This window comes from Allobosea sp. 2RAB26, assembly GCF_052115465.1.
In the GTDB taxonomy this organism is placed as follows: domain Bacteria; phylum Pseudomonadota; class Alphaproteobacteria; order Rhizobiales; family Beijerinckiaceae; genus Allobosea.
On record NZ_JBFRGS010000009.1, the window covers coordinates 56,320 to 112,091 of the forward strand.

Annotated in this window: 53 protein-coding genes and 3 pseudogenes; 39 read left to right on the plus strand and 17 right to left on the minus strand. The window is 66.3% G+C overall.

The annotated features are described in order from the left end of the window. The first annotated feature begins 69 nt into the window (after positions 1–69). From AB4118_RS18515 to AB4118_RS18545, 7 genes are all read left to right on the plus strand, one after another. Complete coding sequence (locus tag AB4118_RS18515; RefSeq protein WP_441491125.1) at positions 70–1,041, plus strand: Fe-Mn family superoxide dismutase; 972 nt, start codon at positions 70–72, stop codon at positions 1,039–1,041. After that, entirely contained in the window at positions 1,038–1,508 is a 471-nt protein-coding gene (locus tag AB4118_RS18520) for a chromate resistance protein ChrB domain-containing protein (RefSeq protein ID WP_441491126.1), read from the plus strand. Before AB4118_RS18515 ends, AB4118_RS18520 begins: the two co-directional genes overlap by 4 nt. Positions 1,509–1,707: 199 nt before the next feature. After that, complete coding sequence (locus tag AB4118_RS18525; RefSeq protein WP_441491127.1) at positions 1,708–2,196, plus strand: hypothetical protein; 489 nt, start codon at positions 1,708–1,710, stop codon at positions 2,194–2,196. A 222-nt stretch (positions 2,197–2,418) separates the two neighbouring features. Next, positions 2,419–3,171 (plus strand): siderophore-interacting protein, encoded by a 753-nt coding sequence (locus AB4118_RS18530; RefSeq protein ID WP_441491128.1) that lies wholly within the window; start codon positions 2,419–2,421, stop codon positions 3,169–3,171. A 273-nt stretch (positions 3,172–3,444) separates the two neighbouring features. After that, positions 3,445–3,630, plus strand: a complete 186-nt coding sequence (locus AB4118_RS18535) for a hypothetical protein (RefSeq protein WP_441491129.1) — start codon at positions 3,445–3,447, stop codon at positions 3,628–3,630. A gap of 188 nt (positions 3,631–3,818) precedes the next feature. Further along, entirely contained in the window at positions 3,819–4,211 is a 393-nt protein-coding gene (locus AB4118_RS18540; RefSeq protein ID WP_441479555.1) for a RidA family protein, read from the plus strand. Between the two features lie 43 nt (positions 4,212–4,254). Continuing rightward, positions 4,255–4,935 carry an antibiotic biosynthesis monooxygenase family protein gene (locus tag AB4118_RS18545; protein ID WP_441491130.1) on the plus strand — a complete coding sequence of 227 codons (681 nt, stop codon included), beginning with the start codon at positions 4,255–4,257 and terminating at the stop codon, positions 4,933–4,935. Between the two features lie 88 nt (positions 4,936–5,023). On the opposite strand, the gene AB4118_RS18550 is transcribed toward AB4118_RS18545, so the two are convergent. Beyond that, positions 5,024–5,596, minus strand: a complete 573-nt coding sequence (locus tag AB4118_RS18550) for an NUDIX domain-containing protein (RefSeq protein WP_441491131.1) — start codon at positions 5,594–5,596, stop codon at positions 5,024–5,026. A gap of 370 nt (positions 5,597–5,966) precedes the next feature. Here AB4118_RS18550 and AB4118_RS18555 point away from each other — a divergent pair, with 370 nt between their 5' ends. Both AB4118_RS18555 and AB4118_RS18560 read left to right on the plus strand, forming a co-directional pair. Beyond that, positions 5,967–6,260, plus strand: a complete 294-nt coding sequence (locus AB4118_RS18555) for a hypothetical protein (protein ID WP_441491132.1) — start codon at positions 5,967–5,969, stop codon at positions 6,258–6,260. Positions 6,261–6,417: 157 nt separating this feature from the next. Then, positions 6,418–8,210 (plus strand): annotated as a pseudogene (locus AB4118_RS18560) (adenylate/guanylate cyclase domain-containing protein). 67 nt (positions 8,211–8,277) lie between these two features. On the opposite strand, the gene AB4118_RS18565 reads toward AB4118_RS18560, so the two are convergent. After that, positions 8,278–8,676: a DUF1236 domain-containing protein gene (locus AB4118_RS18565; protein WP_441491133.1), complete on the minus strand. Its 399-nt coding sequence runs from the start codon at positions 8,674–8,676 to the stop codon at positions 8,278–8,280. Positions 8,677–8,888: 212 nt separating this feature from the next. Between AB4118_RS18565 and AB4118_RS18570 the strand changes: the two genes are divergently transcribed. The 4 genes from AB4118_RS18570 to AB4118_RS18585 all read left to right on the plus strand — a co-directional run bounded on the left by AB4118_RS18570 (position 8,889) and on the right by AB4118_RS18585 (position 14,382). Then, complete coding sequence (locus AB4118_RS18570; protein WP_441491134.1) at positions 8,889–9,242, plus strand: hypothetical protein; 354 nt, start codon at positions 8,889–8,891, stop codon at positions 9,240–9,242. A 120-nt stretch (positions 9,243–9,362) separates the two neighbouring features. Further along, positions 9,363–9,761 (plus strand): FixH family protein, encoded by a 399-nt coding sequence (locus AB4118_RS18575; RefSeq protein WP_441491135.1) that lies wholly within the window; start codon positions 9,363–9,365, stop codon positions 9,759–9,761. Beyond that, positions 9,758–11,179: an efflux RND transporter periplasmic adaptor subunit gene (locus tag AB4118_RS18580; RefSeq protein ID WP_441491136.1), complete on the plus strand. Its 1,422-nt coding sequence runs from the start codon at positions 9,758–9,760 to the stop codon at positions 11,177–11,179. Before AB4118_RS18575 ends, AB4118_RS18580 begins: the two co-directional genes overlap by 4 nt. Then, positions 11,176–14,382, plus strand: a complete 3,207-nt coding sequence (locus AB4118_RS18585) for an efflux RND transporter permease subunit (RefSeq protein WP_441491137.1) — start codon at positions 11,176–11,178, stop codon at positions 14,380–14,382. Before AB4118_RS18580 ends, AB4118_RS18585 begins: the two co-directional genes overlap by 4 nt. Here AB4118_RS18585 and AB4118_RS18590 read toward each other — a convergent pair. The 4 genes from AB4118_RS18590 to AB4118_RS18605 all read right to left on the minus strand — a co-directional run bounded on the left by AB4118_RS18590 (position 14,329) and on the right by AB4118_RS18605 (position 18,665). Further along, positions 14,329–14,529, minus strand: coding sequence for a hypothetical protein (locus AB4118_RS18590; protein ID WP_441491359.1), 201 nt, complete (start codon positions 14,527–14,529; stop codon positions 14,329–14,331). The genes AB4118_RS18585 and AB4118_RS18590 overlap by 54 nt on opposite strands. Continuing rightward, a complete protein-coding gene (locus AB4118_RS18595) occupies positions 14,526–16,229 on the minus strand; it encodes an autotransporter outer membrane beta-barrel domain-containing protein (protein ID WP_441491138.1) in 1,704 nt (567 codons plus the stop codon). The genes AB4118_RS18590 and AB4118_RS18595 overlap by 4 nt, the downstream gene beginning before the upstream one ends. Positions 16,230–16,325: 96 nt before the next feature. Beyond that, positions 16,326–17,336, minus strand: coding sequence for a hypothetical protein (locus AB4118_RS18600; RefSeq protein WP_441491139.1), 1,011 nt, complete (start codon positions 17,334–17,336; stop codon positions 16,326–16,328). 627 nt (positions 17,337–17,963) lie between these two features. After that, positions 17,964–18,665 (minus strand): response regulator, encoded by a 702-nt coding sequence (locus AB4118_RS18605; protein WP_441491140.1) that lies wholly within the window; start codon positions 18,663–18,665, stop codon positions 17,964–17,966. A gap of 96 nt (positions 18,666–18,761) precedes the next feature. On the opposite strand from AB4118_RS18605, the gene AB4118_RS18610 reads away from it, so the two are divergent. Then, complete coding sequence (locus tag AB4118_RS18610; RefSeq protein ID WP_441491141.1) at positions 18,762–20,531, plus strand: hybrid sensor histidine kinase/response regulator; 1,770 nt, start codon at positions 18,762–18,764, stop codon at positions 20,529–20,531. Between the two features lie 45 nt (positions 20,532–20,576). Here the strand turns inward: AB4118_RS18610 and AB4118_RS18615 are convergent. Beyond that, a pseudogene (locus tag AB4118_RS18615) lies at positions 20,577–20,816 on the minus strand (EmrB/QacA family drug resistance transporter); the annotation flags it as partial. A gap of 304 nt (positions 20,817–21,120) precedes the next feature. Between AB4118_RS18615 and AB4118_RS18620 the strand changes: the two are divergent. The 12 genes from AB4118_RS18620 (at position 21,121) to dhaK (ending at position 31,204) form a co-directional block, all read left to right on the plus strand. Continuing rightward, positions 21,121–22,428: an ABC transporter substrate-binding protein gene (locus AB4118_RS18620; RefSeq protein WP_441491360.1), complete on the plus strand. Its 1,308-nt coding sequence runs from the start codon at positions 21,121–21,123 to the stop codon at positions 22,426–22,428. Positions 22,429–22,564: 136 nt separating this feature from the next. Continuing rightward, positions 22,565–23,485, plus strand: coding sequence for a carbohydrate ABC transporter permease (locus AB4118_RS18625; protein ID WP_441491361.1), 921 nt, complete (start codon positions 22,565–22,567; stop codon positions 23,483–23,485). After that, positions 23,482–24,450, plus strand: coding sequence for a carbohydrate ABC transporter permease (locus AB4118_RS18630; protein ID WP_441491142.1), 969 nt, complete (start codon positions 23,482–23,484; stop codon positions 24,448–24,450). The genes AB4118_RS18625 and AB4118_RS18630 overlap by 4 nt, the downstream gene beginning before the upstream one ends. An 8-nt stretch (positions 24,451–24,458) precedes the next feature. Then, a complete protein-coding gene (locus tag AB4118_RS18635; RefSeq protein ID WP_441491143.1) occupies positions 24,459–24,683 on the plus strand; it encodes a hypothetical protein in 225 nt (74 codons plus the stop codon). 3 nt (positions 24,684–24,686) lie between these two features. Next, a complete protein-coding gene (locus AB4118_RS18640) occupies positions 24,687–25,808 on the plus strand; it encodes an ABC transporter ATP-binding protein (protein ID WP_441491144.1) in 1,122 nt (373 codons plus the stop codon). After that, on the plus strand, positions 25,801–26,814 hold the full coding sequence (locus AB4118_RS18645; RefSeq protein WP_441491145.1) for an ABC transporter ATP-binding protein: 1,014 nt from the start codon (positions 25,801–25,803) through the stop codon (positions 26,812–26,814). Before AB4118_RS18640 ends, AB4118_RS18645 begins: the two co-directional genes overlap by 8 nt. A gap of 3 nt (positions 26,815–26,817) precedes the next feature. Next, positions 26,818–27,420, plus strand: a complete 603-nt coding sequence (gene dhaL / locus AB4118_RS18650; protein ID WP_441491146.1) for a dihydroxyacetone kinase subunit DhaL — start codon at positions 26,818–26,820, stop codon at positions 27,418–27,420. Positions 27,421–27,424: 4 nt separating this feature from the next. Then, the gene (dhaM, locus tag AB4118_RS18655) at positions 27,425–27,823 is read left to right on the plus strand and encodes a dihydroxyacetone kinase phosphoryl donor subunit DhaM (RefSeq protein WP_441491147.1); all 399 of its coding nucleotides are present in this window, start codon (positions 27,425–27,427) and stop codon (positions 27,821–27,823) included. A 53-nt stretch (positions 27,824–27,876) separates the two neighbouring features. Beyond that, positions 27,877–28,155 (plus strand): HPr family phosphocarrier protein, encoded by a 279-nt coding sequence (locus tag AB4118_RS18660; RefSeq protein ID WP_441491362.1) that lies wholly within the window; start codon positions 27,877–27,879, stop codon positions 28,153–28,155. 6 nt (positions 28,156–28,161) lie between these two features. Beyond that, a complete protein-coding gene (gene ptsP, locus AB4118_RS18665; protein ID WP_441491148.1) occupies positions 28,162–29,766 on the plus strand; it encodes a phosphoenolpyruvate--protein phosphotransferase in 1,605 nt (534 codons plus the stop codon). After that, the gene (locus AB4118_RS18670; protein ID WP_441491149.1) at positions 29,763–30,221 is read left to right on the plus strand and encodes a hypothetical protein; all 459 of its coding nucleotides are present in this window, start codon (positions 29,763–29,765) and stop codon (positions 30,219–30,221) included. The genes ptsP and AB4118_RS18670 overlap by 4 nt, the downstream gene beginning before the upstream one ends. Beyond that, a complete protein-coding gene (gene dhaK, locus AB4118_RS18675; protein ID WP_441491150.1) occupies positions 30,218–31,204 on the plus strand; it encodes a dihydroxyacetone kinase subunit DhaK in 987 nt (328 codons plus the stop codon). Before AB4118_RS18670 ends, dhaK begins: the two co-directional genes overlap by 4 nt. 91 nt (positions 31,205–31,295) lie before the next feature. Here dhaK and AB4118_RS18680 read toward each other — a convergent pair whose 3' ends face one another. Beyond that, the gene (locus AB4118_RS18680) at positions 31,296–32,564 is read right to left on the minus strand and encodes a Gfo/Idh/MocA family protein (RefSeq protein WP_441491151.1); all 1,269 of its coding nucleotides are present in this window, start codon (positions 32,562–32,564) and stop codon (positions 31,296–31,298) included. A gap of 86 nt (positions 32,565–32,650) precedes the next feature. Continuing rightward, entirely contained in the window at positions 32,651–33,391 is a 741-nt protein-coding gene (locus AB4118_RS18685) for a GntR family transcriptional regulator (protein WP_441491152.1), read from the minus strand. Positions 33,392–33,806: 415 nt separating this feature from the next. Here AB4118_RS18685 and AB4118_RS18690 point away from each other — a divergent pair, with 415 nt between their 5' ends. From AB4118_RS18690 to AB4118_RS18715, 6 genes are all read left to right on the plus strand, one after another. Further along, positions 33,807–35,093, plus strand: a complete 1,287-nt coding sequence (locus AB4118_RS18690; protein WP_441491153.1) for an ABC transporter substrate-binding protein — start codon at positions 33,807–33,809, stop codon at positions 35,091–35,093. 100 nt (positions 35,094–35,193) lie between these two features. Beyond that, the gene (locus AB4118_RS18695; protein WP_244523698.1) at positions 35,194–36,042 is read left to right on the plus strand and encodes a carbohydrate ABC transporter permease; all 849 of its coding nucleotides are present in this window, start codon (positions 35,194–35,196) and stop codon (positions 36,040–36,042) included. Beyond that, positions 36,035–36,913: a carbohydrate ABC transporter permease gene (locus tag AB4118_RS18700; RefSeq protein ID WP_441491154.1), complete on the plus strand. Its 879-nt coding sequence runs from the start codon at positions 36,035–36,037 to the stop codon at positions 36,911–36,913. The genes AB4118_RS18695 and AB4118_RS18700 overlap by 8 nt, the downstream gene beginning before the upstream one ends. Positions 36,914–36,924: 11 nt before the next feature. Continuing rightward, entirely contained in the window at positions 36,925–37,965 is a 1,041-nt protein-coding gene (locus AB4118_RS18705) for a Gfo/Idh/MocA family protein (protein WP_441491155.1), read from the plus strand. Then, the gene (locus AB4118_RS18710; RefSeq protein WP_441491156.1) at positions 37,965–39,041 is read left to right on the plus strand and encodes a Gfo/Idh/MocA family protein; all 1,077 of its coding nucleotides are present in this window, start codon (positions 37,965–37,967) and stop codon (positions 39,039–39,041) included. Before AB4118_RS18705 ends, AB4118_RS18710 begins: the two co-directional genes overlap by 1 nt. 78 nt (positions 39,042–39,119) lie before the next feature. After that, complete coding sequence (locus AB4118_RS18715; RefSeq protein WP_441491157.1) at positions 39,120–40,196, plus strand: ABC transporter ATP-binding protein; 1,077 nt, start codon at positions 39,120–39,122, stop codon at positions 40,194–40,196. A gap of 85 nt (positions 40,197–40,281) precedes the next feature. Here the strand turns inward: AB4118_RS18715 and AB4118_RS18720 are convergent, their stop codons facing one another. Continuing rightward, positions 40,282–41,880: an MDR family MFS transporter gene (locus tag AB4118_RS18720; RefSeq protein ID WP_441491158.1), complete on the minus strand. Its 1,599-nt coding sequence runs from the start codon at positions 41,878–41,880 to the stop codon at positions 40,282–40,284. An 86-nt stretch (positions 41,881–41,966) separates the two neighbouring features. Continuing rightward, positions 41,967–43,151 carry an HlyD family secretion protein gene (locus AB4118_RS18725; protein WP_441491159.1) on the minus strand — a complete coding sequence of 395 codons (1,185 nt, stop codon included), beginning with the start codon at positions 43,149–43,151 and terminating at the stop codon, positions 41,967–41,969. Between the two features lie 112 nt (positions 43,152–43,263). On the opposite strand from AB4118_RS18725, the gene AB4118_RS18730 reads away from it, so the two are divergent. Continuing rightward, positions 43,264–43,911, plus strand: a complete 648-nt coding sequence (locus AB4118_RS18730) for a TetR/AcrR family transcriptional regulator (protein ID WP_441491160.1) — start codon at positions 43,264–43,266, stop codon at positions 43,909–43,911. Between the two features lie 88 nt (positions 43,912–43,999). Here AB4118_RS18730 and AB4118_RS18735 read toward each other — a convergent pair whose 3' ends face one another. Further along, a complete protein-coding gene (locus AB4118_RS18735) occupies positions 44,000–45,343 on the minus strand; it encodes an aminotransferase-like domain-containing protein (protein WP_441491161.1) in 1,344 nt (447 codons plus the stop codon). Between the two features lie 181 nt (positions 45,344–45,524). On the opposite strand from AB4118_RS18735, the gene AB4118_RS18740 reads away from it, so the two are divergent. Together AB4118_RS18740 and AB4118_RS18745 are read left to right on the plus strand one after the other, a co-directional pair. After that, complete coding sequence (locus AB4118_RS18740) at positions 45,525–45,794, plus strand: DUF1127 domain-containing protein (RefSeq protein WP_441491162.1); 270 nt, start codon at positions 45,525–45,527, stop codon at positions 45,792–45,794. Positions 45,795–45,864: 70 nt separating this feature from the next. Continuing rightward, positions 45,865–46,623, plus strand: coding sequence for a sulfite exporter TauE/SafE family protein (locus tag AB4118_RS18745; protein WP_441491163.1), 759 nt, complete (start codon positions 45,865–45,867; stop codon positions 46,621–46,623). Positions 46,624–46,648: 25 nt separating this feature from the next. Here AB4118_RS18745 and AB4118_RS18750 read toward each other — a convergent pair whose 3' ends face one another. After that, entirely contained in the window at positions 46,649–48,658 is a 2,010-nt protein-coding gene (locus tag AB4118_RS18750) for a transcriptional regulator (RefSeq protein ID WP_441491164.1), read from the minus strand. 131 nt (positions 48,659–48,789) lie between these two features. Here AB4118_RS18750 and AB4118_RS18755 point away from each other — a divergent pair, with 131 nt between their 5' ends. The 3 genes from AB4118_RS18755 to AB4118_RS18765 all read left to right on the plus strand — a co-directional run bounded on the left by AB4118_RS18755 (position 48,790) and on the right by AB4118_RS18765 (position 52,367). After that, on the plus strand, positions 48,790–49,878 hold the full coding sequence (locus AB4118_RS18755) for a PLP-dependent cysteine synthase family protein (RefSeq protein ID WP_441491165.1): 1,089 nt from the start codon (positions 48,790–48,792) through the stop codon (positions 49,876–49,878). A gap of 16 nt (positions 49,879–49,894) precedes the next feature. Continuing rightward, the gene (locus AB4118_RS18760; protein ID WP_441491166.1) at positions 49,895–51,394 is read left to right on the plus strand and encodes a pyridoxal phosphate-dependent decarboxylase family protein; all 1,500 of its coding nucleotides are present in this window, start codon (positions 49,895–49,897) and stop codon (positions 51,392–51,394) included. 127 nt (positions 51,395–51,521) lie between these two features. Beyond that, on the plus strand, positions 51,522–52,367 hold the full coding sequence (locus tag AB4118_RS18765; protein WP_441491167.1) for a class I SAM-dependent methyltransferase: 846 nt from the start codon (positions 51,522–51,524) through the stop codon (positions 52,365–52,367). Positions 52,368–52,712: 345 nt separating this feature from the next. On the opposite strand, the gene msrA is transcribed toward AB4118_RS18765, so the two are convergent. The 3 genes and pseudogenes from msrA to AB4118_RS18780 all read right to left on the minus strand — a co-directional run. Then, the gene (gene msrA, locus AB4118_RS18770; protein ID WP_441491168.1) at positions 52,713–53,228 is read right to left on the minus strand and encodes a peptide-methionine (S)-S-oxide reductase MsrA; all 516 of its coding nucleotides are present in this window, start codon (positions 53,226–53,228) and stop codon (positions 52,713–52,715) included. Positions 53,229–53,401: 173 nt separating this feature from the next. After that, complete coding sequence (locus AB4118_RS18775) at positions 53,402–54,073, minus strand: PLP-dependent transferase (RefSeq protein WP_441491169.1); 672 nt, start codon at positions 54,071–54,073, stop codon at positions 53,402–53,404. Positions 54,074–54,170: 97 nt separating this feature from the next. Next, a pseudogene (locus AB4118_RS18780) lies at positions 54,171–54,536 on the minus strand (PLP-dependent transferase); the annotation flags it as partial. A gap of 189 nt (positions 54,537–54,725) precedes the next feature. Between AB4118_RS18780 and AB4118_RS18785 the strand changes: the two are divergent. Then, on the plus strand, positions 54,726–55,175 hold the full coding sequence (locus AB4118_RS18785) for a hypothetical protein (RefSeq protein WP_441491170.1): 450 nt from the start codon (positions 54,726–54,728) through the stop codon (positions 55,173–55,175). Positions 55,176–55,356: 181 nt separating this feature from the next. Here AB4118_RS18785 and AB4118_RS18790 read toward each other — a convergent pair whose 3' ends face one another. Next, on the minus strand, positions 55,357–55,623 hold the full coding sequence (locus AB4118_RS18790; protein ID WP_441491171.1) for a hypothetical protein: 267 nt from the start codon (positions 55,621–55,623) through the stop codon (positions 55,357–55,359). Positions 55,624–55,772: the final 149 nt, after the last annotated feature.

The following is a 55,772-nucleotide window of genomic DNA, read 5'->3' on the forward strand; positions in this document are numbered from 1 at the left end:
GTATCAATTTTCATACAGGCGTAGCCTTCGGCCTCTCACGGACGCGCCGTGCTGCCGAACGAGGACGCCATGCCGCATCACATCATGCCGCTGCCATTCAAGCCGCCCCGGCTCGAAGGCCTGTCCGAGCGCCTGCTCGCGAGCCACTATGAGAACAACTATGGCGGCGCGGTTCGCCGCCTGAATGCGATCGAGAGCCGGCTTGATGCGCTCGATTGGGGCGCAGCGCCGGTCTTCGACATCAATGGGTTGAAGCGGGAGGAGTTGGTCGCCGCCAACTCGGCGATCCTGCACGAGATCTATTTCGACGGACTCGGAGGTTCGGGCGATGCCGGCGGTGGTCTTGCCACTGCGCTGGAACGCGACTTCGGAAGCGTCAGCGCGTGGCGGGCCCAGTTCACGGCCTGCGCTAAGGCACAGGCCGGCGGCTCGGGCTGGACTCTGCTCACCTGGTCGGAACGCCATGATCGGCTGACGATCCAATGGGCGGCTGACCACACGAACTGTCTTGCCGGCGGCGTGCCCATCCTGGCGCTCGATATGTACGAGCACGCCTATCACCTCGATTTCGGCGCGAGGGCCGGCGCCTATGTCGACGCATTCATGAAGAACATCCATTGGGAGCGGGTCGCTGCCCGTCATGGGCGCATCGTCGCCCAACAGGGGGGCTGGGCGAGGCCGGTCTCAACCAACGCTCATGCCGTCGCTCCGGAAGATCTGCGGGGCCGCATCGCCCGCGGCGACGATCTTGTCGTGCTCGACGTCTGCCTCGCCGAGGATCTGGCGAAGCGCAGCGACATGGTGCCAGGCGCTCTGATCCGGGCACCAGAGGCGATTGCCGACTGGGCCGACGAGCTGCCGAAGGACAAGCCGGTGGTCGTCTATTGCGTCTACGGGTTCCAGGTCAGTGGCGACGCCGTCGCCGAACTGCGACGGCGCGGCATCGACGCCAGCACTCTCTCCGGTGGCATCGCCGCATGGCACGCCATTGGCGCGCCCACCGTTGCTCTCACGCTGAACCAGAAGGAGATGAGGTCATGAAATGGGTCACTCGCGAACGCCCGGTCATCGACCGGATTGCCTGCCCCTGGCTGATCGCCCGCTTCATCGACAAGGAGTCAGAATTCTTGTTCGTGGCTCCCGATCAAGTGAAGAGCGTGGCCGCCCAGACGGGCGCAACGCCCTATGATGTGCCGGGTGTGGAATACACGCATGTCGGCGACGGGTGCAGCTTCGACACCTTCGTCTTGAAGCACGGCCTCGATCGCGATCCGGCCATCGTGACGATAGCCGCGATCGTGCGCGGCGCGGATACCGATCGGCACGATCTCACCCCTCAATCCGCGGGGTTGCTGGCGATCTCCATGGGATTACGGGACGTGACGCCCGACGACCATGAAGTGCTCAAGCACGGCTTCGTCATCTATGACGCGCTCTATGCCTGGGCTTCGCGTCGGAAGGCGGAAACGCATAGTTGGCCGCCGGCGATGAAGCCGACGGCAGCATAGCGCGCGCAAGGGGGGTATTGGGAAGGAGCCCTCCCATGAGGTCCTATCGCAGTCTGGTGCTCGCCATTCCGCTCGCGATGGCATCGGCTCAAGGCTCGGCGGAAACGATCACTTTCGGATCCCTGCCGCCGGGACCCTTGCCTGCGCAGTTCACATCGGCCCGGACGGGGGAGGAGCGACCGGCACTTGGGCGGTCGTGATGGACGCTTCCGCCGAGGGCGACCGAGCTCTGGCGCAACTCAGCCAGGACAAGGCGGACTATCGTTTCCCCCTCGCCATCTACATGCCCGTTGTCCTTGGGGATGTCGAAGTCGCGATCCGTTTCCGGGCTATATCCGGTGCGGTCGATCGGGCGGCCGGCATCGCAGTCCGGCTCCGCGATGCCGATAACTACTATGTCGCCCGTGCGAACGCCCTGGAGCACAATGTGCGCTTCTACCGGGTCTTGAATGGCCGGCGCGAGGAGTTGCGCGGTGCGACGGTCAAGGTCTCGTCTTCGAACTGGCACAGCCTGACCCTGCATGCCGAGGGCAACCGCTTCCAGGTTTCGTTCGATGGAAAGCAACTGATCGATCGCGACGGTTCGATCAGTGCGCCGGGACGCGTTGCGCTTTGGACAAAGGCCGACAGCGTGACGCATTTCGATCGGCTCGAGATCAAGTCCATCTTGCCTGGGGCCAAGCCATGAGCGTCGTGGCTCCCCGACTGTCGGCGACGGCATAGGTCATGGCAATGCGGGGTCCGCAGGCGCCGCCAGGCATAGCGGCAGGGCTGCCGGACCAAGGCTCCATAACCATGCTGATTTAGAGATAGTCTAAATAAATCAAAGACTAAGCCGCTTGCGAGCTGCGTCTCCCTGTGGAAGAAGCGCCGGTGCTGGTTGTCCGATGCGCCGGGGTGAGTTGAATCCATGACGGAAAATCCGTTCCACGAGGCGACGCTGGTCGCGCGCCGCTACCTGACGCCTGGCATGATCAGGCTGACCTTTTCCGGCGGCGGCCTGACGCGCTTTCGCTCGACCGGGATCCCGGATGAATATATCCGCCTGTTCTTCCCCGATCCCGGCACCGGCGAACTCGTCCTGCCGACGATCGATGCCGAGGGGCGCTGGGTCTTCCCGGAAGAGCGCCAGCGCGTCCGCTATTCCACCTATACGGTCCGGAGCTTCGATAGCGCGCGCTGCGAACTCGAGATCGACCTCGTGGTTCATGATGGCGGCAAGGCCAGCGACTGGGCTCGCGATGCCGAGATCGGCGAGCGGATCGTGATCAACAATCCGCGCGGGCTCTATGCCCGGCCGGACGCGCTGGACCGGCAGATCCTGATCGCGGATGCCACCGGCCTGCCGGCGGTCGCGAGGATTCTCGAACAGACGCCGGAGCATGTCGCGAGCCGGGTCTTCATCGAGGTGGCGGATGAAACCCACGAGCAGCCCTTGCCGGACCATCCCCTGGCGACAACGACCTGGTTCCATTGTCCCGATGGCGACACGGATCGCAGCCGCCTCACCGACCTGCTGGTCTCGGAGCCGCTCGACGACGGACGGACCTATCTCTGGGCTGCGGCCGAGAAAACCGTCGTCAGGACATTGCGCGCCCAGTCCGAGGAGCTGAAACAATCGGGCGCCGAGCGCCAGAAGATCGTGGCCTATTGGGCGCGCTGAGCAGCGGCTGGAGCAGTGGATTGCGGTTTTCGGGAGGGCCGATGATCCGGCATTGAAGCGGGCCTTGCGGTGCCGGGACGATCGAGCGCTCGCGATGATCTCGTGAGCGGTGGGCGGACGCCAGCCCTGTCGGATGAGTATCGGGTCGATTGGGAGGTGACGCCGGCCCGATGACGCGCTCGACCGGCCAATCTCTTTGCCGCGAGGAGTCCGTTTACGAGGAACCTCCAGCTCTCCCGGCGGTTCTCCGGCGAGAAGCAACAGGAGGTCGTCATGCGTGATGGACGCGGAAACAAGCTGTCGCCGGAAGAACAACAGAAAGTGAAGTCGATCCAGGGCGCGCCGGACAAGGATTCCCTGAACAAAGTCTCGATCAATCCAGAGGTCAGGGATACGGGGTCTGCCGACAAACCGGATCCTAAGCCGGGCGAGAAGACTGCCATTGGCGGCGCCGAATAGATGCGCTCCTTCTTCTGTGTCGCATGCCACTCCGATGCGACGCGCGAGGAAGCCGCAACGCTTCGGCCGCGACCGTAGCGCTGCTGAATGACGGCCGCAGTCGCCTGGGAGTAGAGATAGGGGGTGCCCGGCGCCTCCTATGCCCGCCGCGGCGCTTTCGATCGGATAGCGCAACGGGAGTGGCGGCCGTGAAGAGACAGATCATCCGTGTCGAGCCGCTCGCGAGCTATCTTGAAAGGTACAAGGCGCCGACATCGACGGTCACCAGGCACGGCGATACGATCTATGTATCCGGCGCGCCGCCATTCGATCCGGAGACAGGCGAGATCTATACGGGCGGGATCGAGCGCCAGACGGAGCTTGTCCTGGAGCAGATGAAGCTCTGCGTCGAGACGGCGGGCTCCTCCCTCGACGACGTCCTGAAGGTCAATGTCTACGTCACCTCGGTCGAGATGTTCCCCGCGGTCAACGAGGTCTATCGCCGCTTCTTCCCCGGGGATCCGCCAGCCCGCATCTTCATCAACGTCCCGGCCTGGAATGGCGGCTTCGATATCGAGATGGATTGCATCGCCGCCGTGTGATGCGAGGAGCGCGGTCCCAGGAGCGGGGTCCCAGGAGAAGCCGATGTTCTCTGTGATCTTCGAAGTGCATCCGGCGCCGGAGCAATGGGATGCCTATCTCGGCGTGGCCAGATCGCTGCGGCCCGAACTGGAGGCGGTGGACGGGTTCGTCGACAATATCCGCTATCGCAGCATGACCCGCGAGGGCTGGCTGCTCTCGCTCTCGGGCTGGCGTGACGAGAAGGCAGTGGTCCGCTGGCGCACGACGATGCGCCACCACTTCGCGCAGGAGAAGGGTCGGTCCGGCATCTTCCTCGACTACCACCTGCGTGTCGGCGAGATCACGCGGGACACGCAGATCCCGGAAGGCCAGACGCTTCGGCAGCAGCGCCTCGACGAGACGCAAGCCGGCGAGGGGACGACCGTTACGCTGGTGACGGGCCCCAGGCCGGGGAATTGCGGCGAGGGGGCCGGCGCGGCCGAGTGCGCGGCGTCTCTCGGCCTGCTCCCGCAAGCCGATGGCCTGCTGTCATGGGATGTGTTCGACGCGGTGCTGACGCCGGGAGACCTGATCCTGCTGCTGTCCTGGCGCGACGAGATGGCGGCGAAGCGCTTTGAGGACAAGGCCTCGCTCGGAGCACAGAGGCTGCGCCATGTGCGTGTCGTGCGCGACTACGGCATGTTCGACCGGCGCGAGGCCCCGCAATACTATCCCGAGGTCGATGCTCGGCAGCGTGGCGGATAGGACGCCGCGCCATGTCGCGACTTCGGCTGCTCGCAGCCGCGGCCCGGCAGGCTGCGTCTCCGGCGGATGGCGCCTCGGCGCCCCGGGGTCAGAGCAGCCCCTTCAGGCGGCAGAGGCCAAGGGCTGCGATGCTCATCGCGTCCTTGATCCGGCCATCTCCCACCATGGCGATGACGGCTTCAAGGGCAAAGGCCTGGCTGATCAGCCCCTGCTCCTCGGGATCGAGCTTCGTTTCCGTCGCCTGCAGATCGCGCGCGATGAAGATATGGCAGCCTTGCGTCGAATAGCCGTAACACTCGAAGAGATGCCCGACATAGTGCATCTCCCTGGCCAGGAGGCCGGTCTCCTCCTCGAGTTCGCCGCGCGCCAGATCGAGAGGATCGGCCGTGGCGACGCCCTCCCAGGAGCCTTGCGGGAACTCCCAGAACCGGCCCTTCACCGGGTATCGGTACTGTTCGACAAGGCAGAGCGAGCCATCGGCATTGACCGGGATGACCAGTGCGAAGTCGCTCTTCTCGACGACGCCATAGATGCCCGTGGAGCCGTCGCTGCGTTGGATCTTGTCTTCCCTGACTGTCATCCACCGGTTCTGGTAGACGACGCGGGTCGATAGCGCCGTGATCTCGCAAACCGGGCTCTCCATTTCGTTCTCCTGCGACATGCCCGCCACTGCCTTAATCCCACGCGCCAGCCTCCGCGACGCCATCTCCCTATATCCAGTGGATGTCGAGACATTGCTCTATGTCCTCGATCGCTTTCTGAGGGATCGACTGGCGCATTGGTGCAAGTCCCTGCAGGCCGCTCCGATCTGACGGACACGGCGATGGCGGACCATCTGTTCGGCGCGATGCGGATGCCGGGCGTGGAAGCGACCGCGCCAGAGGACTTGGCGGTGGGGAGGGCGGCAGCAGCTCCCGAGAAGCGGCGCTCCCGACCCGATGCGGTTATCCCGGCGTCGCCCGATCCACGCTACTGCTCGGCCGCTGGCGCGGGTATGATCGCGCGCCTGGATTTCGAGACGGTGGCCAAAAGTGGATCTGCTGACCTTCAAGGCTTCGATTGCGCAACCACAGCCGCCTGCCGGCCTGAGTGCCGCTCTGCAGGCGCTGTGGTGGGATGCAAAGGGCGATTGGCACAAGGCGCATGAGCGCGCGCAGGAGCACGAAGACAGGGCGGGCATGCAGGTGCACGCCTATCTCCATCGCAAGGAGGGCGATCAATCGAACGCGGAGTATTGGTATCGACGCTGCGGCGCCGTAGCGTCACGACTGACGCTCGATGAGGAATGGGAGGAGCTGGCGCAGGGGCTCCTCGAGCAAGGCTGAGCCCTGTTCCAGGCGAGGTCCGGGCGTGGTTCTGGTGCGCAGGAGGCGACGCGCGCTCAGCCGCTCGGCTTGAGCGGGAACAAGGGCGAAGGACCGGGGCGGGGGGAACCCGGCCGTAAAGGCCCGGAAGCAGCACCGATGGGGGCAGGGAAGGCGCATGGCCAACGAATCCATCAGACGCCGGCTTGCTGCCATCCTGGCGGCTGACGTGGTCGGTTACAGCCGCCTCATGGAGCAGGATGAAAGCAACACCCACACGCTGCTGATGGCGCGCTGGAAAGAGGTGCTGGAGCCGCTCGTCGCACGCCATCAGGGCCGCGTCTTCAAGCGCACCGGCGACGGCGCCCTTGTCGAATTCGGCAGCGCCGTCAACGCCGTCGAGTGTGCCGCGGCGTTGCAGCAGGCGATGGCGGCCGCGAATGACGGCATGCCGGGCGACCGGGCCATCGTTCTGCGCGTCGGCGTCAATCTCGGCGACATCATGGTCGAGGACAGCGACCTCTACGGCGATGGGGTCAATGTGGCTGCCCGTCTCCAGACGCTCGCCAGTCCCGGCGGCGTCGCGATATCGGACAGCGTCCACGACCATGTCCGTGGCCGCGTCAGTCTCGATTTCGCCGATAGCGGCCGGTACGAAGTCAAGAACATCGCGCGCCCGGTGCATGTCTGGAGCTGGGCGCCGCACGGTGCTGGCGATGCGATCGGCACAATCGTGGGGGCCGAGCCGCGGCTTCCGGCCAAGCCCTCGATCGCCGTCCTGCCGTTCGACAACATGTCCGGCGAACCGGAGCAGGCTATTTCGCCGACGGCATCACCGAGGACATCATCACCGATCTGTCCAAGGTTTCCGGGCTCTTCGTCATCGCCCGCAATTCCTCCTTCGCCTACAAGGGCAAGGCGCCGGATATCCGTCAGGTCAGCCGGGAGCTTGGCGTCCGCTACATCCTTGAAGGCAGCGTGCGCCGGGCGACAGACCGGATCCGTATCAACGCCCAGATGATCGACGGCACGACCGGCGGGCATCTCTGGGCCGAGCGCTACGACCGCGACCTCGCGGATATCTTCGCCGTCCAGGACGAAGTGACACGCACGATCGTCAACGCGCTCCGGGTGAAACTGACCGCCGGCGAAGAGGAGCGGCGCGAGAGCCGCGGCAAGGTCGATCCGGAAGCCTACGACCTGCTCGTCCGCTCCCGCCGATCCATCCTGGAGTTCAACGCCGTATCGGCCACGGAGGCGCGCAGCATGCTGGAACGCGCCATCGCGATCGATCCAGGGCTGGCGGCGGCCCATGCCGCGCTCTCGATCATCGCCTTGACCGAGTTCGTCAACCTCTGGAACGGCGCGACGCAGGACAATCTCGCGCGGGCCTTCGAACTGGCACAGAAGGCCATCGACACGGACGCCAGCGAGCCGCAAGGCCATCACGCGCTCGCGCTTGCCCTGGCCTTCATGCGGCGTCTGGATGAGGCGGAGCGCGCTGCCGAGCGGGGGATCGAACTCGACCCCAATTCGGCCAACGCCCATACCGGGCTCGGCGGTATCAGGGATTTCCAGGGCCGGCACGAAGACGCGCTCGCGCTCTTTGCCCGGGCCCACCGGCTCGACCCGCAATTCGACCTGGCGCTGCATTTCCTGGGAAGGGTTCTGTTGAACCTCGGACGTTTCGACGAGGCCGAGATCGCCTTCAAGCGCCGGCTGACGCTGGCGCCGCGATCCGACATGTCGCGCTTCTATCTCGCCTGCCTCTATGGCCGCATCGGGCGTCACGACGAGGCGCGGCGCTATTGGCGCGAGGTGCTTGAGGTCAATCCGGGCTTTTCCATCGATCACCTCAAACGGGCCTTGCCCTACCGGGATCCTGATCTGCTCGACCGGCTGGTGGACGGACTGCGCGAGGCCGGAATCGCCCTCCCGGTCCCAACGGGACAGGCGCGGAACGGGCCATGACCAAGGCCCGTCCCTTGCGGGAGCGGGCCTCGATTGGACCTAGCGGATGACCCGACCCTGCGCTGGGTCAGTCGATGATCTGGATGATGCGGCGGGTGCGCGGCTCGATCACGACGGCGCGCTCGTTCACCACGGTGTAGCGATAACCCGGCGCGCCGTATTCGGCCGGGACCTCGCGATAGACGATTCCCTCATCCGGCAGGATCGTTCCGACCGCGACCGGGCGGCCATAGCTATAGGAGGGCAGGCGCTGCTCGATGACATAGGTCCGGAAGCGCGGCGAGTCGTCGATCATCGTGCCGCCGGCCGGATCACGTTTCAGCGGAACCTCGACCGTCCCGATTCCGAGCGCCGGATCGCGGGTTGTGCCGCCGGCCGGGTCGGGAATGACCGGCCCGCTGCTCTGGGCGAAAACGGTGCCGGGCAGCACGGCGAGCGCCGCAGCGAATGCAAGTGTCTTCATCATCTGTTGGTCTCCCTGACAGTGGGGGCTTGCTTATCCAACGAGGCTGCGGCGCTGAGGTTCCGGCAAAACTGCGGGACCTGAGCCCGGCCGAGCATGCGGCCGGTGGCACGCGCAGGGGACATCGCGACGCGTTCGGTCGACCGCAGGGTGTTGACGATGTCTTGAACGGCGGCGTCTTTCGGACGCGGGCGCCGTGTGGCACTCATGCGCCCATGAAGCTCCGGCGCCTCGCGCATCGTCTGGTTCTGACCCTGTTCGTCACGGCGACCATGCTGGCGGCCGTCGTCAGCCCCGTGACCGCGGGCTATGCGCGCATGGATGCCGAGGCCGTGATGCCGATGGCGACCGATATGCCGTGCTGCCCTCCCGACCAGGAGAGATCGCAGGACTGTACGAAGGGCTGCCTGGCTCTCAGCTTCTGCCTGACGAAGTGCTTTGCCGCCGAGCCGGCGTCGTCGCTCACCGCATTGTCGCGGCCGATCCTCGGCCTGGCGGCGCTCGCCGGTGATGATGCCGCGCGCGCCTCGCGCCCCTTGGGGCCCCCGGCGCGACCACCCCGAACCTGAGGCATAGCCGGCGCGGCAGCGCCGGCACCGATCGCGCAAGGCGCGGTCGGTGAGACGTGGCTCGTCGCTGCGCATTCAGCCGTGCGTAAGCCCGGCACCTCATCGGTTCGGAACCAGAACATGACTGTCATCACCCTATTGCGCGCGCTTGCTGCCGCGCTTCCGCTTGCCTTGGCTGCAGGTCCAGCCCTGGCAGACATCAAGGACTACGAGTTTCGCTTGGTCCAAGGCGAACTCAAGCAGGGCACCGGCGTCGTCATCACAGTCCGGCTCATCGACAAGCGCTCGGGCAAGCCGGTGCCCGACGCCGTAATCTTCACCAAACGCATCGACATGGCGCCCGACGGCATGGAGATGATGGCTTCACCGATCGAAGCGCTGCCTTCGACCGAGCCGGGCACCTATCGCCTTAAGACCAACCTGACCATGGCCGGAAGCTGGCGCCTTTCGCTCGGCGCCAAGGTCCAGGGCGAGGCGGGCACGCTAGAAAACAAGCTGACCCTCAAGGCCGTGCAATGAAACGCATTGCCCTGACGGGCCTGACTCTCGCCGCCATCCTGGCGGCGGGGGCTGCAGGCTATTGGGCCGGGCATCGCGGCGTTCCGCTGCCCGGCCTGCGAACCTGGTTGGGTGCCGAAGGCACAAGTGCCGCGAGCGAGCCCGCAGGAGCGGGTCCAGTGATCTACTATAGGGATCCGGACGGGAAGCCGCTCTACTCGGAGCAGCCACGTGCGACGGCCGATGGCAGGCCTTTCAGCGCTGTCCGTGCGAGCGAAGATCTCAGCTTCGACGAGCCACCTGCGCCCTCAGCCCAAACGGCGGAAGCGAAGGCCGAGCGCAAGCTGCTCCACTATCGCAACCCGATGGGGCTCCCGGACACGTCCCCTGTGCCCAAGAAGGATTCCATGGGGATGGACTACCTCCCGGTCTACGCGGGAGATGGGGCAGACGGCAATGTCATCAAGCTCTCTCCGGGCCGCATACAGCGCAGCGGCGTCCGGTCGGAGCCTGTCAGCCGTCAGATCATCACGAGGCCAATCCGGGTGCCGGGGGCGGTCCAGCTCGACGAGCGGCGTGTCGCCGTGGTCGCAACCCGTTCGGATGCCTTCATCCAGGAGGTCGCGCCGGTCACCACCGGCGATCGCGTGGCCAAGGGGGACCGGCTCGTCAGGCTCTATTCGCCCGAGATCGCAGTTGCCGGTGCGCAGTTCCTGACCGACCTCAATGCAGCCGCGCGAGGAGCGCCGGAGGGCGGCGCGCGTCAGCGCCTTGAAAACCTCGGTGTGCCCGCAGAGATCGTGGCCGAGATCGAGCGCAGCCGAAAGGTACCGATCACGATCAACTGGTCTGCGCCGCGTGACGGTATCGTGCTGGAGCGCAACGTCGTCGAGGGCATGAGGGCGGCGGCGGGCGACACTTTGTTCCGGCTCGCCGACATCTCGACCATCTGGGTCAATGCCGACGTTCCGGAAAGCGAACTGGCGGCTGTTCGCATCGGCGCACCGGTCACGGTCCGGCTGCGGGGCCGGCCCGAAGCGGCCTTCCAGGGCAAGGTCGGCCTGATCTATCCGCAGGTGGCCGAGGCGACGCGCACCACCAAGGTCCGCGTCGAACTCGCCAATCCCGACGGGATGCTGCTGCCCAACATGTATGCCGATGTCGAGATCGGATCGGGGGACGGGGTACCGGCGCTCACCGTTCCCGACAGTGCCGTGATCGACACGGGCACACGCCGCATCGTCATCCTCGACCGTGGGGAGGGCCGTTTCGAGCCGCGCGAGGTCAAGCTCGGCCAGCATGGCGATGGCAGGGTCGCGATCAGCGACGGCGTGGCTGACGGCGACCGCGTCGTGGTTTCGGCCAATTTCCTGATCGATGCCGAAAGCAACCTCAAGGCCGCCTTGAGCGGGCTCAATCCGCCGGAGGTCAAGCCATGATCGCTCGCCTGATTGCCTGGTCGGCGCGCAACCTCGTCCTCGTCTTCGTCGCCACGGCCTTTGCCGTCGCGGCCGGAATCCATGCCGTCAGGACGTTGCCGCTCGACGCCATACCCGATCTCTCCGACGTCCAGGTCATCGTCTACACCGAATATCCCGGCCAGGCGCCGCAGGTGATCGAGGACCAGGTCACCTATCCGCTGACGACCGCGATGCTGACCGTTCCGAAGGCTCGCGTGGTGCGCGGTTTCTCGTTCTTCGGGGTCTCCTTCGTCTATGTGATCTTCGAAGACGGCACCGATCCGTACTGGGCGCGCTCGCGCGTGCTCGAATATCTCAATGCCGCAGCGCGCCGCTTGCCGAACGGCGTCGCGCCAACGCTCGGCCCGGACGCGACCGGCGTCGGCTGGGTCTATCAATACGCCGTCATGGCCAAGGAGATGACGCTGGCCGAGCTGCGCTCGACGCAGGATTGGCTCGTGCGCTTCGCCGCATCTCGCGCCGAGGGCGTGGCGGAGGTCGCCAGCGTCGGCGGTTTCGTCAAGCAGTACGCCATCGTGGTCGATCCGGTGCGGCTGCGGGCGCAGGGCGTCTCGCTGGCGGCATTGCGCGAAGCCGTGCGCAGCAGCAACATGGATGTCGGCGGCCGCACCGTCGAGCTTGCCGAGTTCGAGTTCGTGGTGCGCGGGCGCGGCTATCTGAAATCGATCGGCGATATCGAGGCGATCGTGCTCAGGAGCGAGCGCGGCGTGCCGCTGCGCCTTGGCGACGTCGCCCGCGTCGAGTTCGGCCCCGACGAGCGCCGCGGCATCACCGAACTCAATGGCGAAGGCGAAGTCGCGAGCGGCATCGTGCTGCAGCGCTTCGGAGCGAATGCGCTTGGCGTGATCGAACGCGCCAAGGCGCAACTGGCCGAGATCGCCGCGAGCCTGCCGGGCGGGGCGGAGATCGTACCGGTCTATGACCGCTCCCAGCTGATCGAACGGGCGATCGAGACGCTGAAGGGGACGTTGATCGAGGAGAGCCTCATCGTCGCGCTCGTCTGCATCGTCTTCCTGCTGCATCTGCGCAGCGCGCTGGTCGCGATCCTGATGTTGCCGGTCGGCATCCTGATGGCCTTCGTGGCGATGAAGGCGCTGGGCTTAGGCTCCAACATCATGAGCCTGGGCGGCATCGCGATCGCTGTCGGCGCCATGATCGACGCGGCCATCGTCATGATCGAGAACGCGCACAAGCATCTCGAACGGGCGCCGCCCGACAAGCCCCGCATCGAGATCCTGATCGAGGCGGCGAGCGAGGTCGGGCCGGCCCTGTTCTTCAGCCTGCTCGTCATCACCGTCTCGTTCCTGCCGATCTTCTCGCTGGAAGCCGAGGAGGGCCGGCTGTTCGGGCCGCTCGCCTATACCAAGACCTTCGCGATGGCGGGCGCGGCGCTGCTGTCGGTGACGCTTGTGCCGGCGCTGATGGTCGTCTTCGTCAGGGGCAGGATCATCCCCGAGCACAAGAACCCGATCAACCGCTTGCTGATCGCTCTCTACCGCCCGCTCATCCGCGGCGTGCTCAAGGCCAAGACGCTGACGATCCTGCTGGCCTTGGCGGCGCTCGGCGTCAGCGTCTGGCCGGCCCGCCAGCTCGGCTCCGAGTTCATGCCGACGCTGAACGAGGGCACATTGATGTACATGCCGACGACCTTGCCCGGCATCTCCGTGACCAAGGCGGCCGAGCTGCTGCAAACCCAGAACCAGATCATCCGGTCCTTCCCGGAGGTCGCCTCGGTCTACGGCAAGGCCGGCCGCGCCCAGACCGCGACGGACCCGGCCCCGACCGAGATGTTCGAGACCATCATCAACCTGAAGCCGCAAGCCGAATGGCGCGACGGTGTCACTGTCGACAGCCTCAAGGCCGAGATGGACAAGGCCCTGCAGTTTCCCGGCGTCTCCAATGCCTGGACCCAGCCGATCCGGGCCCGCATCGACATGCTGGCGACGGGCATCCGCACGCCGATCGGCATCAAGGTCTTCGGAACCGACCTCACGCAGATGGAGGGAATTGCCCGCCAGATCGAAACGGTGCTGCGCGCCGTGCCGGGCACGACCAGCGCCTATGCCGAGCGCGTCATCGGCGGCTATTTCCTCGACATCGTGCCGGATCGGATGGCGCTTGGGCGCTATGGGCTCTCGGTCGCCGACGTCCAGAACGCGGTCGTGATGGCCATGGGCGGCGAGACGGTGACGACGACGGTCGAAGGCCGCGAACGCTACGGCGTCACCATTCGCTATCCCCGCGATCTGCGTTCTGACCCGCAGGCCATCGCGCGCGAGGTCCAGGTCACGCTGCCATCGGGCGGCACCGTCCCGCTCGGAGAGATCGCCAAACTCGAACGCAAGCGGGGCGCGACCACGATCCGCACCGAGAACAGCCAGCTCGCGACCTATATCTTCGTCGACATCGCCGGGCGCGATCTTGGCGGCTATGTCCGCGAGGCGCAGGACGCGATCGATCAGTCGGTGAAACTGCCGTCCGGCTACCGCGTCGCCTGGAGCGGGCAGTTCGAGTATCTCGAACGGGCGGAGGCACGCCTGAAACTGGTCGTGCCGCTGACGCTCGCGATCATCTTCCTGCTGCTCTACCTGAATTTCCGCAGGCTGACCGAGACCTTCATCGTCATGCTCTCGCTGCCCTTCGCCCTGATCGGCGGGGTCTGGCTGCTTTGGTGGGAAGGCTTCAACCTGTCGGTGGCCGTCGCGGTCGGCTTCATCGCCCTTGCCGGCGTCGCGGCCGAGACCGGCGTGATCATGCTGATCTATCTCGACCACGCGTTGAAGGCGGTGCAGGCGCGCTGCGCGGGCGAGGGCAGGGCGTTCACGCGCGCCGATCTGCAGGAAGCGATCATGCAGGGTGCGGTCGAGCGCGTGCGGCCCAAGATCATGACGGTGATCGCGATCACGGCCGGCCTGCTGCCGATCCTCTGGAACACCGGAACGGGGTCGGAGGTGATGCAGCGCATCGCCGTGCCGATGATCGGCGGCATGATCTCGTCAACCGTGCTGACGCTGATGGTGATCCCGGCGATCTACGGGCTCGTGAAGGGATGGGGGCTCGGGCGCGCAGCGCCAGCCCCGACACCATCCTCCAGTGCATCCGTTTCCTCAGAAGCTGACCCTGAGCTGTGCCGATCCGCCGAGGCGGTTGCTGTTGGCTGAGAGTTCGCCGTCGAGATCGAGGCCGAGCGTGATGCGTTCGCTGAGCCTGGCGCTGATGCCGGCAGCGACGAGCGCGCTGTTGCGGTCGGCTTGCGCGCCCCTCGCGGTGAAGGCCGCGCCGGGCAGGCCGGCCAGGCTTGCGGTCAGGTTGGCGTCGCGCTGGAAATAATGCGCCCAGGCCGCCCGGACATAGCCCGTGTGACCGGCACACTGCCGAGCATGGTGTCGGCGTCGAGCTGCAGGCCGAGCTCGCTGCGGCTCGTGACGTCGTTGCGCCTGGCCAAAGCCAGCGCGCCGGCAGTGGCGCCGGCCCAGTTGCTCTCGCGCACGGCCGGGCTTTGCGCCCGCGTCGCCTGGAGCGCGGCCAGCGGCGAGAGACCAAAGCCGTTCCAGTTCAGCAGAGTGGCGCTCGCCTGCAGGCGCCCGCTCCAGGCCGTCGTGTCGTAAGACGAGGACAGGCTGCTGCCGAGCGCCGGGATGCCGCGGCTGACCTCATTGTCGAGCCGGGCATAGCTCGCCGCCGCGCCGAGCCTGACCGGGCCGAGCTGGGTGACGCCATAGAGACCGGCCTGGAAGACATCGGCATCGATCTTCCCGAGCAGACCGGGCAGCGAGGCCCGCGCGCTGCCGGCAGAGACGGCGAAGCCTGCGACCGTGCCGGGCATCAGCCGGAGATCGACACCCGTCGCGAGATGGGCATCGTCGATCTTGCGGCGGCTCGAGCCCACCGCCGCGTCGCCGTCGGTGCGACCATAGGAGCCGAAGGCCGAGCCCCAGACCGAATAGGTCGGCGCCTCGAGCCGTGAGGGTCCAGCAGGCTGGTCGGCGCCCTTGCGCACCGTGCCGGAGAAGGCGGCTGCGCCGGGGCCGGGTAGGACAGCGCCGAGCCGCCCTGCTGCCGAGGGATCGAGCATCGCCCGCAGGAACTGGTCGGCGGCAACCTCCGCCGTTGCCGCTGCGGCCGTATGGATCTCGCCGGACAGGCTGTTCACCGCGGCCGGGATCGCAACCGCCGGCTGGTTGTAGATCCCGAACAGCGAGGATGGGTCGCCACCAGCGGCCACCGCGCCATCGATGGCCGAGGCGATTGCAAGGGCATTGGCCGGACGACCGAGGGCAAGGCGCGGGCGTGCAGGTGTGGGCGCGACAGGGTCGATAGGGTTCACGATCGGAGCCAGCGGCTTCGGGGTGAGCGTCAGCAGCACATCGGTGCTGGTGTAGCTCACCCCCGTGGTGACGCCGTCGCCGAAGCTGCCGGTCGTGTCGACCGGACTGAAGCTGCCGGCTCGACCGCCCGTCGCCGAAAGGAGCGTGTAGGGGCTGTTGAGCCGATAGGCGCCGCCGAGCGGCACGATCCGCAGCGCGCCGGCCAGCGCGGCCGTGCCGGTGACGTTGACCCGATCGGCGACCGCGCCCTGCACCTCGGCGATATAGGTCGAGCCGGGGTTCAGCGTCAGATTGCCGTTGACCGTCAGCGTGCCAGGCGAATTGCCCGGCGACAGCGTGCCGCCGTTGATCACCGTCGTCGGCAGCGTGCCGGAGCCGCCGAGGGTCGCGCCTGCTGCGACCGTCACCCCCGACGATGCCGTGATCGAGCCGTTGACGATCAGGGAACCTGAGGTGACCGAGGTCGCGCCCGTATAGGTATTGGCATCCGAAAGGGTCAGCGTTCCCGTTCCGGCCTTGATCAGACCACCGGTCCCCGAGATGACGCCGTCAAAGGTCGAACCGCCGTTGCCGGAGCCCGCGTTCAAGGTTCCTGCGCCCAGCGTCACCATCCCCGCGCCCGCAAGCGTGTCGATCGATTGGTTGAAGCCACCGAGATCGAGTGTCGCAGCCGACGCCACCGTGATCTGCGAGGACGCACCGAAAACGCCCGATGCGCCAGCCCGCAAAGTGCCGGCCTGGATTGACCAGGATTGGTTGCCGGATCCGGTGAGTGTCTAGATGCTCGTGCCGAGCTTTTCGAAAGCGGTAAAGCCGCGAAACTGCGCGCTCGCGCCGATCGAGGAGACGTCGAAGCCGCCATTGCCCGAGCCACCCAACGCGAACACATTGCCGGCGATGCCGCCGGCCACGACATTGCCCGTCACGGTCGCGCCAGCCTGCAGCTCGACCCGGTTATTGGGACCCGTCAGATGGATCGCATCGGCGCGCCTCGCTCCGTCGCCAGAGAGACCGCCCGCCACCGTCGCGCCGCTGCCGAGGATCAGGTCGAGACTGGAACCGACAATGCCGATGCCGCCGGCGCCGCTGCTCCCCGTACCGCCGGCTCCGCCATTGCCGCCGACCACCGACGCATTGATCATGACATAGCCACCGGTCAGGAACTGCAGCCCCACCCCGCCTGCGCCGCCGTGCCCACCAATAGGACCGTTGTATCCGGTAGCCGAGCCACCGGCTCCACCCGAGCCGCCGGTTGCTGCGGCATTGAGGACGAAGCTTCCGCTGTTCAGGAACACCAGGCCGATACCGCCGGAGTCACCATTGCCACCATGGCCGTAAAAGTAGGTCCAATCATTGTGGCCCGATCCTCCTGCGCCGCCAGTACCGCCCGTCGTCGCGGCATTGATCGCGCCGGTCGCGGCGCCAAGCACTGCACCGAAGCCGCCCGCGCCGCCGCCGCCACCATCGTTCCCACCGTTGGGGGAATAGCCAGCACCACCAGCGCCGCCGTCGCCACCGGAAACCGCATTGCCGGGCAAGCTCGCCCCCGCATCGAGAAAACCGTGCGCACCGCCACCGCCGCCGCCGCCATTGGCCCCGTTGCGTCCCGCTTGTCCCGATGCTCCTGCGCCCACGCCGCCGGCTCCGCCGGACCCTGGCACACCGTCGCCCGCTCCACCGTTGCCGCCGCTCCAGCCTGCCCCGCCGCCACCTGCGCCGGCGCCGGAATCGCCTCCGTTCCCGCCTGGTCCGCTATAGCTGTCCCCGCCGCCTGGGCTTCTGTTCATACCTCCGCCCTGGCCCCCGTCGGCCCGGGCCAGTGGGATCGACAGGGCGGCCGAAAACGCCACGGCAATTGCGAACTGCGGTCCGACAAGGGCCGTGGTCCGGGACAAGGCACGCTGCAAATGGTCGATCACTCTGTCCGCCAATCATGAGGTTCTCGTGCGATCCCGGAAGCCCGCGGCTTGCCGCCGTCGCCGAAAGCCGGGATTGTATGGATGGCGAGGCCTCGGAGAAATACGGCGGATGCCGTATTTTGGCGCCGCGCGAGGGCGATCGTTTGCCGACCATGCGCGAGGCTTGCGCTGACGAAGCCGGTCGAGGCGGCGCATCGGCCGCCTCCCAGGTCGCGGCAGCCGCGCCGAAGAGATGAAAATACGGCATCTGCCGTATTGAACGCCGCCTGCGGAGACGTGACAGTGCGGGGCCCGATCCTTCGCCAGGCGGGTTTCTGGTCCCGCCCGAGGTCGCCCTTGTCCGTTCAAGCCGTTCTGTTGCCGCCTTGCTGCTGACGACGGCCCCGGCTACGCAGCCGTCACAGCCCGCGCGGCGACGGCCGGGCTATGCCCGCTAGGGCAGGCGGGCAGGGAGCTTGGGGACCGCGGCAGCGTTGGCGGCGGTGCAGTGCCGCGTCAACCGACAGGCAGGCCGACGCGCACCGCATAGGCTGCAAGTTCCGTAGCGCTGTGCAGATCGAGCTTGCGCATGAGGTTCTCTCGGTGCTTGCGGGCGGTGTGGGGGCTGATGCCAAGACGTGCGGCGACGGCGCGGGTCGTGGCGCCACCGGCGATCAGGACCAGCAATTCACTTTCCCGCCGCGTCAGCGCAACAGATGTGGTCGCATCGAACGGGATGCCGCCCGGTGTGCCCGCCCCTTGTTGGAGCTTGGCGTCACGCAGCGGGAGGCTGACATAGGGATGGCCCCGTTGCAGGGCGGCGAGGGCGTCGAACAGATCGTCGAGATCGCTGCCCTTCACGACATAGCCGTCGGCCCCCGCCGCCAGCGCCGCCTGGGCCATCTGCGGATCGGTGTTCGCCGTCAGGATCAGGATCTTCAGGCGCGGATAGGCCTGGCGCAGCTCGCCGATGGAGCGCAGGCTCGTCAGCCCGGGCATGCCCAGGTCGAGCACGAGAAGCTCGGCCGGCCTGTCCTTCAGCAATGCGGCAAGACTTGCGCCATCCGCGGCCTCGCCCACGACGGTACAGTCCTGCTGCGTCGCGATCAGAAGCTTCAGCCCTTCGCGGATCAGGGCATGGTCGTCGGCCAGAATGATGCGGCAGGCGGTTTCTTCGGCTGGAGCGGCCGGCGTCCTGGACGTGTGGCGAGGAATCATGATGCGTGACTATTCCTTGGGCGCGCGTCACTGGCTACGGGCCCTGCGGCATCACCCCTGCGCGGTGAGCGCTTGCCGGCGCAGGAAGGAGCAATCATGCGGGTCCCGGCGCTGACGCCTGACACCAGCTCCCATCTGCGTGCGGCTCTGGTCGAACTCCTCTATCACCAGTCCGGCTCTATCCTGCTCGCCAATCTCGTGATCCCCTGGCCCGTCGCCTATGTGATGCGCGAGGTGGTGCCGGTCGGCCTGCTGATCGGCTGGATCGGCGCGACCTATCTCCTCACCGGAGCCCGCCTGCTGCTGTCGCGGCGCTATTTCGCTCGGGCTGACGGCGAGGCCGAGGCGACGAACTGGGCCCGACGTTTCACGGTCCTGTCGATCCTGTCGAGCCTGCTCTGGGGAGCGCTCGGCTGGTTCGGCTTCGAACCGACCCAGCCGCATCTGATCGCCTTCGTCTGCATCGTGCTGACCGGCTTGTCGGGCGGAGCGGTGCCGTCCCTCTCGGCCTATCCGCCGGCCTATATCGGCCTGCTGATCGCCATGCACCTGCCTTTCGCCCTGCGCTGTCTCATGCAGGAAGGGTCGATCTATTCGGTCTATGCCCTGTTCCAGCTCTGCCTGATCGGCGCCTATCTCTTTTGCTGCCGGGTCACCTACCGCACCCTGAAGGAGACCGTCGCCCTGCGCTTCGAGAATCTGGCGCTGGTGCGCGGGCTCGAGCGCGAGCGGGACCGCGCCACGGCGGCCGACAAGGCCAAGACGCGTTTCCTCGCGGCGGCGAGCCACGACCTGCGACAGCCGGTCCACGCGCTCGCGTTGTTTGCAGCGACGCTCGGAACGCTCGCCCGGCGCGGCGCTGTCGGAAGCCATGAAGCCAGTGGGATCGCCGACAAGCTGGACGCGGCCATCGGCTCGCTCGGCGGGCTGCTGAACGGCCTCATCGACGTTTCGCAACTCGATGCCGGCCTCGTTCCGGTGCGACGGCAGCCGGCTCATCTCGGCAGGATGCTGGCGGACCTGCAGGAGGTCTTCGCACCCCAGGCGCGCCAGCGCGGCATCGATCTGCGCGCGGTGCCGGGCGATGCCTGGGGCGATAGCGATCCGGAACTGCTCAGGCGCATCCTCGACAATCTCCTGTCGAACGCGCTCCGCCACGCCCCCGACAGCCGCGTGCTGATCGGCAGTCGCCGTCGCGGGGAGGCGATCGAGATTCTCGTGGTCGATACCGGGCCGGGCATTCCCCAGGAGCAGCATCAGGCCGTGTTCGAGGAGTTCACCCAGCTCGGCAATCCGGAACGCGACCGCGAGCAGGGACTTGGCCTCGGTCTCGCCATCGTTCGGCGCCTGGGGGCATTGCTCGAGCATCCCATCGGGTTGCGCTCCACAGCCGGCAAGGGCTCGACATTCTCCGTGCGGATTCCGCGGATCGATCCGCCGGCCTCGGGGCTGGCGCCGGCGCGGGCGCAGGCCTTCCCGCCCGGTCTTCGCATCATGGTCCTGGACGATGATCCTCAGGTGCTTGACGCCAATGTCAGCCTGTTGACGGCCTGGGGCCACGAGGCCATCGCCGGGACGGACGTCGAGGAGCTTTGCCGGCGCCATGCCAAGGTGGGCGCAGGCAGGGTGGACCTGATCATCGCGGATTATCGGCTCAAGGCCGGGCTGACCGGCAGCGAGGCCGTCGAACGCCTGGCGGAAAAACTGGGATATCGTGCCCGGGCGCTGATCGTCACCGGCGACACCATGCCGGAGCGGCTGCGGGAGCTGAACTCGACCGGATACCGCGTGCTGCACAAGCCCGTCGCGCCGGACGCCCTGCAGGCGGCGATCCGGCAATCCGGCTCCGGCCACGCGGCCGACTGAAGGCTCTCACCCTGGCCGCAATCGCAACCGGCAGGGCCGAGCCTTTCAATGCGCGGCCGCTGCGCCGCCGCCTGGGCCCTTCCTGGCGAACAGGACCACGATCGCGGCGAGGACCAGCATGATGCCGATGATGGCGAGGCTGTCGCCGAGCACCAGGGCCTGGCGCTTCGCGGTCTTGTCGCGCGCGATGACCGCCTGGCCGATGATGTTGGAGTGGAACTGCTCGCGCCTGATGATGATCGTGCCAAGCACGGCGGCACCGACCGCGCCGCCGAGATTGTCCAGCGCGGCCTCGAATCGGCCATGCCCAACAGTTCACTGAACTTGTGCATCGCAATAAAAACGGTTGCATTGCAATATGCTGTCCGGGGTCGTCGTTGCTTGACATGTTTAGTGATTGAGAGTTCACTAAACAAATCGCTGAACTTGGACGGCTCGTTCCGAGGCGGCGTGAGGAAACATCCCGCGTCGGCTGTGCCCTATCTTGCGGCTGTGCCCTTCGCGGTCGCGCAGGTTCGCCCGTCACCCCAATGACGGCTGGTGACGGCACGCCAAGGGAGGGAAGCACATGACACAATTCAGGACATGGATGCTGGCCGCGACCATTGCCGGGAGCGCGGCACTTGCTGCCCCCGGGGCCCAGGCACAGGGCAAGTCGCTGACGCTCTGCTGGGCGGCCTGGGATCCGGCCAATGCGCTGGTCGAACTCTCCAAGGACTTCACCGCCAAGACCAATATCGCGATGAAGTTCGAGTTCGTGCCCTGGCCGAATTTCGCCGACCGCATGCTCAACGAGCTCAATTCAAAGGGCAAGCTTTGTGACCTGATCATCGGTGACTCGCAGTGGATCGGCGGCTCCGCCGAGAACAAGCACTATGTGAAGCTGAACGATTTCTTCGCCAAGGAAGGCATCAAGATCGACGACTTCATGCCGGCGACAGTCACCGGCTATGCCGAATGGCCGAAGAACACGCCAAACTACTGGGCGTTGCCGGCCATGGGCGATGCGCTCGGCTGGACCTACCGCAAGGACTGGTTCTCCAGGCCCGAGCTGCAGGCCGAATTCAAGGCGAAGTACAACCGCGAGCTCGCGGCGCCGAAGTCCCAGACCGAGCTGAAGCAGATCGCCGAGTTCTTCCAGGGCCGCGACATCGACGGCAAGAAGGTCTATGGCGCGGCCATCTTCACCGAGCGTGGCTCGGAAGGCATCACGATGGGCGTCGCCAACGCGCTCTATCCGTTCGGCTTCAAATATGAGGACCCGAAGAAGCCCTACGCCATGGCCGGCTTCGTCAACTCCGAGGACGCCGTGAAGGGCCTGGAGTTCTACAAGTCCCTGTACAAGTGCTGCACCCCGCCGGGCTACTCCAACGCCTATATGCAGGAGGGTCTGGACGCTTTCAAATCCGGGCAGGCGGCCTTGCAGATGAACTGGTTCGCCTTCTTCCCCGGCCTGTACAAGGATCCGAATGTCGGCGGCGACAAGATCGGCTTCTTCGTCAATCCGCCGGAGAAGGAGAAGGGCTCGCAGCTCGGCGGGCAGGGCCTCTCGGTCGTCGCCTACTCGCCGAACCAGGCCGAGGCGCTGTCCTATGTCAAATGGTTCGCCTCGCTCGATGTGCAGAAGAAGTGGTGGGAGCTCGGCGGCTATACCTGCCACAAGGGCGTGCTGAACGATCCCGGCTTCGCCAAATCTGCGCCCTTCGCGGCCGATTTCCTCGTCGCCATGGGCCAGGTCGTCGATTTCTGGGCCGAGCCCTCCTACGCGCAGCTGATGCAGGCGGAGCAGGCGCGCATCCACGACTATGTCGTGGCGGAGAAGGGCACAGCCAAACAGGCGCTCGACCTGCTGATCCAGGATTGGACCAAGGTCTTCAAGGAAGACGGCAAGTTCTGACGCAAGCGGGGCTTTCCCCCCAGCCGAACCGGGGCTGCGCCTCTCACAGGCGGCGCAGCCAGTTCCCGACCTTGCCTTTGAACGGTGCTGAGTCATGAATGCGAGCGACGTCACCGGCATCAGGAGCGCGGCAGCGATGCGCGCAGCCTATCCCCCGATCGCCCACCGGGTCCGGGGCCTCAGCGACAGGGCGATCGCCTGGATCTTCATCGCGCCGACGATGATCCTCCTGCTCGTGATCAACCTGTTTCCGCTGATCTGGACGATCCAGCTCTCCTTCACCAATTACCGCGCCAATCGCCCCAATGCGCCGCTGCGCAATGTCGGGATCGAGCACTACCAGACGATCCTGTCGGATCCCGAAATCTGGCAGCGCATGCAGGCGACGGCGCATTTCGTGTTCTGGACGATCCTGCTGCAGATGGTCATCGGCTTCGCGCTGGCCTATCTGATCGACCGCAAGTTCCGCGGCCATGGCTTCTGGACCACGCTGATCCTGATCCCGATGATGCTCTCGCCGGCGGTGGTCGGCAATTTCTGGACCTTCCTGTACCAGCCGCAGATCGGCCTGTTCAATTACGTGGTCTCGTTCTTCTCCGGCATTCCGCCGTCCTCCTTCCAGATGCTCGGCGATGTGACCCTGAGTCCCTGGGCGATCATCATCGTCGATACCTGGATGTGGACGCCCTACGTGATGCTGATCTGCCTCGCAGGCCTGCGCTCTATCCCGGACTACATCTACGAGGCAGCGGAGGTCGACCGGGCCAGCAACTGGCGGCAATTCATCTCGATCACGCTGCCGATGTGCCTGCCCTTCATCATGCTGGCCGTACTCTTCCGCGGTATCGAGAACTTCAAGATGTTCGACATGGTCAATCTTCTGACCTCCGGCGGACCGGGCTCGACCACTGAACTCGCCTCGATCACGCTGAAGCGCGCCGCCTTCGAGGCCTGGCGCACCGGCTATTCCTCCGCCTTCGCAATTATCCTGTTCGTCGCCGTGTTCGGGCTGGCGAACATCTATGTGAAGGCGCTGAACAAGGTGAAGGCACGATGAGCGGCGCTCTCTCCACGGCCCATTCCGTCGTCGCGCCGAGCGGTCGCGTCAAGCTGCTGGCCGGCACCATCGTCGCCCTCTACGCGCTGGTGGCGATCGTGCCGCTGCTCTGGATCGGTCTGACCAGCATCAAGACGCCGCCCGATTCGATCTCCTACCCACCCAAGGTCGTGCCCTTCCTGCATTTCGAGCCTTCGATCGAAGGCTATTGCAACCTGTTCAACACGCGCTCGCGCCAGACGGCGGACTACCTTGCCTCGCTCCCGCCTGCGAATTCCGCCTGCGAGGAGATCACCCGTTCGCGCAGCATGGTGGTCGTCGGCCCGTCGAACTACGTGCCGCGCTTCGTCAATTCGCTGATCATCGCCTTCGGCTCGACGCTGCTCTCGGTCGGCCTGGGTACCTGCGCGGCCTATGCCTTCTCGCGTTTCAAGGTGCCGCTGAAGGACGACCTGCTGTTCTTCATCCTGTCGACACGGATGATGCCGCCGATCGCCGTCGCGATCCCGATCTTCCTGATGTATCGCGAACTCGGCCTTTCCGACACGCGGCTAGGAATGATCCTGCTCTACACCTCAGTCAATGTCTCGCTGGCCGTCTGGCTGCTCAAGGGCTTCATCGACGAGATCCCGCGCGAATACGAGGAAGCGGCGATGATCGACGGCTATACGCGGCTGCAGGCCTTCCGCAAGGTCGTGCTGCCTCAGGCCACGACCGGCATCGTCGCGACCGCGATCTTCTGCCTGATCTTCGCCTGGAACGAATATGCCTTCGCCGTTCTGCTCACCTCGGGCACGGCGCAGACCGCGCCGCCCTTTATCCCGATCATCATCGGGGAGGGCGGGCAGGATTGGCCGGCCGTGGCGGCCGGAACGACGCTGTTCCTGATACCGATCCTGGTTTTCACCGTGCTGCTGCGCAAGCACCTCCTGCGCGGCATCACCTTCGGGGCGGTGCGCAAATGAACCTGCAAATGAACCGACATCTGAGCCATCCCCGGGAGCGCGAAGGCGCGGCCGCGTCGCGCTGGCCGAAGGCGCTGCGACGCGGACCGATGGAAACACTGGCAACGGTGCTGATCTCGGCCGGCGTGCTGATGCTGCTGCAGCCCTTCTCGCTTGCGCTCTACGGCTATTCCTTCGTCACGACCCTGATCGGCGTCGTCATGTTCACCTTCGTCACCAAGTTCCCGGAGTGAGCCATGGCCGAGATCCGGGTCGACAATCTGGTGAAACGGTTCGGCGCCTTCATGGCGGTGCGCGATACCAGCTTCACGGTCGAGGATGGCGATTTCTTCTGCCTGCTGGGTCCGTCGGGCTGTGGCAAGACCACGACATTGCGGATGGTTGCGGGGTTGGAACTGCCATCCTCCGGCAGCATCCAGCTCGACGGCGAGGACGTCACCTTCAAGCGGGCGCGCGAACGCGACATCGCCATGGTGTTCCAGCTCTTTGCGCTCTACCCGCATATGAACGTGCGCAAGAACATCAGTTTTCCGCTGGTCTCGATGGGCGTGCCCAGGGACGAGACGAGACGGCGCGTCGAGGAAGCGGCGCGCGTGCTGCGCATCGAGCATCTGCTCGACAAATCGATATCCGGCCTTTCCGGCGGCGACCGGCAGCGGGTCGCGCTCGGCCGCGCCATCGTGCGCGAGCCGAAGGCCTTCATGATGGACGAGCCATTGGGCGCGCTCGACGCCGAGTTCCGCCATCTGATGTGCGGCGAGCTGCGCGCCCTACACGACCGGCTGAAGGCGACGACGGTTTACGTCACCCACGACCAGCTCGAGGCCATGTCGATGGCCGACAAGATCGCGGTGATGAATGATGGCGTGATCGAGCAGCTCGGCTCGCCGCAGGAGATCTATGACCGGCCGAACTCGATGTTCGTCGGGGATTTCATCGGCTCGCCAGCGATGAACTTCGTTCGTTTCGACGGCGCAGCGATTGCGGGCTCGACCTCGGTCAGCATCGATGCCGCCTCCGTGACCTTGCCGGAACTGCGCGAGAGCCACGCGCCCGGGCCGCTGGCGCTGGGGGTGCGGCCGGAGCAGATCGTCATCGGCGATCCCGGCCGGCAAGGCAGCGCCCTTCCGGGCGAGATCTTCGGCACCGAATATCTCGGCACGACCCAGATCGTGACGGTCGCGACCCCGCGCGGCAAGCTCAAGGCGCGATTGCCCGCCCATATGCCGGTTGTCGCCGGCGAGCGCGTCAGCCTCTCGTTCAGGCCGGAGCGGCTGTCGCTGTTCGATGCGGCGACGGGGAAGGCGATCCGCTCCGCCTTGCATGAGGCCGGCACGACGAGGCGCACCCATGGCTGAAGTCACGCTGACGCAGGTCTCGAAGCGGTTCGGCGCGGTGCACGCCGCGAGCGACCTGTCGCTTACCATCGCCGATGGCGAGTTCGTGGTGCTGCTGGGGCCGACAGGCGCTGGCAAGACGACAGTCTTGCGCCTCGTCGCCGGGCTGGAAACCCCGGATGACGGCCGGATCTTCATCGGCGGCGTCGACGTCACCGCGCTGCCGCCGGCGGCGCGCGACGTCACTTTCGTGTTCCAGCAATATTCGCTCTATCCGCATCTGAGCGTCTTCGACAATCTCGCCTTCCCCTTGCGTTCGCCGACACGGCGCACGCCGGAGGACGAGATCCGGCGCGCGGTCGGCCATGTCGCAAAGCTGCTCAGGATCGAGGACAAGCTGCAGAACCGCGCGACACAACTCTCCGGCGGCCAGATGCAGCGCGTCGCGATCGGCCGCGCCCTGGTGCGCAGCCCGTCCATCTACCTGATGGACGAGCCGCTCTCCTCGCTCGATGCCAAGCTGCGCGCGGAATTGCGCATCGAGCTGAAGCATATCCAGCAGGACCTGGGCGCGACCATCCTCTACGTCACGCATGACCAGACCGAAGCGATGACGCTGGCTTCGCGGATCGGCGTGATCAACCAGGGCCGCCTCGTGCAGATCGGCACGCCGCGCAGCATCTATGAGGACCCGGCCGACATCTATGTCGCCACCCGGCTCGGCAGCCCCGGCATCAACCTGCTGCCGCGCGCACTCTTTCCCAATCTGGAGGCGCCGGCGAGCACGACCACGATCGGCGTGCGCACCGAGCATCTCGCCATCGCCAAGGCGGGCAACGGCGCGGTGACGGGCAAGGTCAACTGGATCGAGCGGCTCGGCGACCAGAACCACCTGCATATTGCGGTGAACCAGCAGCAGATCGTCAGCCTGGTCGATCCCGATGAAGGACTGGATGTCAGCGACGAGGTCAGCGTGAGCCTGCTCAGGCCGCTGTTCTTCGATGCCGACGGCCAGAGGGTGAGGTGAACCATGGATGGCGCGCTGAAGAAGAGGCTGATCGAGGCCATGACCGGGGCGATCGTCGGCCATGCCGATGAATTGACGGCGCTCGATCAGGCTATTGGCGACGGTGACCACGGCCTGAACATGAAGCGCGGTTTCGAGGCCGTGCTGGCGGACATGGATCCGATCGCGGCAAAGCCCTTGCCCGACGCCCTGAAGGCTATCGGCACGACATTGGTGATGAAGGTCGGCGGCGCCTCGGGGCCTCTCTACGGCACATTGTTCATGGCGCTCGGCAAGGAGCTGCCGTCAGAGCCGACGGTTGCGGATCTGGCGCGAGCGCTGGCCGCGGCGATCGAGGCCGTGAAGGCACGCGGCAAGTCCGATTTCGGCCAGAAGACCATGCTCGACGTGCTGGCGCCGCTCCAGGTCGCCCTCGCTCAGGGCGGCGCCGATCTCACGAAGCGCCTTCCCGAGGTCGTGAAGGACGCGGCCGAGGCGACGGTTCCGCTCAGGGCCATTCGCGGACGCGCCTCGTTTCTGGGCGAGCGTTCGGTCGGCCATATGGACCCCGGGGCACGCTCATCGGCGCTGCTCGCCACCGCAATCTGCAATACCATCGGAGCCTGAAACCATGCCAGCCAGCAAGAATGTCGGCATCGTCATCGTGTCGCACTCGGCCAAGGTCGCCGAAGGCGCCGCCGACATGGTCCGCCAGATGGTCGGCGACAATGTCCCGCTCGCCGCGGCCGGGGGCAATGCCGAAGGCGGCCTCGGCACCGATGTCGCCGCCATCATGGCAGCGATCGACAAGGCATGGTCGGAGGCGGGCGTCGCCATCCTGGTCGATCTTGGCGGGGCCGAGACCAATAGCGAGATGGCGGTGGAAATGATGCCGGAGGAGCGGCGCGAGCGCATCGTCATCTGTAATGCACCCATTGTGGAAGGCGCCGTGATGGCCGCGACCGAAGCGTCCGGCGGCTCGACGCTGGCGGTCGTGCAGGCGACCGCCGAGGAATTGATGTCGGCATGAACGAGATGTCGGCCAATGCCAGCCAGAGGCAAGGTAGCGAGAGGAATGAAGGGATGCAGGAGGTGACGGCCAGCGCCCTGCTCACCAACAAGATCGGGCTTCATGCCCGGCCCTCGGTGAAGCTTACCCAGACCGCCAAGCGCTTCGGCTCCCGTATCGAGGTGGCCACCAGCGCGGCCGGCCCGTGGACCGATGCCAAGAGCCCGGTGAAGATCATGCGCGTCAAGGCGGCCAAGGGTGAAGTGCTGCATTTCAAGGCCAGCGGCGACGATGCGTCCGCGGCGCTGGCCGCGCTCGTCGATATCGTCGCACGCAAGTTCGACGAGGAGTGAGGCGTGATGGAACGCCGCCTTTCCGGCCTCGCCGCATCGACCGGGATCGCCTTCGGCCCGGCGGTGGTCTTTCGCGCCGTCGGCGAGATGCAGCGCAAGACGGGGCCGGTCGCAAGCGAGCGACAGGCCCTGGCGGATGCGGTTGCCGCCTCCCTCCAGGCGGTCACGGGTTTGGCTGCCAGCCTTCACGGCGAGGCCGCCGATATCGTGGGCTTCCAGGTGGCGCTGCTTGAGGACGATGCCCTGACCGAGGGGGCCTTTGCCGCAATCGAGAGTGGTGTGCCGGCCGACGCGGCCTGGCACCAGGCGCTGGCGGACGAGATCGCAGGCTATGAGGCGGCCGACGACGCCTATTTCCGCGCCCGCGCCGCAGATCTGGCAGATATCCGGGACCGGGTTCTGCGCCAGCTTTTCGGCTTGCCCGAGCTGACGGATGCGCCGCCCGGCGCCGTCATCCTGGCTCAGGACCTGCCGCCCTCCGCCTTCCTCGGCATCGATTGGTCGCAAGGTGGCGGCATCGTGCTCGGGGCCGGCAGCCCGACCAGCCATGTCGCCATGCTGGCGCGCGGGCGTGGCGTGCCGATGGTGGTCGGCATCGGCTCCGACTGGGAGGCGGTCTCCGGCACGGTCGTCGTCGACGGCATGGCGGGCCTCGTCCTGACCGGACCGTCGCGTGCGAGCATCGACGCGGCGCGGCAGCGGGCAGACGAACTCGGCCAAGTGCGGACCCAGGCGGAAACCCGCAAGCGCGAGCCTGCGCTGACCCGCGACGGGACCCCGATTACCGTGATGGTCAATGTCGCGGGGATGGCCGATGTCGCCGGCTTCCCGGCCGACGCCTGCGACGGCATCGGCCTGACCCGCACGGAGTTTCTGGTCGAGCAGGCGTTGCAGGATGAGGCGCGCCAGTTCGAGGCCTATGCCGGGTTGCTGCACTGGGCGGCCGGCCGGCCGGTGACGATCCGCACGCTCGATGCCGGCGGCGACAAGCCCATCGCCGGCTACACGCTCGATGGCGAGACCAATCCCTTTCTCGGCCTGCGCGGCATCAGGCTGTCGCTGCGCCATCCCGGAATTTTTCGCGTCCAGTTGCGCGCATTGGCCCGGGCGGCGAGCCTCGGCCCGCTCAAGATCATGCTGCCCATGGTGACGGCAGCGCGGGAACTGGAGGAGGCGAGGGGGCTGCTGGACGGCGTTCTCTCGGAACTTGCGGCCGACGGCGTGCCGCATGGCGCGCCCGCACTCGGCATCATGGTCGAGATTCCCGCGGCCGCCGTGGCGGTCGCGAGCTTCGACGCCGCGTTTTTCTCGATCGGCTCGAACGATCTGACGCAATACGCGACTGCTGCCGCGCGCGATGGGGCGGAGGTCGCGGCCTATGCCGATGTTCTGCATCCCGGCGTGCTCGCGATGATCGCGCATGTCGCGCGCCATGGTGTGGAGCAGGGTCGGGAGGTCAGCCTCTGCGGCGACGCGGGAGGCGATCCGCGCGCCATCGCCGCCTTGCTGCGGGCCGGCGTCCGGGCTGTATCGGTCTCTCCCGGGCAGCTGGCGCTGGCAAAGGAAGCGATCCGCGCGGTCGATCTCTCGCAGCCAGGGGCGGACGCATGACAGGCTTGGAAACCCTTGCCAGCGTGCCTTCGCCCTTGGCCGAGTACAAGGCGATCCTGCGCGCGGTCATCGAGAACCGTCCTTCCGGCACACGGCAGCGACTGGCGGAAGCCCTCGGCAAGAACCGCAGCTTCATCTCGCAGATCGTCAACCCGGCCTATGTCACGCCCGTGCCGGTCCAGCATCTGGAGACGATCTTCCATGTCTGCCATTTCGCGCCCCCGGAACGCGAGGCCTTCCTGAATGCTTACCGGGCCGCCCATCCCGGGCGTCTCGAGGTGGTCGACACCGCCCGGCCGATGCGCCGGCTCGTGGTCGAATTGCCGGATTTCGGCAGCGCCGACCTGAATGCCCGGGCAGACCATATCGTGCTGGGGGTCGCGCGCGGCCTGGTCTCGCTGATTCCGGTCGGGGCCGATGACGACGAAGCCGAGATGCGGGGGGAGAGCCCATGAAGAAGCTGATCAACGCGGTCGACAGCATCCTGTCGGAGAGCCTCCAGGGACTTGCCGCCATCCACGGCGATATCCTCATGCTTGGCGAAGAGGAGAAGTTCGTTCGGCGCAAGGCACTGATGCCGGGCAAGGTCGCGCTGATCTCGGGCGGGGGCTCGGGCCATGAACCCCTGCATGCCGGCTTCGTCGGCACCGGCATGCTCGATGCCGCCTGCCCGGGCCAGGTCTTCACCTCTCCGACGCCAGACCAGATGCTTGCGGCCGTCAACGCCGTCGCCACCTCGGCGGGCTCGCTCTTCATCGTCAAGAACTATGAAGGCGACGTGATGAATTTCGAGATGGCCGCCGAGATGGCCGAGACCCCGGTTGCGACGGTCATCACCGATGACGACGTTGCGGTCCCGGCCTCGACCTATTCCACCGGCCGGCGTGGCGTCGCCGGCACGCTGATCGTCGAGAAGATGGTCGGCGCGGCCGCCGAGCAGGGCCGTGATCTGAACGCGCTGAAGTCGCTCGGCGACGAGGTCAACCGGCGCACCCGCTCGATGGGCGTGGCGCTGACCTCCTGCACCGTGCCCGCAGCCGGCAAGCCGACCTTCACACTCGCCGAGGACGAGATGGAGATGGGCGTCGGCATCCACGGCGAACCGGGCCGGCGGCGCGTGAAGCTGGCAACCGCGGATGCCATCGCCGACGAGATGATGGGCGCGATCCTCGACGATCTCTCCCTGAAGAACGGCACGCCCTGCCTGCTGCTCGTCAACGGCTTCGGCGGGACTCCTGCCATGGAGCTCTATCTGATGGCCAATGCTGCAAGGCGCGTCATGGCGGGGCGCGGTCTCTCGATCGCGCGCGGGTTGGTAGGCTCTTACGTCACCTCATTGGACATGGCGGGCTGTTCGCTGACGGTGACGGCGCTGGACGACAGCCTGATCCAGCTCTGGGACGCGCCCGTCCATACGGCCGCGCTCCGCTGGGGGTAGGCGCCGCACCGTTCCGCATGCCGGCCATCGCTGGGAGGCCCGATGTCCGGTTGCGGCGCACGGCCCGGCAGTCTGCCCAACCCCGCGCGGATCAGATCTGGATGCCGTCCGGCAATCCGCCCAGTTCCTTGAGCGTGATCGGCCGGCCCTGCTTGACGCTGGCCATCGCGGCCGCGCCGCACAGCATCGACATGGCGCCGGCCAGTGCCCCGGCGCGCTGCCCGAGCGGGTCCTTGAGGCCGGGGCGCAACAGCATGTCGCGCAGGCGGTCGTCGCCACCGAAATGGCCGCCGCTGGCATGCGGCACGCGGATGCGCTCGGCCTTGCCGAAATTCCGCATCAGCATGATCTCGTCGTGGTCGGGCACCTCGAAGGCCTGGCGCTCGTACTGGCGGATCTCGATGCGGCCCTTGGTGCCGTTGAAGGCGAGGTGGTGCCCCTCGATCGGCATGAAGGTGTTGAGCGAGTAGGAGGCGATCACGCCGTTCTCGTAGCGCAGCATCGCCGTCATCGTATCGGGAATGTCGATATCCTCGCGATAGACGCAGCCATCGCGGAAATAGCCATCGACCTCGGCGGGCTCGTCATAGAGCGCCGTCAGCCAGGGATCCTTGCTGATGTCGAGATGGAAGTCGCATGCGACGGTATGCGCGCAGGTCTGGCAGCGCTCGCCGCGGAACGGGCCATTGCGGCCGTAATGGCGCTGCGTGCCGAAAGCGGAAACCTCGAGCGCGGTCGAGTCCAGGTACCAGTTCAGCAGGTCGAAATGATGGGTCGACTTGTGCACGAACAGGCTGCCGGAATTCTTCTCATAGGCGTGCCAGCGCCGGAAGTAGTCGGCGCCGTGCTTGGTATCGAGATACCAGTGGAAATCGACCGAGGTGACGGTGCCGATGGCGTTGTCGAGCAGCAGCTGCTTGATCCGGGCGGCGGTCGGCGCGAAGCGGTAGTTGAAGGTCACGTCGATCTGCCGTCCGGTGCGGATCTCGGCCTCGAGGATGCGGCGGCATTTCTCCGGCGTCGTGGTCATCGGCTTTTCCGTGATGACCCGGCAGCCGGCCTCCAGCGCCTTGATGATGATGTCGTCATGGGTGTCGTCGCGGCTGCAGACGATGACGATCTCGGGCTTTGCCACGGCGAGCATCGTGTCGACATCGGTATAGATCGGCGCATTGGTGCCGATCTCCTGGCGGGCATAGCTGGCGCGCAATTCGTTGACGTCGCAGATCGCGACGAACTCGGTGCAATCGCGCCAGCCGGCGAGGAGCTCGCGCCCCCACATGCCGGCGCCGCGGTGGCCGGTGCCGACCAGGGCCACGCGATGGCGTTCGTCACTCAAGGTCATCGCCGCATCCGTCATGTCTGCATTTCCTCGTCAGTCTCTTGTTTTTTGAAACCCTCCGGATCACCGCGCCGGGCTTGATCGCCGGCTGCAATGACCGGCCGTCAGACGAAATAGTCGGGATGGGCGACGCGCAGCCGGGCCAGGTCGGGGATGACCACGTTGAGATGGGTCTGCATGGCCTCCCGCGCGGCCTCGACGTCATGCCGCGCGATGGCGTCGCGGATGACCTCGTGCTCGCCGATGACCTGGTCCATGCGGCCGGGGACCGGCAGGGTCAGCCGGCGCGCCCGGTTGATCTGGACCTTCACCTGGCGCAGCAGCTTCCAGATGCTGGGATAGCCGGCGATCAGCGCGATCGCCTCGTGGAAGGCTTCGTCCGCCGCGTGGAAGGCGTCCATGTCGCCGATCTCGGCCAGCATCCGCTGGTTCGCCAGCTTGGCGTCGAGCTGGGCGATGTCGGCGACGGTCGCGATCTCGGCCGTGCGCTTGATCGCCGTGTCTTCAAGGGCCAGCCGGATGACCTGCGCCTCGGGGATTGCGCTGAGCGGCACATGCGAGACGAAGGTGCCCGATTGCGGGAAGATGTCGACGAGTCCGTCCTCCGAGAGGCGGATCAGCGCCTCGCGCACCGGCGTCTTGCTGACCCCGAATTGCTGGGTCAGCGCCTTCTCCTGCAGGGGGGTCCCGGGGGCCAGGTGCATGTTGACGATGGCCTCGTAGAGCTCGTCGTAGATCACCGTCGCCGTGGTGACGCGTCGCTGCGGCGGACGAAGGCCGGACTTCGCCGACCGCCCCCGCGGGACGGGCCCCTCCGCCGTTTCATGCTCGCCCTGGCGTTCCATCGCTCTCGCCTGTTCGGCCTGTGCAGCACCGCTCAAGGCGGTTTTGACATACTAGTATCTTAGTGTATCAGTTTATCAAGGCTCAAAGGAAGGCGCTTGGTTGGAACGCCACAAAACCAGCTCGCTACCGCTCGAAGCGCATGCCCGTCCGCGCTCATCCGTCTGTTGGGCATGACGGGGCAGGGTTCGCTGCACTTGCGGGCTGGGATCGGGGCCGCGCTCGTGCAAGCATGGGCGGATACAGCTCGCCGCCTGACACCAGCTCCGACGACTGCAGACGCTTTGATGCCTGAAGTATCTTTGACGCCCGAAGTAGGTTTGACGTCCGAAGACTTCCGCGCGCACCGGCGCGCCAAGAACAATAAGTTCAAACAAAAACAAAATCTGGAAACGCACCAATCGAGGGAGAAAGTCGATGAGCGCCTATTCTGTTAACCGTCGAGGGTTGCTTGGCGCCGGCGCCGGTATCGCTGCTGCTTCGCTGCTGGGCCTCAAGCCCGCAGTTGCGCAGCAAAAGGACATCAGGGTGTTCTGGTGGGGCTCGCAGGAGCGTGCCGACCGTACCAACCGGGCCGTCGATGCTTACAAGAAGGCGAATGCCGGCATCGAAGCCAAGACCGAGTTCGCCGGCTGGAGCGATTACTGGCCGCGCCTCGCCACACGGGTCGCCGGGCGCAATGCGCCGGATCTGCTCCAGATGGACTACCGGTACATGTTCGAATACGCCCGCCGCGGCGCGATCGTGCCGCTGGACCAGTACATGGGCAACGCGCTGAAGATCGAGGATTTCGGCAAGGCCAATCTCGAATCCTGCAGTGTCGACGGCAAGCTCTTCGGCATCAATCTCGGCGTGAACTCGTCCTGCGCCGTGTTCGATCCGGCTGCCTGGGAGGCGGCTGGCGTCGCGCCGCTGGCGTTCGGCAACAGCTGGGACGAGTTCGTCAGCAAATGCGCGGCCTTCGCAAAGGGCAATAAGCGCAAGAAATTCTACGCCACCATGGATGCCAGCGGCCATGAGCCGGGCTTCGAGCTCTGGCTCGTGCAGAACGGCAGGGCGCTCTATGGCGAGGATGGAAAGCTCGCCTTCGACGAAAAGGACGCGGGCAACTGGTTCAAGCTCTGGGCCGAACTGCGCAAATCGGGCGGCTGCGTACCGCCGGATGTCCAGGCCCTCGACAAGTCGACGCTCGACACCTCGACGCTGACGCTCGGCTATGCCGCGACCGCGTTCCCGCATTCCAACCAGTTCGTCGGCCTCCAGCAGCTCAACAAGGCCAAGCTCGACATCACCGCCTTCCCGGTCACGGCGGGCGGCAAGCCGGGGCAGTATCTGAAGCCGTCGCAGATGTGGTCGATCGCCTCGGATTCGAAGAACCCCGAGATCGCGGTCAAACTGGCGAACTTCACCGTGGCGGAGGCGGGCGGCGCAAAGATCCTGGGCGTCGAGCGCGGCGTGCCGGCATCCTCCGGCATGCGCGAACTCCTCGGGCCGGACCTGGACGAGGTCAGCAAGAAGGTCGTCGATTACATCGGCAAGCTCGGCCCCTACACGGCCAAGCTGCCGCCATCTCCACCCAAGGGGGCCGGCGAAGTCGCCTTCGTCCTGGAGCGGGTCAGCCAGGAAGTCGCCTTCGGTGTCTCACCGGAAGAAGGCGGCAAGAAGTTCGTCACCGAGGCCGCGTCGATCCTCAAGCGCGGGTGACGCGATGGTGTCCTTTACCGCAGGTGACGCGGTAGAAAGGCGCCCGGCGAAGCCCGGGCGTCTCAGCCGCTTCTTTTTCGCCGGCAACGGCGCGGGCTACATGTTCCTCGCGCCCTGGCTGATCGGCTTCCTCGGCCTGACGCTCGGCCCGGCGCTGGCCTCGCTCTACTTGTCCTTCACCGACTACGACCTGCTGCAGTCGCCCAAATTCGTCGGCATGGACAACTATGTCCGCATGGCCACGGGGGACGCGAAATTCGCTGCGGCGATGAAGGTGACCTTCATCTATGTCATCCTCTCCGTGCCGCTGAAGCTGATCTTCGCGCTGGCGCTGGCCATGGCATTCAACCGCGGCATCAAGGGCCTGCCGTTCTACCGTGCGGTGTTCTATCTGCCGTCGCTGCTTGGCGGTTCGGTCGCGATCGCGGTGCTCTGGCGCCAGCTCTTCGCTGCCGACGGCCTGGTGAACTCGGTGCTCTCGGTCTTCGGCATCGACGGTCCGAGCTGGATCTCCAACCCGAACTACTCGCTCTACACGCTGGTCGTGCTCTCGGTCTGGCAGTTCGGCTCGCCGATGATCATCTTCCTCGCCGGCCTGCGCCAGATTCCGCAGGACATGTACGAGGCGGCGAATATGGACGGCGCCTCGAAGGCGCGGCAGTTCTTCAGGATTACCTTGCCGCTGCTGACGCCGGTGATCTTCTTCAACTTCGTCATCCAGACGATCGACGCGTTCAAGGCCTTCACGCCGTCATTCATCATCTCGGCCGGGACGGGCGGGCCGATCAACTCGACGCTGTTCTACACGCTCTACCTCTATCAGGAGGCCTTCGGCTTCTTTCGCATGGGCTATGCCTCGGCGCTCGCCTGGGTGCTGGTGCTGATCATTGCCGTCTTCACGACTTTCTCGTTCCTGTCGGCGCGCTACTGGGTGCACTATGATGAATGACGCCGCGCATGCCGCCCCGCCCGGCGATACGCCGGAGCGGTCCATCCTGCACTCCGTGCTGATCCACTCGCTGCTGATCGGCGTCTCCGTTCTGATGCTCTATCCGCTGCTCTGGATGGTATCGGGCTCGGTGCGCCCGGCCGACGACATGTTCGGCGGGCAGACCTCGCTGATCCCGTCGCAGGTGACGCTGCAGGCCTACAAGACCGGCTGGTTCGGCCTGCAGGTCAGCTTCGGCACGTTTTTCCTGAACTCGCTGGCGATTTCGGTGCTGGCGACGATCGGCAACGTCATGGCCGCCTCGGTCACGGCCTTTGCCTTCTCGCGGCTCGAGTTCTTCGGCAAGAGCTTCTGGTTCGCGTTGATGCTGGGCACGCTGATGCTGCCCTATCACGTGACCCTGATCCCGCAATATGTCCTCTTCCTGAAGATGGACTGGGTGAACACCTGGCTGCCTCTGGTCGTTCCGAAATATTTCGCGGTCGACGCCTTCTTCATCTTTCTGATGGTCCAGTTCTTCCGTGGCCTGCCGCGTGAACTCGACGAGGCGGCGATGATGGATGGCTGCAGCGCCTGGCGGATCTACTGGAAGATCGTGCTGCCGCTCTCGCTGCCGGTTCTGGCGACCGCCGCGATCTTCTCCTTCATCTGGACCTGGGAGGATTTCTTCGGGCCGCTGATCTATCTCGGCGACATCCACAGCTACACCGTGCAGATCGGCCTGCGCTCGCTGATCGACTCGAGCGGCACCTCGGACTGGGGAGCGTTGTTTGCGATGTCGGTGCTGTCGCTGATCCCGATCTTCCTGATCTTCCTGTTCTTCCAGCGGTTGCTGATCGAAGGCATCGCCACCACCGGCATGAAGCGCTGAGGATGCCTGCGATGAGAGTGCTGAACTTCGCCGTGATCGGCATCAACCACGACCACATCCATGGTCAGATCGGCGCGCTCCGGCGCACCGGTGCCACCTGCGCCGGCTTCTACGCGGCCGAGGACGATCTCGCGGCCGCGTTCATGGCCAGGTACCCGGAGATCCCGCGTGTCACTGAGGCGGCCCGGCTCTATGAGGACCGGGCGATCGACCTGGTCGTGAGCGCTGCGGTTCCCGCCGACCGCGCCGCGATCGCGATCACCGCGATGCGCCACGGCAAGGACGTGATGCTGGACAAGCCGGGGGTGACCAGTCTGGCCCAGCTGCATGAGGTCAAGGCGGTGCAGGCCGAGACCAGGCGGATCGTCTCGATCATGTATTCTGAGCATTTCGAGGTGGCGGCGACGGTGAGGGCCGGCGAGCTGGTGGCGGCAGGCGCGATCGGCGAGGTCGTCAACCTGATCGGCATGGGCCCGCACCGGCTGCGCAAACCCGAGCGCCCGGGCTGGTTCTTCGAGCGCGAGCGCTATGGCGGCATCCTGACCGACATCGCCTCGCATCAATGCGAGCAGTTCCTGTTCTTCGCCGCAGCCGACGACGCCGAGATCCTCTCCGCCTCGGTCGGCAACCGCGCCAATGCCGACCGGCCTGGCCTGCAGGATGTCGGCGACATGCACCTGCGCACGCAAAATGGCGTCACCGGCTATATCCGCGTCGACTGGTTCACGCCCGACGGGCTGCCGACCTGGGGCGATGGCAGGCTGACCATCATCGGCACGCAGGGCACGATCGAGCTGCGCAAGTATGTCGACATCGCCGGCCGTCCGGGCAAGGACCATCTTTTCCTCGTCGACCGCAGCGGCATGCAGCATATCGACTGCTCGGCTGTGGAGCTGCCCTATGGCCGCCAGCTCGTAGCCGACGTCTTGGACCGGACCGAGACGGCGATGCCGCAGGCGCGCTGCTTCAAGGCGATGGAGATCGCCCTCAAGGCTCAGCACCTTGCCGAGACCGGCAGGCTGCCGAGCGCATCGTCCCAAGAGGCTGCCTGATGAGTGAAGTGAAATCCGTCGCGGTGGTCGGCTGCAATATCGGCCGCTCGCATATCCTCGAAGGCTATGCGCCACGGCCCGAGCGCTGGCGCCTTGCCGCGGTCTGCGACCTCAATCAGGAGCGGCTCGACAAGGTCGCCGACGAGTTCTCGGCCGAAAGCCGTACGCAGCATTTCGACGAGCTGCTCGGCCGCGACGATATCGACGTCATCGATATCGCGACCCCGCCGGCGACCCATCTCGAGCTCGTTACGAGGGCGCTCGCCGCCGGCAAGCATGTCGTCTGCGAAAAGCCGCTGGTCGGTTCGCTCTTCGACGCCGACCGCCTGCTTACGGCGGAGGCGCAGAGCGGGCGCATCCTGATGCCGGTCTTCCAGTACCGCTATGGCGACGGGGTGCAGAAGGCCAAGCGCATCATCGATTCCGGCATCGCCGGCACACCCTATCTCGGCACGGTCGAGACCCATTGGAAGCGCACGGCCGCCTATTACGACGTGCCATGGCGCGGTAAATGGGAGACCGAGCTCGGCGGCGTGCTGATGACCCACGCCATCCATATCCACGACATGCTGACCTATCTTATGGGGCCGGTGGCGAAGCTGTTCGCCCGCGCCGTGACGCGGGTCAACGCGATCGAGGTCGAGGATTGCGTCGCCGCCTCGCTGGAGATGCAGAGCGGCGCCCTGGTCGCGGCCAGCGCGACGCTGGGCGCGCAAAACGAGATCAGCCGCTTCCGGCTCTGCTTCGAGAACGTGACCTTCGAGAGCGGCGGCGGCTGCTATTCGCCCGGCGACGATCCCTGGACGGTCCTGCCGGCGAATGACGCCGTGGCGGCCCGGATCGAGGGGCTGCTGGCCGACTACCAGCCGGTCGGACGGCGCTTCCTCGGCCAGATGGATGCGTTCCACGAGGCCTTGAACGGGCGGGCGCCGGTTCCGGTGACGATCGCCGATGCGCGCCGGGCGCTGGAACTGGCGACGGCCTTCTACCAGTCGGCGCAGACCGGCGCGGATGTCTCACTGCCGATCGGGCCGGATCACCCGAAATACACGAGCTGGCGCCCGAACGGGCACTGAACCGGGACAAGAACACCAGGACCGATCGCTGTCACACGGCCGGAACGGCGGGGCGATCGGCAAGATGGGGAGGACGAGATGGCGACGAGCATCAAGCTCAACAAGGTGGTGAAGCGCTACGGCGCAGTCGAGGTCATCCACGGCATCGACCTTGCGATCGATCCGGGCGAGTTCGTCGTCTTCGTCGGTCCCTCGGGATGCGGCAAGTCGACCTTGCTGCGGATGATCGCCGGGCTGGAGAAGATCACCGGCGGCGACCTCCTGATCGACGGCGAGCGCATGAACGATGTCCCGGCCTCGCAGCGCGGCATCGCCATGGTGTTCCAGTCCTACGCGCTCTACCCGCACATGACCGTCTACAAGAACCTGGCCTTTGGCCTGGAGACGGCCGGCTACAGGAAGGCCGAGATCGACGAACGCGTGCAGCGTGTCGCCAGGATCCTGAAGATCGAGAGCTATCTGCAGCGCCGCCCCCGCGCCCTGTCCGGCGGCCAGCGCCAGCGCGTCGCCATCGGCCGGGCGATCGTGCGCGAGCCCAAGATCTTCCTGTTCGACGAGCCGCTCTCCAATCTCGACGCCGAGCTGCGCGTGCAGATGCGTGTCGAGATCGCCAAGCTGCACCAGGACCTCGGCAACACGATGATCTACGTCACCCATGACCAGGTCGAGGCCATGACCATGGCCGACAAGATCGTGGTGCTGCGCGACGGCATCGTGATGCAGGCCGGCGCGCCGCTCGAACTCTATAACCGGCCGGCCAACCAGTTCGTTGCCGGTTTCATCGGCTCGCCGAAGATGAACTTCCTGGCGGCGCGCGCCAGCGCTGCGGCCAACATGATCGAGGTCGCCGGCCGCAATGTCTCCCTCGATGCGGCTCTGGCCGTGCGCCAGGACGAGCCGCTGACCTTCGGCGTCCGCCCCGAGCATATCGCGGTCGGCGGCGAGGCGGGCGAAGTGCTCGGAGAGGTCAAGGTCCAGCTCGTCGAGCATCTCGGCGGCGGGACCGTGCTTTACGCCACCACGGCGGGAGGCGAGAATCTGACGATCTCGGCCGCCGGGCAATTGCGCGTCCGGCACGGCGAGAATGTGCCGCTGCGCATCGACCCGTCGATCTGCCACGTCTTCGACAGCCAGGGCATGGCGCTGCGCAGCTGAGCGAGGCGGCCGAGCCCGAGCTTCACACGCGCCGAGGACGAGAGGGAGATGGGCGTCGGCATCCACCGCTTCGGGGCAGGGCGTTTCAATGCGCGGCCGCTGCACCGCCGCCTTGGCCCTTCCTGGCGAACAGGACCACGATCGCGGCGAGGACCAGGATGATGCCGATGACGGCGAAGGTGTCGCTGAAGCCGAGCACCAGGGCCTGGCGCTTCACCGTCTTGCCGAGCGCGATGACCGCCTGCTGCTGCGCGGCTGCATGGTCGGAGATGCCATGCGCCATGAAGTAGTTCGTCATCTGGTCGAGGCGGGTGCGGACCTCCTCGCGGAAGGGCGTGACCGCCTGGCCGATAATGTTGGAGTGGAACTGCTCGCGCTTGGTGATGATCGTGCCGAGCACCGCGGTGCCGACCGCGCCACCGAGATTGCGCAGCATGTTGAACAAGCCCGACGCATTGGCGGCGTCCTTCGGCTGGATGCTCATCATCGCGATCGCCGTCAGCGGCGTGATCACCATGGACTGGCCGACGGCGCGCACGACATTGGGCCAGAACAGCTGGTCGCCGGAATAGTCGAGCGACATGTGGATGTTCATGAAGCAGGAGGCCGCAAACAGCGAGATGCCGACGAAGGTGATGTAGCGCACGTCGAAACGCTTCATCAGCATCGGGACGAGCGGGATCAGCAGGAGCTGCGGCAGGCCGGTCCAGGCCAGCACCTTGCCGATCTGCTCGGCATTATAGCCCTGCACCTGGCCGAGATATTGCGGCAGCACATAGACCGAGCCGAACAGGCCGAAGCCGACGAGGACATTGGCGATCGTGCCGACGGTGAAATTGCGGTTCTTCAGCAAGGAGAGGTCGACGAGGGGCTTCTTCACCCGGAGCTCGATCCAGATGAAGGCCGCCAGGAACACGACCGCGATCGCGGTGAGGCGGATGATGAAACTCGACTGGAACCAGTCCTCCTTGTTGCCTTCCTCGAGCAGGGTCTGCAGCGCCGACAGGCCGATCGCCATCGTGGCGATGCCCGCCCAGTCGCCTTCGCGCAATAGCCCGAGCTGCATGGGCTGGTTTTCCAGCGTGAAGGCGAGGGCGAACACCATCGCGATGCTCGGGATGGTGTTGATGAAGAAGATGGTCTGCCAGCCGTAATTCTCGGTCAGGTAGCCGCCGATGGTCGGGCCGATGGCGGGCGCGAAGGTCACGGCCAGCGCGAACATCGCCAGGCCCATCGGCTGCTGCGACTTCGGCAGGCGCGTCACCACCATGGTGAAGGCCATGGGGATCAGGACGCCGCCGGCAAAACCCTGCAGTCCGCGCAGCGCGATCATCTGGCCAAGTGTGGTGGCGAAGGCGCAGGCCATGGAGAACAGCGCGAAGGCGACCGTGCTCCAGATCATGTAGCGCTTGAATGAGAACACCCGGCTGAGAAAGCTCGTCAGCGGGATGACGATGATCTCGCCGATCAGATAGGAGGTCGAGATCCAGGCGCCGTTGTCGACGCCGGTCCCGATGCCGCCCTCGATGTCGAGCAGCGAGGCATTGGTGATCTGGATGTTGAGGATCGCCATGAAGGCGCCGATCGCGCCGGCGATGATCGCGATCCAGGTGGAGAGGCTGGCCTTGTCCTGCGCGGGAAGAGCCTGCGGGGGGAGGGCGGCAGTCGGCGTTTGGTTCGGCATGACCCAGCTCCTTGCAAGCCAGGCGCGCGTCCCGGAAGCATGCTCCGCAAGACCGGGGCGCGGCCTTGCGACATGCTCAGGATCGGCTAGCGCGCGTCTGCCACGACATCGGCGTTCGAGACCTTGGTGTTGATCGTCGGCACGACCGACATGCCCGGGCGCAGATCACCCGCCAGGCCATGGCCGGCGTCGAGCACGATCTTAACCGGAACGCGCTGGACGACCTTGGTGAAGTTGCCGGTCGCGTTGTCCGGGGGCAGCAGGGCGAATTCCTGGCCGCTGGCCGGCGCGATGCTGTCGACATGGCCCTCGACCTTGACGCCCGGGAACATGTCGACCTCGACCTCGACCGCCTGGCCGGGCTTCACCCCGGTGAGCTGCGTCTCCTTGAAGTTCGCGACGATATAGGTGCCGGCGAGCGGCACGACCGCCATGAGCTGCGTGCCGGCCTGCACGTACTGGCCGATGCGCAGCGTGCGGTTGCCGACGACGCCGTCGACCGGGGCGGTGATCTCGGCATAGGACAGGTTGAGTTCGGCCTGGCGCTGCACGGCCTCGTCACGCGCGACGGTCGCCCGTGCCTGGGCGAGATCGGCCTTGATCAGGTCTACCTGCTTCTGCGCTGCGGCGAGCGCTGCCGTGTCGCGGTCGGTTGCGGCGCGGGCAGCCGCGATCTTGGCAACGGCGGCCTGCGCGTTCTGCACGGAGCCGTAGCCGGTCCTGGCCAGGTTCGTGTAGCGGTCATTGTCCTGCTCGGCGAAGGTCTGGTTGGCCTTGTCGACCTCGACGGTCGCCCGGGCGGTGTCGATCAGCGATTGCTGGGCGTCGAGCTGGGCCTGCTTGCTGGCGACGGCGGCGTGGGCAGCCGCGACCTCGGCCTTGGCCTGGTCCAGCGCGACGCGGAGGTCGCGGTCGTCGATCCGGGCGAGGACCTGGCCGGCCTTCACCGGCTCGTTGTCGCGCACCAGCACCGCTCCGATATAGCCCGAGATCTTGGGGGCGATCGTGGTGCTGTCCGCCTTGACATAGGCGTCGTCGGTCGAGACCTCGAAACGGCCGGTTGTCCAGTAATCATGGCCCCAGAAACCGGCGCCAAGCAGTGCGGCCAGCGCGACGCCAGCAAGCGCCGCCTGGCGCAGCCTGCGCTTCGGCTGAACGGGGGCTGCGGGGGAGGCAGCCGCTTCGGCCAGCTTCTCCGCGACGATCCCCGGCACTGCCTCGTTGGCGGGGATGGCGCGTTCGGCGGAAATCCGATCCTGATGGGTGCTCATCGCTTCATCTCCTGCAGGGCTGGGCGATCAGCCGTTCCTGCAATATGGAAACTTGATGTTTTCTAAAATAGTATCTATCTTTCCCGTGTCAACGATAATTTGGAAAACCGTCATGGTACAAATTCACGAAACAGTGAAACGCTGCCGCGGACGGCCACAGACCCGGCCCGACGAGGAGACGATGCGCCTGATCGTCGAGGCTGCGGACCGTGAGTTCCAGTCGAACGGCTATGCCGGCACGAATATCAAGGCGGTGGCCGACCGGGCCGGCGTCTCGACCAAGACGCTCTACAAGCTCGTGCCGACCAAGGCCGGGCTCTTCGAGGCGACGATCCGTCTTCGCATCAGCCGCTTCCTGCTCGATCTGGACGACGAGGTCGGCGAGGAGCTCGACCCGCGCGAGGCGCTGGAACGCATCCTGTTCGCCTTCGGCGTGCTGACGCTGAGCGCCGAGACGATCGCCATCAACCGGCTCGTCATCGGCGAATGCGGGCGCTTCCCCGAGGTCGCGCGCGCGTTCTACCAACTGGCGATCGTGCCGGTGAACGGCGTCATCGAGGCCTGGCTGACGCAGCAGAAGGACAAGGGCACGCTTCGCATCGACGATGTCCATATCGCGTCGGGCATGCTGCGCGGCATGATGATCATGGAGCCGCAGCGCACCGCGATGATGGGGCAGCGCGCCGCACCGCATCGCGACGAGATCGCACTTCGCGCCCGGCAATGCGCCGAGGTGTTCTATAACGGCTGCAGGATGTGAGGCGCCGAGATCTGACGGAGAGGGGGGCTTGGCCGGGCCTGCCCGCCGGTCCCTGGACACGGAGTGCGTATGAGCGGCCGCGCGTCGCTCATTCCGTCGAGTCGAAGTCGTCCTCCCCGCCATTCAGCATCGCGGTCAGTGTGCGCAGGCCGGTATCGAGCTGATCCATCGTCGGGGAGGCCAGCGCCAGCCTGACGGCGTTGGGCGCATGGCCGGGGCTGACGGCGAAGGTCGAGGACGGCGTCAACGCGATGTCGCGCCTGGCTGCCGCCGCGACGAAGGCCTGCGAGCGCCAATGCGCCGGCAAGGTCAGCCAGAGATGATAGCATTTTCCGTTGGTCCGGATGTCGAAGCCGGAGAGACGGTCGGCCGCCAATCTCTGGCGCGCCCGCGCGTCGAGGCGCTTCAGTCTCGCAAGCGCGGCAACGGTGCCGTCGCCCAGCATCCGCTGCGCCGCCGCAAACGCAAATCCCGAGGCGGTCCAGCCGCCCGCGCGCACCGAGGCCGCCACGCTTTCCCGCAGGCGCGGGGGCGACGCGATGAAGCCAAGCGTCAGGCCGGGCGCGACCTTCTTGGAGAGGCTGTCGATGACGATGCAGGACGCGGGCGCCAACGCGGCAAGCGGTGGCTGATCGTCGAGGAAGCCGTAGACATTGTCCTCGATGACCGGAAGCGCGAGTTCCTCGACAACGCGCAGGAGATCGGCTCTGCGCGCCGCATTCATCGTCACGCCCAGCGGATTCTGGACCGCTGGCTGAACATAGATGGCCGAGAGCTGAGCCTCGCGATGCGCCCTTTGCACCGCGTCGGGCCGCAGGCCGTCTTCGTCCATCGCCAGCGGCACCAGCGAAATCCCGAGCCGGGCGGCGATGCTCTTGATGAAAGGGTAGGTCAAGGCCTCCACGCCGCAGCGACCGCCCGCTGGAACGACCGCAGCGAGCGCTGCGGCAAGGCTCTGGCGGCCATTGCCGGTGAACACGAGCTGTTCGGGCGAGGGGGACCATGCGCCCTGCGACAGATACGCGGCCGCGACGCCTCTCACGGCCGGCGTCCCGATGCTGGTCGCCTGTCGCAACGCGGCATCCAGCGCGGCAGGATTGTCCAGGCCGCCCAGGCTCTTGGCGATCATCACGGTCTGGTCGGGAAGGATCGGGTAATTGAACTCGAGGTCGATCCGGCTGCCATGCGGCTCGCCTGGCGCCGCCACGCCACGCCTGGCATCGCCTGAGATGAAGGTGCCCCTGCCGACTTCGCCGACGACGAGGCCGCGGCGCAACAGCTCGGCATAGACGCGGCTCGCCGTCGAGACGGCGATCGCGCGGTCATAGGCGAAGCTGCGCTGCGGCGGCAGGCGGTCGCCCGGCTTGAGCGTGCCGTCGGCGATCTCCGCGGCGATCGCGTCGGCGAGCTTCAGATAATCGGATTTCGACATTATTGCACCGAGGTCAATGTTTCGATTGCTCGGAGCATTATGTCGGATCATTTTGTCCGCATCAACGTGATTGAACCGGGAGCCGCGACGTCTTCGGGACTCAAAGCAGCAGGTGGCCCGCTCGGCGAGCGCTTGCGGCTGTGGTGTCGCCTTGCCCGGATCGAGCATTGGGAGACAGGACATGTCTGCAATTCCTTCAATCTCACCTTCCGTGACGCCCATTCCTGCAACCTTCGCCCGGCCTGCGGTCGCAGGGACGCCCGGCGCACCGTTCCGGCTGCTCGGCGCCTGTTACCGCTGGATCGCGGGCTATTTCGTCCGCCGCGACGCGATTGCATGGCTTCGCGAATGTGATGACGCGGCATTGCGGGATATCGGCCTGGCGCGGAGCGAGATCGAAGACGCGGTCCGCGGCCTCGTCAGCCCTTCCGGTGGAGCGAGGAGGGGATGATGGCCTCCTCGGCCGCGATGGGCCCTTGCGCAGGCGGAGACCGGCACGCGTCCTCCATGGAGGCCGCCACATGGACCTGACCTGGGCCACGATCCTGGTCGCCTTTGCCGGCGTCTTTCTGATTGGCTTCATGCGGGGAGCTTTTGGCGGCGGCTTCGCCATCATCGGCATTCCGCTGTTGTCCCTCGTGATGGACCCGGTCACTGCCGGCGGGCTGCTCGCGCCCCTGTTCATCGCGATGGATCTCTATGCGCTGCGCTACTTCAAGCCCTCGACCTGGTCGAAGCCGGATCTCGTGCTGCTCCTGCCGGGGCTCGTGATCGGCATCGGGGCGGGCTTTCTGCTGTTCCGCTCTCTCGACCACCGGACTGTCACGCTCGCGATGGGGGTGATCACCCTGATCTTCGTCGGCCTCTGGCTTGTCGGAGGCGCTGAGGTGACGATCCGGCCGCGTTCGACGCCGAAGGCGATCACGGCTGGTCTCGCCTCGGGTGTCACGACCATGGTCGCCCATTCCGGCGGGCCGCCGCTGGCGATGTATCTGCTGCCGCTCGGCCTCGGCAAGGAGATCTATGCGGGCACCACGAGCCTGTTCTTCACGGTCGGCAACGCGACCAAGCTGGTGCCGTGGCTGCTGCTGGTGAAGCCGAGCGCCCATGTCTGGACCTTGATGGCGCTTTGCCTGCTCGCCATTCCCATGGGCGTCGGGCTGGGCTGGCGGCTGCACGGCGCGCTCGACCAGCGCCAGATCTATCGCGCCTGCTACGCGCTTCTTGTCGTGACGGCGCTGAAATTGCTGTGGGACGGCATTTCCGGATTTTGGGGCTGAGCGCGACTGTCTGCACCTCGCGCTTTCACGGGGCCAGGCCGATGGCTGCCGCAGCCTTGCGGTAGCGCATCTGGGTATCCGCTTCGAACCTGAACGTAGTCAGGAAATCGTCGAGCCGGTAACCCGGGTTGAGGGCATGGATGCGTGCGACGTGGGTGCGCGCCTCCTCGATACGGCCGGCAAGCGCGAGGCAATGCGCGGCGATGGCCAGGATGTGCACATGCGCATTGGGGCGCGCGGCCGCCTTCACGCCCCAATGCGCCGCCTCCGCGAAGGCGCCCAGCCTGACCAGCGCCATCGCACGCGTGCCCAGAATGCCAAACAGCAAGGGATCATGCGGGCTCAGCAGACGGGAGTGGTCGGACGCCGCGATCGCGGTTTCGGGATCCCCCGCCTGGCAGTGGACGAAGGCGAGAGCGTAATGCCCGAGCGCGAAATTCGGGCTGAGCGCCACGGACCGTTCCAGCGCGCCGATGGCTTCGGCTTGATCGCCGACGAGCCACATGGCTCGTCCCATCGACCAATGGGCGGCGGGATTCTGCTCGTCGATCAACAGGCTCTGTTCGGCGGTTTCGATGGCCCGTCGGACTTCGTCATTCCGTTCGCCCCAGCGCTGGAAGGCCCTTTGCCAATGCGTGAAGGACAGGCCGGCCTGGGCGCGCGAAAAGGTCGGGTCGAGCTGCGCCGAGCGGCGGAAGAACGCCGCGGCCTGCTCATTTTCCGCGGCGGTGAAGCGGTACATGTGCCAGAGCCCGCGATGATAGGCTTCCCACGCGTCGAGCGACTCCGGAGGTCTCAGGATCGCGCGATTGCGCTCCGCGGTCTCGATTTCGGAAGCGATCGCCGAAACGATGCCGTTGCCGATCTCGTCGAGCACGGCGAGCCGATCGAGCGAAGAGGCCTCGAACCGGTCCGTCCAGACGATATGCGCACTCGCCGCCTCGACGACTTCGATGACGGCGGTGGTGGCGCTCTCGTGCCGCTCCAGCAGCCCGGTGACGACATAGCGGACGCCCAGCCGCTCGCCGATCTCGCGATATCCCAGCTGCTCCGGCGCAATCGCGAAGACCGAGCCGCGCGCGATGACGAAGAGCCCACGCAGACGCGCCAGGCGACTGATCACGTCATGTGTCAGAGCGTTGCCGAGATCGCTGGGGCCGATGCCGTCCGGGCTCACTTCCTGAAGCGGCATGATCGCAACGGAAATCCGGTGCTGCGCCGAAGGCTCTGTCGTCTCATGGCCGGCGGCCTCGGCGGCCTCGGCGGCGGCGGCGGACGCGGGCGTCGTCCTCAACTCCCTCCAGGCGGCCGCGATGGGGGCGAAATCGATGCCGTCGGCCGCGAAACTCCTGGCGGTCCTCTCGAGGTGCCGGGTGCAGTCGTCGATCAGGCGCCGATCGTAGAGTTCGGCCAGGAACCGGGCGTGCGCGCCGATATCGAACGGCGAAAGCTCGATCCATCTGCGGGCCGCGGCCCAGCCTGCTGGCGTTCCCCTCGCTGTCCTGCGCGCCGTCTCGGCCACCAATGCGATTTCGAACGAGCGGAACTCGCTCCGGCGGCTCGCCACCCAGTGTTCGAACTCGATGCTCTGGGCGAGCTCGGTGCCTTCCAGGAATTCTTGCTCCGCCGCGGCAGTGAGCGACTGCAGCTCCGTGTCGCCAAGCCGCCCGAAGCCGGCTTCGGCAGCCGCAAGCAGGCGCAGGACATCGACATCGCAGCCCGCGAGATCGAGCGCGATGCCGTCATCGCAGGCTAAGACGCGACGATGAGCGGGGTCGTCGAGCAGCGCTCGCAGCTTGCTGAGGCACCATCTCAGCTCGCCGCGCGGATCGTCGGGGACCTGCCATAACAGGCTGCAGAGGCGCTCGCGGGGAACCGGACGCGAAGCCAGCGCGAGATAGGCAAGCAGCGCCCGCACCTTGCGCGAGGGCGGAAGCGTCTCGGCCGCACCGGCGCGCAGGAGCTTCAGCGGACCGAGGAGCCGGAGCTCGAGCCCGGGCCTTGAAAAATCGGCATCGGAACCCTGCGATTCCATGCGCACTCCAACGGTGGCTCCCACGCGGAGTACCCCACCGCCATCCTAGCATCCCCTGACTATCCGCACAGCCGGAAGCTGCGGCGGCCGGGATGGCCACCGCCGGAAGTCAGTCATGAAGGAGGGAAACCATGCCTTCGATGGACATTTCGAGGACGACGCAAGGTCGGGGCCGCCTGTTCGAAACCGTGCTCGACACGATTGGCGACACCCCGGCCATCCGCATCAACAATCTCGGCGTCGATCACGCCACGATCTATGTGAAGGCCGAATTCTTCAATCCGGCCGCCTCGGTCAAGGACAGGCTGGCGGTGGCCGTCATCGAGGAGGCCGAGCGCAGCGGCGCCTTGCGGCCCGGGCAGACGGTCGTCGAGGCGACCAGCGGCAATACCGGCATCGGCCTCGCCATGGTCTGTGCGCAGAAGGGCTATCCGCTCGTCGTCACCATGGCGGATAGTTTTTCGGTCGAACGTCGGCTGCTGATGCGGATGCTCGGCGCGAAGGTCGTGCTGACGCCGCGGGCGCAAAAGGGGTTCGGCATGTATCTGAAGGCCGTCGAACTGGCCGAGAAGAATGGCTGGTTCCTTGCCCGGCAGTTCGAGACCAAGGCCAATGCCGCCATCCACGAGGCCACCACGGGCCGCGAGATCGTCGGCGATTTCGCCGGCTCGCGCCTCGACTATTTCGTCACCGGCTATGGCACCGGCGGTACGGTGGTCGGCGTCTCGCGCGTGCTCAGGCGGGAGCGTCCGGAGACGAAGATCATACTGAGCGAGCCGGCGAATGCGCAGCTGATCGGCAGCGGCCAGAGCCAGCAGCGTGGTGCGGGAGGCGCGCCATCGGTCAGCCATCCCGCCTTCGAGCCGCATCCGATCCAAGGCTGGACGCCGGATTTCATCCCCGACGTGCTGCAGGAGGCGATCGACGAGCATTACTATGACGACGTGGTTCCGATTGCCGGACCGCAGGCGATCGAGTGGGCCCGGCTGCTGGCGCAGAAGGAAGGGATCTTCACCGGGATCTCGGGGGGAGCGAGTTTTGGCGTCGCCCGGGAGGTCGCTGCTACGGCGCCGGCGGGCTCCGTCATCCTGTGCATGCTGCCCGACACGGGCGAGCGCTACCTCTCGACCCCGATGTTCGACGCGATCCAGCCCGGGATGGATGCGGAGGAGCTGGCATTGTCGCAATCGACGCCCGGTTTCCAGATCGCGGCCGAATAGCGCTGAGGAGACAGCCATGGACGCGCGCGTGTTCCCATCGATGCAGACGGATCCCGACGGATATGGCGGGGAGGAAACGCTCGATCCGCAGGATTGGGACGCGGTTGCCGAACTGTCGCATCGCGTCGTCGACGACGCGGTCCGCCATCTCAGGGATCTGCGCGAACGGCCGGTCTGGCGGCCGATGCCGGGGGATGTCGAGGCGCTGTTCCGCGCCCCCGTGCCCGATCAGCCCATGCCGATCGAGCAGGTCTACGGCCTGGTGCACGACAGCGTGCTGGCCTATCCGATGGGCAATATCCATCCCCGCTTCTGGTCGTGGTTCATGGGGGCGGGCAATTTCTCCGGTGCGCTCGGCGACTTCATCGCCGCCGTTCAGGGCTCGAATCTGGGCGGCGGGAGCCATGCCGCTGCCCGGCTCGACCAGCAGGTCGTCGGCTGGCTGCGCGATATGGTCGGCCTGCCGTCTTCGGCCAGCGGCACTCTTGTCAGCGGCGGCTCGGTGGCGAACCTGATCGGGCTGACCGTCGCGCGCAACACGGCGGCGGGGATCGATCTGCGCGAGCACGGGGTCGCCGCGCTGGATCTGCCGTTGCGCTATTATGCCTCCGATCAGGTCCATTCCTGCCACCGCAAGGCCGTCGAGGCGCTGGGGCTCGGCAACAAGGCCTTGCGCCGGATTCCGACCGGCCCCAGCTGCCGGATCAACCTGAATGCGCTGCAGGCCGCGATCGCGCAGGACCGGGCCGAGGGCTTTCATCCCGCCTGCATCATCGGCACGGCCGGCACCGTCAATTCCGGGGCTGTCGACGATCTGGCGGCGCTCGCCGACATCGCGGCCGATGAAAACATCTGGTTCCATGTCGACGGCTGCATCGGCGCCCTGCTGACGATCGCACCGAAGAACGCCTGGCGGGTGAGGGGCATCGAGCGCGCCGATTCCGTGGCGCTCGATCCGCACAAATGGCTCCACGCTCCGTTCGAGGTCGGCTGCGCCCTAATCCGTGACCGGGGAAGCCACAGGAACAGCTTTGCCGTCTCCCCGGAATATCTGCAGACCACTGCGCGGGGCATCGCGTCTGGGGACTGGCTATACGAATACGGGCTGCAGACGACGCGCGGTTTCAGCGCCCTCAAGGTCTGGATGGCGCTGATGGAGCACGGCGTTGCGAAATTCGGCCGCCTGATCGACCAGAACCTCGCGCAGGCCGCCTATCTCGCCGAGTTGATCCGGTCGCAGCCGGCCCTGGAGCTGGTTGCCCAGCCGGAGATCAATATCGTCTGCTTTCGTGTCGCTCCGGAGGGCCGTGACGAGGAGCGCGTCAAGCAGATCAATGTCGAGATCATGCTTCGCCTCCAGGAGACCGGCATTGCTGCCCTGTCCGACACGACGCTCCGGGGGCGGCACTGCCTGCGCGTGGCGATCTGCAATCACAGGACGAGGCTGGAGGATCTGGACCAGCTCGTCACCGCCGTGCTGGCCCTTCGAACGGGCATGGCAGAGCAGGCAGCCTGAGGCGCTGAGGTCAACGTCTCGCCCCCGCGAGCACCGTTGCACGGCGAAACGGGTTGAAACCTGCCGCAGTCGGTCCATGCTGGTCTCAGTTTTCGGGTCGGAAGTGCATCACGGAAGGAAAACGTGCATGTCCACGAACCTCGATCAGATCCGCGACCAGCAGCGCGACACCTGGGATCGTTTTTCCGCCGGCTGGAAGACATGGGATCGCCTGGTCCTGAGTTGGCTTGCTCCCTTCGGTGCGGCGATGATCAGACAGGCCGATCTCCATGACGATTCCCATGTCCTGGATGTGGCTGCCGGCACCGGCGAGCCGGGGCTCACGGCGGCGGCGTTGGTCCCGCGTGGTCGCGTGACCGTGACCGACCTCTCGCAAGCCATGCTGGCGGTGGCGGCAGAGAACGCTGCGCGTCGCGGCCTGCGGAATTTCGACACCAGACCGTGCGATGCCGGTGCATTGCCCTTCGACGATGCGAGCTTCGACGCCGTACTCTGCCGCTTTGGCTTCATGTTCTTCCCCGACATCGATGCGGCAGTGCGCGAGTTCGCACGCGTGGCAAAGCCGAACGCTCGCATTTGCGCCGCCGTGTGGGGCGCCCCGGAGAAGAATCCCTGGGCAACGACCATCATGGGCACGATTGCGCGCCATGTTGAGATGCCGCCGCCGCCACCGGGTTCGCCAGGCCTGTTTCGCTGCGCGCCGGAGGGCCTGATGCGTTCCGCCTTTGCCGCAGCGGGCTTGCACGACATCACCGAAGAGGAGGTGTCGGCCGAGATGGTTCACGAGACGCCGGAGCAATACTGGCAGTTCATGAACGACATCGCCGCCCCGGTCGTTGCCGGGCTCGCCAAGGCCGATGCTGAGACGGCGGAGCGGATCCGCAGCGAAGTCCTCGACCTGGCGCGCCAGTCCATCCGGGACGGCAAACTGGGCCTGATGTCGACTGCAAGGGTGATCGTCGGCTCGCGCTAGGACCCGGCGCGTGCGTTCACGACCAAGGCATCGGCGCGTGGCTGTCATTGGGGCGGGTCTGCGCCGGGGCGCGTGCGGACCGTCGCTATCGTCCCGACCAGGACCAGGACGCCGGGAACGGGCCCGAAGCGAACGCCATTCCCGGGCTGCCGAGGAGAGGGATCGTGATCAGGCCGGGCGCGAAGGCGTCTCTGCGGCCGGCCAAAGCCGACGGCCTGGTCCTGCACTCGGCCCCGGCATGGTCATCGACACGGCCTCAGGCAGTGCCAGGCTCTGGAACTGATCCGCCAACCCGCCGAAGGGCTCGTCGCGCCGAGCCCTTCTCCATGCCCCTGCCTGCGATCGTCAGGCGGCGTGGCTGCGGCGCGGCAGCTTCCAGTCCGGGCGGGCGAAATGGCAGGTGTACCCCCCGGGCTGGCGCTCGAGATAATCCTGGTGTTCCGGCTCGGCCTCCCAGAAGTCGGAGACCGGCACCAGTTCGGTGACGACTTTTCCCGGCCACAGGCCCGAGGCATCGACATCGGCGATCGTCTCCTCCGCCACTTTCCTTTGCTCTTCGGACCCGTAGAGGATCATCGAGCGATAGCTCAGGCCGATGTCGTTGCCCTGCCGGTTCTTCGTGGTCGGGTCGTGAATCTGGAAGAAGAATTCGAGCATATCCCTGAAACTCGTCTTCTCCGGGTCGAAGACGATCTCGATCGCCTCGGCGTGGGTGCCATGATTGCGATAGGTCGCATTCGGCACGTCGCCGCCGGAATAGCCGACCCGTGTGGAGATGACGCCCGGGCGACGCCGGATCAGATCCTGCATGCCCCAAAAGCAGCCACCGGCCAGCACGGCCCGTTCAGTTGCGCCAGTCATTGCTCTTCTCCTTCTTCAGCCGATCGCGTGCGAAACAGTGCCTCGTCTGGCAAGTAATCGCCAAGAGGGGCGATCGCCAGAGGGGGATCGCCATGGCTTTGTCGCCAGAGATGACGTGCACGGAGGCCGTGTGGATGGCCGTGCGCGTCCAGGTAAGACAAATTCACGTCACGCTACGCGACCTGCTTCAGGGCCTGCTCCAGGTCGGCGATGAGGTCGGCGGGCTCCTCCAGGCCGACATTCAGCCGGACGATCCGGCCATCATAGCCGCGCTGCGTCCGCGGCAACGGCGGGTAGGCCATCGCCAGGCTATGCGTGCCGCCCCAGCTGAAGCCCAGCCGGAACAGGCGCAGCGCCTCGACGAAATCTGTGACGCGCTGCGTATCCCAGCCCGGCTCGAACACCACCGAGAACACGCTCGCCGAGCCGGTGAAATCGCGCCGCCAGATCTCGTGCCCCGGACAGTCCGGCAGGGCCGGGTGGAGCACGAGCGCGACCTCGGGGCGCGCCTTGAGCCAGTGGGCGACCTCCAGCGTCGTCTTTTCCAGGCGGTCGAGGCGAACAGCCAGCGTCTCCAGCCCGCGCAGGGCAAGCGCGCAATCGTCCGGCGACACCGCCATGCCGAGCAGGCGGTGTGTCGCGCCGATCCGCTCCTGCGCCTCCGCCGTCCCGACCGAGACGGTGCCGAGCAGGATGTCGCTATGGCCGCCGACATATTTGGTCAGCGCCTGCATGCTGACATCGACCCCATGCGCGAAGGCATCGAACAACACGCCCGCCGCATAGGTGTTGTCGAGCGCGACAGGTACGCCCGCCGCATGCGCTGTGGCGACGATGGCCGGCACGTCCTGCACCTCCATGGTGATCGTGCCGGGGCAGCGCAGCGATGCCGGAGCCGATCAGCGGATCATAGGTCTCGACCGTGATGCCGAGCCCGGCCAGCAGCTCATCGGCGAGTTCGCGGTTGGGCCCATAGGCGGTCTCGGGCAGGAGGGCGTGATCGCCCGCACGGCAGAAGGCGAGATAGATCAGCGCGATCGCCGCCTGGCCGCCCGGCACGACGAAGCTCGCGCGCGCGCCTTCGAGGTCGGCGATGCGCAGCGCGAGTTCCCGCGTCGTCGGCGTACCGTAGAGGCCGTAGGAGTAGCCTTCGCCCCGCCAGTCGTCGCGAGCCTCGGCGACGCGCTCGAACAGCACGGTCGAGCCGCGATGAATGGCGGGGACGAGGGCGCGAAAATCCTGCGATGCGGCGACCCGGGGGTGCACGAGCCTGGTCCGCCAATGCCGGGTGGGGTGTTCGTCGGTCATTGCGTCTCACCGAATCGCCGGGGCCGACAGCCCCCTGAACCAGCAAGGGTGGAGGCCGCTCCCCGCCGCTGTCAAAGGGGACGGGGCGATCGCTAGGGGGCTCCGACACAACTTATCGCTGCATCGGGATCGAAATCGCCCTTCGCGCGTTAAACCTCTGCGCCACCAAGCGAGCGCGAGGAGTAGACGATGACGACGATGAGGCAGACAGCCGTTTCTTTCGCGGCCCTTCTGATGCTGGCATCACCCGCCTTGGCGCAGTCGCCGCCGCTCGGGCCTTCGACCGGCACTGTTCGCATCGAGCAGGTTTCCGCCGGTTTCATCGCCTCGGGCGAGGCGGGCGGCGGCACCTTGCGCTTTCAGGGCCGCTCCTATCCGATCTCGGTCGGCGGCCTTGGCATCGGCTCCATCGGCGCATCGCGCACGGTCGCAACCGGGACGGTCTACGGGCTGCGCAAAGTGTCTGATTTCGCCGGCGCTTATGTCCAGCTGAAGGAAGGCTGGGCGGTTGGCAGGCAGGGCGGCGGCAATGTCTATCTGCGCAACGACAAGGGCGTGACCCTGCGATTGGCGACGCGCCGGCAAGGGCTTCAGCTTTCGCTCGGCGCAGATGGCGTGCTGATCGGCTTCAAGCAGTAGAAGACCATCCGGCAACCAGTTCACCGGACCGGATCTCGCATCCGGTCCGACCCTTGCGTAGCAAGGGAGGCAGTTTCCGTCCAAAAGAAGAGGGATCAGGAATCCATCTGATCTCGGCTGCTCACGACGCGTCCGACTGGCGCGCCCGGACATTCCCCCTTGTGTCTGCGCCATGCGCCGGTCAGCGGGCTGATGTTTTAAGATAGTCTTCGACCCGGCTCAGCAACAGCGCGCAGCGTTGGAGCGTTGCTTCCGTGTCTCCAAGGTTCTCGCGGTCGAGCACCGCGAACTCCCTGATCATCGATCCCGGCGGGAATTGCTGCCAGCTGAGGTCAATGTGATACCAATCCTCGCCGACCGGCAGGCCGTTCCAGAAATGGGTTTCGTCACTTTCGCCCGTCCACACCATTCCCTTGATGATTTCCGTTTGCGGGTAATAGTGCTGCACGACCCGTGAGGTTGGGTAACTGACCAAGGGCGGGATTGCCGGGCTTCACAGCCGCCTTGTACGAGGTTCGTCCGTCCCAGGACGCCTCCAAAGCCTCGCGAAGGCGCAACATTCGGTCCTGGAGCTTGGTCTGGTTCGGCATGGCGACT

Bases quoted from the DNA above. Each gene is read 5' to 3' on its own strand.
- msrA (WP_441491168.1), bottom strand. From the start codon at position 53,228: ATGACTGGCGCAACTGAACGGGCCGTGCTGGCCGGTGGCTGCTTTTGG.
- AB4118_RS18640 (WP_441491144.1), top strand. From the start codon at position 24,687: ATGGCCGAGATCCGGGTCGACAATCTGGTGAAACGGTTCGGCGCCTTC.
- dhaM (WP_441491147.1), top strand. From the start codon at position 27,425: ATGCCAGCCAGCAAGAATGTCGGCATCGTCATCGTGTCGCACTCGGCC.
- dhaK (WP_441491150.1), top strand. From the start codon at position 30,218: ATGAAGAAGCTGATCAACGCGGTCGACAGCATCCTGTCGGAGAGCCTC.
- AB4118_RS18600 (WP_441491139.1), bottom strand. From the start codon at position 17,336: ATGAACAGAAGCCCAGGCGGCGGGGACAGCTATAGCGGACCAGGCGGG.
- AB4118_RS18565 (WP_441491133.1), bottom strand. From the start codon at position 8,676: ATGATGAAGACACTTGCATTCGCTGCGGCGCTCGCCGTGCTGCCCGGC.
- AB4118_RS18580 (WP_441491136.1), top strand. From the start codon at position 9,758: ATGAAACGCATTGCCCTGACGGGCCTGACTCTCGCCGCCATCCTGGCG.
- AB4118_RS18760 (WP_441491166.1), top strand. From the start codon at position 49,895: ATGGACGCGCGCGTGTTCCCATCGATGCAGACGGATCCCGACGGATAT.
- AB4118_RS18610 (WP_441491141.1), top strand. From the start codon at position 18,762: ATGCGGGTCCCGGCGCTGACGCCTGACACCAGCTCCCATCTGCGTGCG.
- AB4118_RS18715 (WP_441491157.1), top strand. From the start codon at position 39,120: ATGGCGACGAGCATCAAGCTCAACAAGGTGGTGAAGCGCTACGGCGCA.
- AB4118_RS18720 (WP_441491158.1), bottom strand. From the start codon at position 41,880: ATGCCGAACCAAACGCCGACTGCCGCCCTCCCCCCGCAGGCTCTTCCC.
- AB4118_RS18680 (WP_441491151.1), bottom strand. From the start codon at position 32,564: ATGACGGATGCGGCGATGACCTTGAGTGACGAACGCCATCGCGTGGCC.
- dhaL (WP_441491146.1), top strand. From the start codon at position 26,818: ATGGATGGCGCGCTGAAGAAGAGGCTGATCGAGGCCATGACCGGGGCG.
- AB4118_RS18525 (WP_441491127.1), top strand. From the start codon at position 1,708: ATGGACGCTTCCGCCGAGGGCGACCGAGCTCTGGCGCAACTCAGCCAG.
- AB4118_RS18585 (WP_441491137.1), top strand. From the start codon at position 11,176: ATGATCGCTCGCCTGATTGCCTGGTCGGCGCGCAACCTCGTCCTCGTC.
- AB4118_RS18700 (WP_441491154.1), top strand. From the start codon at position 36,035: ATGAATGACGCCGCGCATGCCGCCCCGCCCGGCGATACGCCGGAGCGG.
- AB4118_RS18575 (WP_441491135.1), top strand. From the start codon at position 9,363: ATGACTGTCATCACCCTATTGCGCGCGCTTGCTGCCGCGCTTCCGCTT.
- AB4118_RS18690 (WP_441491153.1), top strand. From the start codon at position 33,807: ATGAGCGCCTATTCTGTTAACCGTCGAGGGTTGCTTGGCGCCGGCGCC.
- AB4118_RS18545 (WP_441491130.1), top strand. From the start codon at position 4,255: ATGTTCTCTGTGATCTTCGAAGTGCATCCGGCGCCGGAGCAATGGGAT.
- AB4118_RS18730 (WP_441491160.1), top strand. From the start codon at position 43,264: ATGGTACAAATTCACGAAACAGTGAAACGCTGCCGCGGACGGCCACAG.
- AB4118_RS18625 (WP_441491361.1), top strand. From the start codon at position 22,565: ATGCGCGCAGCCTATCCCCCGATCGCCCACCGGGTCCGGGGCCTCAGC.
- AB4118_RS18670 (WP_441491149.1), top strand. From the start codon at position 29,763: ATGACAGGCTTGGAAACCCTTGCCAGCGTGCCTTCGCCCTTGGCCGAG.
- AB4118_RS18530 (WP_441491128.1), top strand. From the start codon at position 2,419: ATGACGGAAAATCCGTTCCACGAGGCGACGCTGGTCGCGCGCCGCTAC.
- AB4118_RS18550 (WP_441491131.1), bottom strand. From the start codon at position 5,596: ATGTCGCAGGAGAACGAAATGGAGAGCCCGGTTTGCGAGATCACGGCG.
- AB4118_RS18685 (WP_441491152.1), bottom strand. From the start codon at position 33,391: ATGGAACGCCAGGGCGAGCATGAAACGGCGGAGGGGCCCGTCCCGCGG.
- AB4118_RS18745 (WP_441491163.1), top strand. From the start codon at position 45,865: ATGGACCTGACCTGGGCCACGATCCTGGTCGCCTTTGCCGGCGTCTTT.
- AB4118_RS18660 (WP_441491362.1), top strand. From the start codon at position 27,877: ATGCAGGAGGTGACGGCCAGCGCCCTGCTCACCAACAAGATCGGGCTT.
- AB4118_RS18635 (WP_441491143.1), top strand. From the start codon at position 24,459: ATGAACCGACATCTGAGCCATCCCCGGGAGCGCGAAGGCGCGGCCGCG.
- AB4118_RS18535 (WP_441491129.1), top strand. From the start codon at position 3,445: ATGCGTGATGGACGCGGAAACAAGCTGTCGCCGGAAGAACAACAGAAA.
- AB4118_RS18710 (WP_441491156.1), top strand. From the start codon at position 37,965: ATGAGTGAAGTGAAATCCGTCGCGGTGGTCGGCTGCAATATCGGCCGC.
- AB4118_RS18705 (WP_441491155.1), top strand. From the start codon at position 36,925: ATGAGAGTGCTGAACTTCGCCGTGATCGGCATCAACCACGACCACATC.
- AB4118_RS18765 (WP_441491167.1), top strand. From the start codon at position 51,522: ATGTCCACGAACCTCGATCAGATCCGCGACCAGCAGCGCGACACCTGG.
- AB4118_RS18735 (WP_441491161.1), bottom strand. From the start codon at position 45,343: ATGTCGAAATCCGATTATCTGAAGCTCGCCGACGCGATCGCCGCGGAG.
- AB4118_RS18605 (WP_441491140.1), bottom strand. From the start codon at position 18,665: ATGATTCCTCGCCACACGTCCAGGACGCCGGCCGCTCCAGCCGAAGAA.
- ptsP (WP_441491148.1), top strand. From the start codon at position 28,162: ATGGAACGCCGCCTTTCCGGCCTCGCCGCATCGACCGGGATCGCCTTC.
- AB4118_RS18570 (WP_441491134.1), top strand. From the start codon at position 8,889: ATGAAGCTCCGGCGCCTCGCGCATCGTCTGGTTCTGACCCTGTTCGTC.
- AB4118_RS18515 (WP_441491125.1), top strand. From the start codon at position 70: ATGCCGCATCACATCATGCCGCTGCCATTCAAGCCGCCCCGGCTCGAA.
- AB4118_RS18695 (WP_244523698.1), top strand. From the start codon at position 35,194: ATGTTCCTCGCGCCCTGGCTGATCGGCTTCCTCGGCCTGACGCTCGGC.
- AB4118_RS18755 (WP_441491165.1), top strand. From the start codon at position 48,790: ATGCCTTCGATGGACATTTCGAGGACGACGCAAGGTCGGGGCCGCCTG.
- AB4118_RS18750 (WP_441491164.1), bottom strand. From the start codon at position 48,658: ATGGAATCGCAGGGTTCCGATGCCGATTTTTCAAGGCCCGGGCTCGAG.
- AB4118_RS18520 (WP_441491126.1), top strand. From the start codon at position 1,038: ATGAAATGGGTCACTCGCGAACGCCCGGTCATCGACCGGATTGCCTGC.
- AB4118_RS18620 (WP_441491360.1), top strand. From the start codon at position 21,121: ATGCTGGCCGCGACCATTGCCGGGAGCGCGGCACTTGCTGCCCCCGGG.
- AB4118_RS18645 (WP_441491145.1), top strand. From the start codon at position 25,801: ATGGCTGAAGTCACGCTGACGCAGGTCTCGAAGCGGTTCGGCGCGGTG.
- AB4118_RS18725 (WP_441491159.1), bottom strand. From the start codon at position 43,151: ATGAGCACCCATCAGGATCGGATTTCCGCCGAACGCGCCATCCCCGCC.
- AB4118_RS18630 (WP_441491142.1), top strand. From the start codon at position 23,482: ATGAGCGGCGCTCTCTCCACGGCCCATTCCGTCGTCGCGCCGAGCGGT.
- AB4118_RS18740 (WP_441491162.1), top strand. From the start codon at position 45,525: ATGTCTGCAATTCCTTCAATCTCACCTTCCGTGACGCCCATTCCTGCA.
- AB4118_RS18785 (WP_441491170.1), top strand. From the start codon at position 54,726: ATGACGACGATGAGGCAGACAGCCGTTTCTTTCGCGGCCCTTCTGATG.